This window comes from Streptomyces sp. 2131.1 (assembly GCF_900105515.1).
Lineage (GTDB): Bacteria > Actinomycetota > Actinomycetes > Streptomycetales > Streptomycetaceae > Streptomyces > Streptomyces drozdowiczii.
Window position 1 is genome coordinate 4,321,667 of sequence record NZ_FNSY01000001.1, and the last position, 55,880, is coordinate 4,377,546.

Consider the following 55,880-nt stretch of genomic DNA (forward strand, 5'->3'; position numbering starts at 1 on the left):
GGACCGCATCGCCCTGCGCATGATCGAGGCCGCCGAACAGAGCGGCGAGCTGAAGCCCGGCGGCACGATCGTCGAGCCGACGAGCGGCAACACGGGCGTGGGCCTGGCGATTGTCGCGCAGCAGAAGGGCTACAAGTGCGTCTTCGTCTGCCCGGACAAGGTGTCCACCGACAAGATCAACGTCCTGCGCGCCTACGGTGCGGAGGTCGTCGTCTGCCCGACGGCGGTCGACCCCGAGCACCCCGACTCGTACTACAACGTCTCCGACCGGCTGGTCCGTGAGACGCCGGGAGCCTGGAAGCCCGACCAGTACTCGAACCCGAACAACCCGCGTTCCCACTACGAGACCACCGGTCCGGAGCTGTGGGAGCAGACGGAGGGGAAGATCACCCACTTCGTGGCGGGCGTCGGCACCGGCGGCACGATCAGCGGCACCGGCCGCTATCTGAAGGAGGTCAGCGGCGGCGCGGTCCAGGTCGTCGGCGCGGACCCGGAGGGCTCGGTCTACTCGGGCGGTTCCGGCCGTCCGTACCTCGTCGAGGGCGTCGGTGAGGACTTCTGGCCCTCCGCGTACGACCGGACGGTCACCGACGAGATCGTCGCCGTGTCCGACAAGGACTCCTTCCAGATGACCCGCCGCCTCGCCAAGGAGGAGGGGCTGCTCGTCGGAGGCTCCTGCGGCATGGCGGTCGTGGGCGCCCTGGAGGTCGCGAAGCGGCTCGGGCCCGAGGACGTGGTCGTCGTCCTGCTCCCGGACAGCGGGCGCGGCTACCTCTCGAAGATCTTCAACGACGAGTGGATGGCCGACTACGGCTTCCTGGAGGACACCGGGCCCTCCGCCCGGGTCGCGGACGTCCTGAACCACAAGGAGGGGCCGATCCCCACCCTCGTCCACATGCACCCGGAGGAGACGGTCGGCGAGGCGATCGACGTGCTGCGCGAGTACGGCGTCTCGCAGATGCCGATCGTGAAGCCGGGCGCGGGCCACCCGGACGTGATGGCCGCCGAGGTCATCGGGTCCGTGGTCGAGCGGGAGCTGCTGAACGCGCTGTTCGCCCAGCGCGCCTCGCTCACCGACCCGCTGGAGAAGCACATGTCGCCGCCGCTGCCGCAGGTCGGCTCCGGCGAGCCGGTCGAGGACCTGATGGCGGTGCTCGGCGGCACCGGCGCGGCGGACGCGGCGATCGTGCTGGTGGAGGGCAAGCCGAAGGGCGTCGTCAGCCGCCAGGACCTGCTGGCCTACCTGGCGAAGGACGCTCCGGCGGCGAAGTAGCCGGACGGTCCGCGCGCGTTTCGCGAAAACGGTACGCGTGCGTCATGTGGCCGCAGCACCGGCTTAACACGGCTCGGGCAGATTGGTGGGTGTCGGCGGGGGAACCCGCCGGCACCGGAACGGCGACAACGGACTACGGAGCGGCTCCCGGACCTCCACCGTCGCCCGGACGCGCCACCCGGCCCTGACCCGGGCCGCGTCCTCCGCGGGGACCGCCGTCGTCCCGCCCCCTGGGAAACCGGGGGTGCGGCGGTCCCCGCGACAACCGTTCCTACGCGCCCGCGACCGGCGCGTCCCTCTCGTCCGCCGACCAGCTCGCCAGCAGGGCGACGCGCTCGGCGGTCTCCGAACCCGGCTCCGGGGTGTAGACGACGAGCGAGAGTTCGGGTTCGCCCGGCACCGCGAGCGTCTCGTACGGCAGCGTCAGCTCGCCCACCACCGGGTGGACCATCCGCTTCACGCCGTACGTCTTCGCCTTCACCTGGTGGTCCGCCCACAGCCGGCGGAAGTCCTCGCTCTTCAGCGACAGTTCGCCGACCAGGGCCGCCAGCTCCCTGTCGTCCGGGTGCAGCCCCGCGTCCAGCCGCAAGTAGGCGACCGTCTCCGCCGCCACCGCGGGCCAGTCCGGGTACAACTCCCTCGCCCCCGGGGCCAGGAACGCCTGGCGCGGCATGTTGCGCTCGCCGGCGGGCAGCCCGGAGAAGCCGCCCAGCGCGTCCCCCAGCGCGTTCCACGCCAGCACGTCCATCCTGCGGCCCAGCACGAAGGCGGGCGCCCGGTCGAACAGGTCCAGCAGCAGCCGCAGCCCCGGCCGCACCCGGCGCGCCGAAGGGGCCGACGCCTTACGGGCCTTGGGGCGCGCCACCGTCCGCAGATGCGCGTGCTCCGTCTCGTCGAGCCGCAGCACCCGGGCTATCGCGTCGAGCACGGCGTCCGAGACGCTCGGCCCGCGCCCCTGCTCCAGCCGGATGTAGTAGTCGACGCTCACCCCGGCGAGCTGCGCCACCTCCTCGCGCCGCAGCCCCGGAACCCGCCTGCGGCCGTACGAGTTGAGCCCCACGTCCTCGGGGCTGATGCGGGCACGCCGTGAGCGCAGGAAGTCACCGAGTTCGCCGTCCATGGCTGTGATCGTAGGAGAAGGGGCCTCGCCCAGCCTGGTACTGGCAGACCCAGGAACAACGCATCCCTGGGTGCGCGCCCCGGCCCGGCGGAGTGTGGTGCCGAGCCCGGACACCACGGACCGGACACCACACCAGGGAGCACCCCATGCTGTACGACACCCTCGCCGACCGGACCGCCGTCATCACCGGAGCCGCCAGCGGCATGGGCGCGGCCACCGCCCGCCTGCTCGCCGCCCAGGGCGTACGGGTGGCGCTGCTGGCCCGCCGGGCGGAGCGGCTGGAGGAGCTGGCCGCGAAGATCACCGCGGACGGCGGCCGGGCCCTCGCGGTCGCCGCCGACGTCACCGGCCAGGCGTCCGTGGACGCGGCGGCGGACCTGGTCCACCGGGAGTTCGGCCGGGTCGACCTGGTGGTCAACGCGGCCGGGGTGATGCTGCCGAACCCGCTGGACGCGGGGCGCGCCGACGAGTGGCAGCGGATGCTCGACACCAACGTGGCCGGCGCGCTGCGCGTCATCCGGGCCTTCACCGCGGATCTGGTGGCCGCCGCCGCCGAGGGCCGCACCGCCGACCTGGTCAACATCTCCTCGATCGGCGCGCACGTCACGTTCCCCAACTACGCGGTCTACGGCGCCACGAAGGCCGCGCTCACCTATCTGTCGGCCTCGCTGCGCACCGAACTCGGGCCGCGCGACGTCCGCGTCACCAACATCGAGCCGGGCCTCACCGACTCGGAGCTGGCCGGGCACGTCGACAACGCGGAGCTGAGCGGTCAGCTGGACGGCATGTTCGAGGCGCTGGGCGGCCTCTCCTCCGACGAGATCGCCGACCTCATCGCGTACACCACCAGCCGCGCCCGGCACGTCAACCTGCGCCAGCTGGTCGTCCTGCCGACCCGTCAGGCGTGACGGTCAGCCCTCCCAGTCGGAGGCCGTCCGCCGCTCCTCGCGGCCCCGGAACAGCCGCCTGCCGTGCCCGGCCTGGACGACGTTGACGCCGACGATCCCGATCCAGGCCACCACGAGCCCGCCGATGCCCGCGTTCGCGGCGCCGATCGCGGAGAGCGGGACGGCCAGGACCAGCGAGACGATCCCGAAGCCGAACCGCTCGCCGAAGTTCCCCTGCGCCTGGGCCGGGGGCCGCGCGCCCCGGGCGACGGAGGTCCGTTCCTCGGCGAGGTGCCGCCGGACCCGGCGGTCGAGCGTGGCGTCGAGCCGCTGCTCGACCTTCTCCAGGAACGACTCGACGAGCGCGGAGTCGTAGTCCGCCCCCAGCTCGCTACGGGCCTGAAGAGTCGCGTTGAGCTCCTTGCCGAGCTCGGTGTCGGGTGCGTCCATGGTTCTCACGGTACGAAGCGCGGGCGGCCGGGGCAGTGGGGCTAGCCCCCCTGTTCGCCGGGCTGCATATGGACATGCAGACCCCTTGCTGGCTGAATGGATCCGTCGGCGCCGGGCCTCGGCGCGGCGGACCTACCGAGGGGACAGGATGAGCGGGAGCAGCCCGGCCGCGCGGTTGCAGGAGCTGTTCGAGGGGCGCCGGCTCACGCCCACGCAGCGCCGTATCGCGCACTCGATGGTGCGCCGGGCCGGTGACGCCCCCTTCCTCTCCAGCGTCGAACTGGCCGAGCTCGCCGGAGTCAGCCAGCCGTCGGTCACCCGGTTCGCCGTGGCGCTCGGCTTCGACGGCTACCCCGCGCTGCGCAAGCACCTGCGCGAGGTCGCGCCGGCCGGGGCGGAGGCGGGTGAGGGCGAGGAGACGTACAACGAGTACCAGCAGGCGGTGCTCGGCGAGATCGAGAACCTGCGCCACCTCGCCGAACTCCTCGCCGACCCGGGCCCCGTGGAGCGGGCCGGCCGGCTGCTCGCCGGGTCCCGGCCGCTGCCGGTGCTGGGGCTGCGCGCGGCGTCCTCGCAGGCGCGGGGGTTCGGGTACTTCGCCGCGAAGGTGCACCCGGACGTCCGGGTGCTCGACGAGGGCGGCAGCATGCTGCACGACCGGATCGACGCGGCCCGGCGGGCCGGGGCGACCGCGCTGATCTGCTTCGCGCTGCCCCGCCACCCGCGCGAGGTCGTGGACGCGCTCGCATACGCGCGCGGCCGGGGGCTCACCGTGGTGTCGGTGGCCGACTCCGCGTTCGCGCCGGTGGCCCGCCACAGCGACCTGCTCATCCCGGCCGCCGTCGGCACCGGCCTCGCCTTCGACACCGCCTGCGCCCCGATGCTCCTGGGCCGGGTCCTCCTGGAAGCGATGTGCGACGCCCTTCCGGACGCCCAGTCCCGCCTGGAGGAGTTCGACGCGGGGGCGGCGGTGCGGGGGCTGTTCGTGGAGTGACCGGGGCGGGGGCCGACGCCCCGCCCCCGCCCCGCGCCTCACACCTCCAGATCGGCCTCGATCTTCTTCAGCTGGTGGCGGGCCATCGCCAGGTTCGCACGGCTGCCGTCCAGGACCAGGTAGAGGAACAGGCCGTTGTTGCCGCGGGTCTTGAGGAGGCGGATCAGGTGGTACTGGGTGCCCAGGGTGATCAGGATGTCCTCGATCTCGTCCTTGATGCCCAGGTGCTCCATGGTGCGGAGCTTGGCCCGTACGACGTCGGTGTTGCCGGCGGCCGCGACCTCCAGGTTGAAGTCCTTGCCGCCGCCGAGCGTGCCCAGGGCCATGCCGCTCGTGTAGTCGACGAGGGCGACACCGGTGGTGCCCTCGATGGACGACATCGCTTCCTTCAGTGACGCTTCGGTGTTCGCCATGAGTGGGTGCTCCCTTTCTCTGACCGGCCGCTGCGGCCGGTTCCGTTGCGTGGTGCGGTGATGTCAGTGGTCTCAGGTCGGGCGCTGGGGGAGGGCCCCCGGCTGCTGCGGGGCGCGTGGTACGGGGGCGGGCTGCGGGGCCCGCGCGAGGGCCCGGTCGACCAGTTCGCCGATACGGGAGCCGGCCCGGCGGCCCTCCAGATGCAGCCGGCCGACGTTGATCCGGTCCTCGGCCAGCAGGGTCAGGACGGCCTGGGAGCCCGCCGCGTACGTCGCGATGTAGCCCGTCTCGCCGCGTACGACCAGCTCGCGGAAGCCGCCCCGGCCGGTCGCGTCGGTCATCCGGATCGCGACGCCCAGCGCGGCGGCGGTCAGCGCGGCGACCCCCTCGGCCTCAACCCCCGGTGTGTCGTGGGCCAGGACCAGACCGTCGGTGCTGGCCGCCAGGGCGCCGGAGAGGAGCGGTACCCGTGCCCGTAACCGCTGGAGCTCCGCCAGGACGTCCTGCGCTTCGGCTTCGGGCACCATCAGCTGTCTCCTCCCGGCACGCTGTCTGAGCGCGCGAATCACAGGGCCTCCAATGCGTCTCGGAGCCGGCGCAGCAGGGCGACGTCGGGGTCGGCCGTGACCTCGGGCAGCGCGATCCGGTCCGCGCCCGCGGCGGCCGTGGCCGTCGGCGGGACCGGTTCGACCAGCCCGGCCGCGGCGAGGCGCCGCAGGTCGACCAGGACGTGGAACGCGGACCTGCCCAGCTCCCGCGCGATGGCGGTGGCCGTACGCACCCCGTCCACGTGGCCGAGGACGCGGCGCCGGCCCGGCGGCACGGGCGCGTCGGCGGGGTCGCCCGTCCGCATCAGCGGGGCGGTGTCCACCGCGGCGTCCGGCCAGATCCGGTCCAGCAGTTCCCGGCGCCGCAGCGTCTCGCGCTGTACGGCGTCCACGGGGACCGGGCGCACGGGGCCGATCCAGTGCCCCACCCCGTACCGGAAGCGCGCCGGTGTCCTGGTCGGGGCGAGGGCGAAGAAGGCGGCGTCGTACAGGGCGCCCAGGTGGCACAGCTCCAGCGCGCCGCCCGGGACGCGCCCGCTGTCCACCAGGTGCCGCCCGACCCGCCGGCCCGCCCCCGCCTCGGCGACCGCGTCCCACCAGCCCTCGCGGCGCAGCGCACCGCCCCGGGTGAGGAGGATGTCGATCCCGGGCGTCTCCGGGCTCTCGGCGTGTACGACCTCGCCGTCGGCGAGGTACAGCGTGCCCCGGTCGCGCATCAGGGCGCCGGTGGCGCGTTCGGCGGCGAGGCGCTGGAGCATGGGGGAGAGCACGGGGGCGGCGGCGGTCTCGTCCGCGAGGGCGGCGGTCACGCGAGGACCAGCCGCTCGGCGATCTCGCCGATGCGTATCCGGGCGAGCGCGAGGTTGCCCTCCGCGCGGTCCAGCCACAGGTGGAGGAAGACGCTGCTGTCGAAGTCCGTCTCCACGAACCGCAGGATGTGGTAGCCGGCGGGGGTGGTGACGATGACGTCCTCGACCGGGGGAGCGCTCCCGGCACCGCCCGCCGTGTCCGGTAACCCGGCCGCGAAGGCGGGCTGTTCGGCCGCCATCCGGGCCACCTCCGCCGTCTCCGCAGCGGTGGCCTCGTGGTCGCCGTTGGGCGATTCGCCGATCGTGCCGAGGGCGAGACCGCTCGTCCAGTCGACGACGGCGGCGCCCCTGGCACCGGGCAGTCTCATGACGTCGAGCAGGCACTCGTCGATTCCGGGCACGCGGATTCCCCTCCGACACGGCGTTCGGCTGTGACCCCGAGGTTACGCATCGTGCTCGCTCCTGGTGGAGGTTCTGGCATTTTCCATCGGTACATGCGGGTCGTTGCGGAGAATGCCCCGCCGCGAAACGGACGGAACGCCTCCTCAGGGCCGTGCGGCCGGGGCTGTTGACTGGAGCTATTCACCGGCTCAAGATGTGAATAGAAAACTCACAGTCGCGAGGAGGCACCGCCATGTCAGGACCCCGCCCCGTACGGGCGCCGCGCGGTACGGAACTGACCGCCCTGGGATGGCAGCAGGAAGCCGCCCTGCGGATGCTCCAGAACAACCTCGACCCCGAGGTCGCCGAGCACCCCGACAAGCTCGTCGTCTACGGCGGCACGGGCAAGGCGGCCCGCGACTGGCGCTCCTTCGACGCGATGGTCCGCACGCTGCGCACGCTCAAGCAGGACGAGACGATGCTCGTCCAGTCCGGGCGGCCGGTCGGCGTCATGCAGACCCACGAGTGGGCGCCCCGGGTCCTGATCGCCAACTCCAACCTGGTCGGCGACTGGGCGAACTGGGAGGAGTTCCGCCGCCTGGAGGCGCTCGGGCTCACCATGTACGGCCAGATGACCGCCGGTTCATGGATCTACATCGGCACGCAGGGCATCCTCCAGGGCACCTACGAGACCTTCGCCGCCGTCGCCGCGAAGAAGTTCGGCGGCTCGCTGGCCGGGACGATCACCCTGACCGCCGGACTCGGCGGCATGGGCGGCGCCCAGCCGCTCGCGGTGACCATGAACGACGGCGTCGCGATCTGCGTCGACTGCGACCCGCGCGCCATCGAGCGCCGCATCGAGCACCGCTACCTCGACGTGAGGGCCGACAGCCTGGAGCACGCGCTCCAGCTCGCCGTCGAGGCCCGGGACGCCCGCCGCCCGCTCTCCATCGGCCTCCTCGGCAACGCGGCGGAACTGCTGCCGCGGATGCTCGCCGAGGGCGCCCCGGTCGACATCGTCACCGACCAGACCAGCGCGCACGACCCGCTGGCCTACCTTCCGCTCGGCGTCGACTTCGACGACATGGCCGGCCTCGCCGCCGAGAAGCCCGCCGACTTCACCCAGCGGGCCCGCGAATCGATGGCCCGGCACGTCGAGGCGATGGTCGGCTTCATGGACGCCGGCGCGGAGGTCTTCGACTACGGCAACTCGATCCGGGGCGAGGCCCAGCTCGCCGGGTACGAGCGCGCCTTCGACTTCCCCGGCTTCGTACCGGCGTACATCCGGCCGCTGTTCTGCGAGGGCAAGGGCCCGTTCCGCTGGGCGGCCCTGTCCGGCGAGGCGTCCGACATCCACAAGACGGACAAGGCCCTGCTCGAACTCTTCCCGGAGAACGAGTCCCTGCACCGCTGGATCAAAATGGCCGGCGAGCGCGTCCACTTCCAGGGGCTGCCCGCCCGCATCTGCTGGCTCGGCTACGGCGAGCGCGACCGGGCCGGCGAGCGCTTCAACGACATGGTGGCGAGCGGCGAACTGGCGGCGCCGCTGGCGATCGGGCGCGACCACCTGGACTGCGGGTCCGTGGCGTCCCCGTACCGCGAGACCGAGGCCATGCTCGACGGCTCCGACGCGATCGCCGACTGGCCGCTGCTGAACGCCATGGTCAACGTCGCGTCGGGCGCCTCCTGGGTCTCTCTCCACCACGGCGGCGGGGTCGGCATGGGCCGCTCCATCCACGCCGGGCAGGTGACCGTCGCCGACGGGACGCCGCTGGCCGGCGAGAAGATCCGGCGGGTGCTGACGAACGACCCGGGCATGGGGGTGATCCGGCACGTGGACGCGGGGTACGAGGCCGCGGACGCGGTGGCTGCGGACAAGGGTGTGCGGGTGCCGATGAGGGAGGACGGGGCGTGATGCGTCCGGATGCGCCGGGGGACGGTGCGGGGGCGTTGCCGGGTGCGGGTTCCGTTGTGCCCGCCCTCCCCCACAGCCCTGAAGGCGTGGGAGGTACCCCCCTCGCCCTGCGGAACGATCGCCCACAACCAGGCTTCCAGGCCATGTGGGCCGAGCTGGCTCCCATCGGGCGGCACCGCGACAGCGGGGGATACCGGCGGTACGCGTGGACCGGGGCCGACGGCGATTGCCGGGACTGGTTCCGGGCGCAGGCCGAGGCGCGCGGGCTGACCCTGGAGACCGACCGGAACGGGAACCAGTGGGCCTGGCTCGGGGATCCGCTCGCCGGGGACGCCGTCGTCACCGGGTCGCACCTCGACTCCGTGCCGGACGGCGGCGCCTTCGACGGGCCGCTCGGCGTCGTCTCCTCATTCGCCGCGCTCGACGAACTCCGCCGCAGGGGAGTGGAGTTCACCAAGCCGCTGGCCATCACCAACTTCGGTGACGAGGAGGGCGCCCGCTTCGGCCTCGCCTGCGTCGGCTCCCGGCTCGCCGCCGGGCAGCTGACCGTCGAGGCCGCGCACCGGCTCCGCGACGCGGAGGGCGTCACCCTGCCGCAGGCCATGGCCGCCGCCGGATACGACCCCGACGCAATCGGGCCCGATCCCGAACGGCTCGCCCGGATCGGTGCGTTCGTCGAGCTCCACGTCGAGCAGGGCCGCGCCCTCGACCTCACCGGCGACCCCGTCGGCATCGCCTCCGCGATCTGGCCGCACGGGCGCTGGCGGTTCGACTTCCGGGGCGAGGCCAACCACGCGGGCACCACCCGGCTCACCGACCGCCGCGACCCGATGCTCACGTACGCCGAGACCGTCCTCGCCGCCCGCCGGGAGGCGGAACTCGCGGGCGCCCTCGCCACCTTCGGCAAGATCGCCGTCGAGCCCAACGGGGTCAACGCCATCCCCTCCCTCGTGCGCGGCTGGCTCGACTCCCGCGCCGCCGACCAGGACACCCTGGACACGGTCGTCGCAGCCGTCGAGCGCGCCGCCCGCGAGCACGCCGAGCGGGCCGGCATCGACCTCGACGTCGTACGCGAGTCCTTCACGCCCGTGGTCGAGTTCCAGCACGCCCTGCGCGACGAGCTGTCCACCCTGCTCAAGGGCGCCGCCCACGGCACCGGCCGCCCGGTCCCCGTACTCGGCACCGGCGCCGGACACGACGCGGGTATTTTGTCCGCTTCGGTCCCGACCGCCATGCTGTTCGTACGGAACCCGACCGGGATCTCGCACTCGCCGGCCGAACACGCCGCCGAGGACGACTGCGTGGCCGGGGTCACCGCACTCGCCGACGTACTGGAAGGTCTCGCGTGCCGCTGACGACGCAGGCGACGGGCGCGCCCGTCACCGAGACGTACTGGCTGTCCCACGCCTGGCTCGGCACCCATGTCGAGCCGGGCGTCGCCCTGGACGTGTCCGACGGGCTGATCGCCCGCGTCCGCACCGGCGTGGACACCCCGCCGCCCGGCGCGACCGCGCTGCGCGGGTTCACCCTGCCCGGCCTGGCCAACACCCACTCGCACGCCTTCCACCGCGCCCTGCGCTCCACCGTCCAGGTCGGCTCGGGCACCTTCTGGACCTGGCGCGAGACCATGTACCAGGTCGCCTCCCGGCTCACCCCGGACACCTACTACGCGCTGGCCCGCGCGGTGTACGCGGAGATGGCGCTCGCCGGGATCACCGCGGTCGGCGAATTCCACTATCTGCACCACGGGCCCGGCGGCACCCCCTACGACAACCCGAACGCCATGGGCGAGGCCCTGATCGCGGCCGCCCGCGCGGCCGGCATCCGCATCACCCTGCTCGACACCGCCTACCTCTCCGCCGGATTCGGCTCCGGGCCCGCCGACTACCGTGAACCCGACCGGCACCAGGCCCGCTTCAGCGACGGCACCGCCGACGCCTGGGCCGAACGCGCCGCCCTCCTCAAGGGCGACGACCACACGCTCATCGGCGCCGCCGTCCACTCCGTACGGGCGGTCCCGGCGGACCAGCTGTCCACCGTCGCCCGCTGGGCCGAGGAACGGCGGGCACCCCTGCACGTCCACCTCTCCGAGCAGACCGCCGAGAACGACGCCTGCCTCGCCGCGCACGGGCGCACCCCCACCCGGCTCCTCGCCGACCACGGCGTCCTCGGACCCCGCACCACCGGCGTCCACAACACCCACCTCACCGACGAGGACATCGCCCTCATCGGCTCGACGTCCACCGGCACCTGCATGTGCCCGACCACCGAACGCGACCTCGCCGACGGCATCGGCCCCGCGGCAGCCCTCCAGCGCGCCGGCTCCCCGCTCTCGCTGGGCAGCGACAGCCACGCGGTGATCGACCTCTTCGAGGAGGCCCGCGCGATGGAGCTGGACGAACGGCTGCGCACCCGCGGGCGCGGCCACTGGACGGCCGCCGCCCTGCTGCGCGCCGCCTCCGCCGACGGGCACGCCGCGCTCGGCCGCCCCGGCGCGGGCGTCCTCGAAGCGGGCGCCCCCGCCGACCTGGTGACCGTGGCCCTGGACTCCGTCAGGACAGCCGGGCCCGTGCCGCGGCTGGCAGCGGAGACGGCGGTATTCGCCGCCTCCGCGGCCGACGTCCGCCACACGGTGGTGGCGGGGCGCCACCTCGTACGCGACGGGCGGCACACCCTGGTCGACGACGTCCCGCACGCGCTCGCCCAGGCCATCGGTGCGCTGCGTCCCTGAGCGGCAACCCGGCGACCACCCCCCGGCTCCCACACAAGGAGAGCAGTCCCCCGATGACGACGACCGCCATCACCCACATCTCCGCACTCGTCACCAACGACCCCTCCCTCGGCGACTCCTCCCCCTCGGGCTGATCCAGGACGCGGCCGTCGTCATCGAGGGCGACCGCGTCGTCTGGACCGGTGAGTCGAGCAAAGCACCCGCCACCGACAACGCCGTCGACGCGGGCGGCCGGGCCGTGATCCCCGGCTTCGTCGACTCGCACTCGCACCTGGTCTTCGCGGGTGACCGCACCCAGGAGTTCAACGCCCGGATGTCCGGCCGCGCCTACAGCGCGGGCGGCATCCGCACCACCGTCGCCGCCACCCGCGCCGCGACCGACGAGCAGCTCTCCGCCAACGTCGCCCGCTACCTCGCCGAGGCGCTGCGCCAGGGCACCACCACCTTCGAGACCAAGTCCGGCTACGGCCTCACCGTCGAGGACGAGGCCCGCGCGCTGCGCGTCGCCGCCCGCCACACCGACGAGGTCACCTTCCTGGGCGCCCACATCGTCTCCCCGGACTACGCCGACGACCCGGCCGGCTACGTGGACCTGGTAACCGGGCCGATGCTCGACGCCTGCGCCCCGTACGCCCGCTGGATCGACGTCTTCTGCGAGCGCGGTGCCTTCGACGGCGACCAGGCCCGCACGATCCTCACCGCGGGCCGCGCCAGGGGCCTGCACCCCCGGGTGCACGCCAACCAGCTCGGCCACGGGCCCGGCGTCCAGCTCGCCGTGGAGCTCGACGCAGCCTCCGCCGACCACTGCACCCATCTGACCGACGCGGACGTGGACGCGCTGTCCCAGTCGGCCACCGTGGCCACCCTGCTGCCGGGTGCGGAGTTCTCCACCCGGGCCGCCTGGCCGGACGCCCGCCGGCTGCTCGACGCGGGCGCCACCGTCGCGCTCTCCACGGACTGCAACCCGGGCTCCTCGTTCACCTCGTCCCTGCCGTTCTGCATCGCCCTCGCCGTCCGCGACATGGGCATGACCCCGGACGAGGCCCTCTGGTCCGCCACGGCGGGCGGCGCCGCGGCCCTGCGCCGCGACGACATCGGCCGCCTGACCCCGGGCGCCCGCGCCGACCTGGTGGTCCTGGACGCGCCCAGCCACGTCCACCTCGCGTACCGGCCGGGCGTGCCGCTGGTCCACGAGGTGTGGCGCGCCGGCGCACGCGTGGCCTGACCGCCGGAAGGGCCCGGAACGCGGAAGGACCTGCCCCGTCCGGGGCAGGTCCTTTCCGGTTCGTCCGCGCGCGGGGCGCGGACGCGTCTCACTCGTCCAGCGTCAGACCCTTGCGCAGCTTGACCAGGGTGCGTGAGAGGAGGCGCGACACGTGCATCTGGGAGATGCCCAGCTCCTCGCCGATCTCCGACTGCGTCATGTTGGCGACGAACCGCAGCGAGAGGATCTGGCGGTCGCGGCCCGGCAGCGAGGCGATGAGCGGCTTCAGGGACGCGACGTACTCGATGCCTTCGAGCCCGTGGTCCTCGTAGCCGATCCGGTCGGCCAGCGCGCCCTCGTGCTCGTCCTCCTCGGGCTTGGCGTCGAGCGAGCTCGCGGTGTACGCGTTGCTCGCGGCCATGCCCTCCACGACCTCGTCACTGGTCAGGCCGAGGCGGTCGGCGAGCTCGCCCACGGTGGGCGCCCGGTCGAGCTGCTGGGCGAGCTCGTCGCCCGCCTTGGCCAGGTCGAGCCGCAGCTCCTGAAGGCGGCGCGGGACGCGCACGGACCAGCTGGTGTCGCGGAAGAAGCGCTTGATCTCACCGACGATGGTCGGCATCGCGAAGGTCGGGAACTCGACGCCCCGGCTGAGCTCGAAGCGGTCGATCGCCTTGATCAGGCCGATCGTGCCGACCTGGACGATGTCCTCCATCGGCTCGCTGCGGGAGCGGAAGCGGGACGCGGCGAACTTGACCAGGGCCAGGTTCAGCTCGACGAGCGTGTTGCGTACGTAGGAGTACTCCGGCGTGCCCTCTTCCAGGGCCTCCAGCCGGGCGAAGAGCGTCTTCGACAGGGCCCTGGCGTCCAGCGCCCCCACCTCGGTGTAGGGCGGGATCTCGGGAAGCCCCTCAAGTCCGTCGAGCGCATCGGTGTGTGATTCGGTCAGTCCCTGAGGACATGCCGACGGCGCGTACGGGGTACGCGGTACGTCGAGCCGGGGTGACATGGGTCTCCTCCATCGTTCTCGGCATATGGCTGCCGATGCCCATACGTGTTCCTGCGGTGAAGCGGCGCCTCCGAAGCCGGTCGTGTTTTTTGGGGTCCCTCTACCCTTACCCGCTCCCCATGACTCGTTACAACCTCCAATTGCCCGTATATGTCCGCTTTGTTGAGGTCTCTGGCTACCGCGTGGCGCAGGGAACGCGTACTGTTCCAAGAACATCAGTGACAGCTGGGCACGCACCCGCACGTGCGGTGATGCGGACAGTGACGAGCGGTGAAGAGGGACGGGCATGGACCGCGGGACGGTCGGCAGTGCGAACCGGGGTCGGCTTCAGGTCGAGGCCCGGACCGAGGGGCGCAGCGAGGTGGTGACGCCGATCGGTGAGCTCGATCACCACACGGCGGATCTGCTGCGCGAGCCGCTGGAGAGCGCGGTCGACCAGGGGCGTGCGCGCCTGGTGGTCGACTGCTCACGACTCGACTTCTGTGATTCCACCGGGCTGAACGTGCTGCTCGGTGCACGGCTGAAGGCCGAGGAAGCCGGGGGAGGGGTTCATCTGGCCGCGATGCAACCGGTGGTGGCGCGCGTCTTCGAGATCACGGGCGCGGAGGCGGTGTTCACCGTCCACGCCACGCTCGCCGAGGCCCTGGAGACCTGACCCGGACGGCGCGCCGGCATTCCGGACGCCCCGTCCGTCGCGTGAGTTACGCGATCCGCGAAGGCGTAGGGGGTGTCGTACCCGTTCGGCCGGGCAGGAGATCTTCCGGCGAGCCCGGGCGGCCTGGCCCTCCGTGCCTGTGCGGTTCCTGTATCAGTGTCCGTATGGGTATTCGTACTCGTATCTGTTCAATAGTTCGCATCTGTCCAATGGCGACATGGTGAATCGGTGAGGTGAAGCGCTGATGAGCACCACCCGGCAGCATCCGCCGGGCGACCTCGGCCGCGAGCCGGAGGGCGCGGGCGTTTCTTCCGCCGAGCCCGTCCGGCCCGCCGAGGCCGCCGACCGGCAGTGGCGCACGCTGTCGTTGCGGGAGGCCACCGGCATCGTGCCGACGGCCCGTGATTTCGCCCGCCAGGCGCTCCACGACTGGGGCTGGCTCCCCGCGGCCGGCGCCGACCGCCGCGCCGCCGCGGAGGACGTCCTGCTGGTCGTGTCCGAGCTGGTCACCAACGCGTGCCTGCACGCGGACGGGCCCGACGAGCTCCGGATCGCCCACAGCTCCAAGGTGCTGCGCGTGGAGGTCACCGACGGCGGTGCGGGCCAGCCCGCGCCGCGTACGCCGCACCGGGCCGGGCGGCCCGGCGGGCACGGGATGTTCATCGTGCAGCGGCTCTGCCTGGACTGGGGAGTCGTACGGGTCCCCGGCGAGCCCGGCAAGACCGTCTGGGCGGAGCTGGCCGCTCCGGCGTAACGACGCGGCAGAAGGCATACGGAAGGGGCCGCCGCACCGAGTGATCGGTGCGGCGGCCCCTTCCCGCGCGGGTGGCTGCCGGATCAGCGCACGTCGCCCATGTGCTGGGCGACCTTCTTGCGGTACATCCAGATGCCGACTCCGGCGATGACGGCGAGGATCACCTCGAAGGCGACGGACCCGGTGTTGTCCAGGTCCACGCCGAGCTGCTTGGACGTGAGCAGACCGGTCACGGAGTCGCCGGCGGTGACGGCGAGGAACCAGACGCCCATCATCTGCGAGCTGTACTTCGCCGGGGCCATCTTCGTGGTGACCGACAGGCCGACCGGCGAGAGGCACAGCTCCGCGACGGTCTGGATGAAGTAGATCGCCACCAGCCACATCGGGCTGACCTTGCCGCCGTTGGCGGCGGTGTCGATCAGCGGGATCAGGAAGACCGCGAAGGAGACGCCGATCAGCACGAGGCTGGAGGCGAACTTGACCGCGGTGCTCGGCTCCTTGCCGCGCTTGTTCAGCCACAGCCAGCCCGAGGCGAGCACGGGGGCCAGCGCCATGACGAAGATCGGGTTCAGCGACTGGTACCAGGACGTCGGGAAGTCGAACCCGAACAGGCTGTTCGTCGTCGAGTTCTCACCGAAGATCGACAGGGTCGAGCCGTTCTGGTCGTAGATCATCCAGAAGACGGCGGCGACCACGAAGAACCAGATGTAGCCCGAGAGCTTCGACTGCTCGGTGGTCGTCAGCTCCTTGTCGCGCTTCATACGCACCAGGACGGCGACCGGGATGATCAGTCCGGCCAGGGTGATCGGCAGGACGCCCCAGTCGACGAAGTTGCCGGTGATGCCGAGCAGACCGTAGAAGACGGCCGCGACGATCAGCCAGATCAGGCCCTTGCGCAGGGCGGACTGCTTCTCCTGCTCGGTGGCCGGGGTGGCGACGACGTCGCTCTCCGGGCTCAGGTGGCGGGTGCCGAGCAGGAACTGGGCGAGGCCCAGCGCCATGCCGATCGCGGCCAGCGCGAAGCCGAAGTGCCAGTTGACGTTCTCACCGACGGTGCCGATGGTCAGCGGAGCGAGGAACGCGCCCACGTTGATGCCGATGTAGAAGAGCGTGAACCCACCGTCGCGGCGCGGGTCCTCGGGGCCCTTGTACAGGTGGCCGACCATCGTGGAGATGTTGGCCTTCAGCAGGCCGGAGCCGAGCGCGACGAGCGCGAGACCGGCGAAGAAGGTCGCCGAGTTCGGCACCGCGAGCGTGATGTGGCCGAGGATGACGACGGCACCGCCGATGGCGACCGTCTTGCGCGGACCCCAGAACCGGTCGGCCATCCAGCCGCCGGGCATGGCGAGCAGGTAGACCATCGCCATGTAGGCGGAGTAGATCGTCGTCGCGGTGGTGGCGTTCATGTGCATGCCGCCGGGCGCGATCAGGTACAGCGGGAGCAGTGCCTTCATGCCGTAGAAGCTGTATCGCTCCCACATCTCGGTCATGAAGAGCGTCGCCAGGCCGCGGGGGTGGCCGAAGAAGGTCTTCTCGCCACCCACCGTGCTCGACGGGTCCTTCGTCAGGCTGGACGCCATGATCGATCCTTGTGTGCTCGGGACGCGACGCCTCTTGGAGGCGGGTACGCGCCCGGTGGGGGGAGGCCGGCACCGCCGCGGGTACGCCCACCGCGACGGGATCCACGCCCGGCTGCGCCTTCGTCGGCGTTCCGGGCCCGGCCCACAGGTCATTCACTGAATTCCGGGCCGGCGGGTACCGGCCCCGCACACAAAAGAGACCCTTGGCGCTCAGAGCTGCCCAAAGGTCCTTGAGTAGTGCAATAGGCGTTGAGACACCATACGACACGACAGAGCACGATATGGAAGGACTTGAGACATGGATCACAGGTCCAGGTGCAACCACACTCGCATATTCGAAGGTCCGCACGGTAGCGGGGAGCTGACCCGCAGGGCTGCCGGATCACCTCCCGCCCTGTCCGCCGCGCGGACTACCATCAGTGCATGACCCGTGTACTGCTCGCCGAGGACGACGCATCCATCTCGGAACCGCTGGCCCGCGCCCTGCGGCGGGAGGGTTACGAGGTCGAGGTGCGGGAAGACGGCCCGACCGCGCTCGACGCCGGACTCCAGGGCGGCATCGACCTGGTCGTGCTCGACCTGGGGCTGCCCGGCATGGACGGCCTCGAAGTCGCCCGCCGGCTTCGTGCCGAGGGTCACACCGTGCCGGTCCTGGTGCTGACCGCCCGCGCCGACGAGGTGGACACGGTCGTCGGGCTCGACGCGGGCGCCGACGACTACGTCACCAAGCCCTTCCGCCTCGCCGAGCTCCTCGCCCGCGTCCGGGCCCTGCTGCGGCGCGGCGCCACCGAGCCCGCCCCCCAGCCCGCCACGCACGGCGTCCGCATCGACGTCGAATCGCACCGGGCCTGGATGGGCGACGAGGAACTCCAGCTCACCGCCAAGGAGTTCGACCTCCTCCGGGTCCTCGTGCGGGACGCGGGCCGGGTCGTCACCCGCGACCAGCTGATGCGCGAGGTCTGGGACACCACGTGGTGGTCGTCGACCAAGACCCTCGACATGCACATCTCCTGGCTCCGCAAGAAGCTCGGCGACGACGCGGCGAACCCGCGCTACATCGCCACGGTGCGGGGCGTCGGCTTCCGCTTCGAGAAGAGCTGAAGGCTGTAGCGTCCCCGCTGTCCGCCCGAGCCGACTGACGTACAGAAGCAGGCATGCGCCGACGACTGATCAACTCCACCCTCGCCGTCGTGCTCGTGGTGATCGCCGTCTTCGGCGTCTCCCTCGTGATCGTCGAGACCCGCACCATCAGCAGCAGCGCCCAGGAGAGCGTCGACTCCGAGGCGCTGCGGCTGATCAGCGTCATCGAGAGCCGGCTCCTGGGCGCCGAGCGGATCAACCCCGCGGTGCTGGCCGAGCAGATCGACGACAAGCGCTACGCCCTGGTCAAGATGGACGGCCGCGCCCCCATCGAGGTCGGCGAGCGCCCCAGTGGCAGCGTGATCACCGCCACCGAGACGGGTGAGCACGGCGAGAAGGTCACCGTCGAGGAGTCCCGCTCCGCCGTCACCCGCGAGGTCGGCCGCACGCTGATGATCATCGGCGCGGTGGCGCTGTTGGCCATCGTCTCCGCCGTCCTCCTCGCCGTACGCCAGGCCAACAAGCTGGCCTCGCCGCTCACCGACCTCGCCGAGACCGCCGAGCGCCTGGGCTCCGGCGACCCCCGCCCGCGCCACAAGCGGTACGGGGTGCCCGAGCTGGACCGCGTCGCCGACGTCCTCGACGCCTCCGCCGAGCGGATCGCCCGCATGCTGACCGCGGAGCGCCGGCTCGCCGCCGACGCCTCCCACCAGCTGCGTACGCCGCTCACCGCCCTGTCCATGCGGATCGAGGAGATCTCGCTGACCGACGACCCGGAGACCGTGAAGGAGGAGGCGCACATCGCCCTCGCCCAGGTCGAACGGCTCACGGACGTGGTGGAGCGGCTGCTGACCAACGCCCGGGACCCCCGGACGGGCTCCGCGGTCGTCTTCGACCTGGACGAGGTCGTCAAGCAGCAGATCGAGGAGTGGCGCCCGGCCTACCGGGGCGAGGGCCGCGCCATCGTCTGCTCCGGCAAGCAGGGGCTCAGCGCCGTCGGCACCCCGGGCGCGGTCGCCCAGGTGCTGGCCGCGCTGATCGAGAACTCGCTCATGCACGGTGGCGGTACGGTCGCGCTGCGCACGAGGGTCACCGGCAACCAGGCGGTCATCGAGGTCACGGACGAGGGGCCCGGGGTCCCCGCCGACCTGGGCGCGCGGATCTTCGAGCGGACCATCAGCGGCCGCAACTCCACGGGCATCGGCCTCGCGGTCGCCCGCGACCTCGCCGAAGCGGACGGCGGCCGCCTGGAACTCCTCCAGCAGCAGCCCCCGGTCTTCGCCCTCTTCCTGAGCCGCATGTCCCAGCCACGAGAGGAACCGGAACGCCCGGTGCGGTGAGCTGCTGGATCAAGTCCGTGACCCGCGTGTCACACCCGCACACGGCCAAAACAAGCCCGTCCGGCGATTGAGGACGAAGCGTCCGCCCGGACGGCCCCGGGCCTACCGACGAGCCGGGTCCGCCTCGACCCGCACCGCGGGCGCGGGCACCGTCACCAGGGCCTCTTTGTCGGCGACGCCCTCCGAGGGCGCGGGAAGCGCCTTGAACACCCACGTCCGGTACGACCAGAACCGGAACAGCGTCGCGATCCCGATCCCCACGATCTTGAACACATTGCTCTGGACCGGCGTATCCCAGCCGAACCCGTACGTCGCCATGTACAGCACACCGGTCTCGATCACCGCGCCCACCGCGCTGAACAGCAGGAACAGCGTCAGCTCACGCGTGCGGCCGGTCTTGTCGCGGTCGCGGTACGTCCAGTAGCGGAAGCCCACGTAGTTGCAGAGGATCGCGACGAACGTGGCGAGGAGACCGGCGCGCACGGTCGGGATGTCCGTGTAGCGCCACAGCAGGTTGGAGACGGCGATGTTGACGACCAGGCCGACCACGCCGACCACGCCGAACTTGGCGATCTCCCGGGCCAGCAGCTCCAGCCGGGCCCGCAGTGCGCCTCGTTCGCTCATGTGATCGCTCAGTCCGTCCGTAAGTTCGACTTCGTGTTCCGTCAACCTGGCCATGCTAACCAGGACGCCCACCGGACGCCCGTGCGTTGAGCGCGGGTGTGGCGGGCTCCACCCCGCCCACGGGCGTGGGCCGCCGGTGCGGATACCCTGGGAGCGTGACTTTCCCGGTAGTCGGCATGGTCGGTGGCGGTCAGCTCGCCCGTATGACCCACGAGGCGGGCATCCCCCTCGGCATCAAGTTCAAGCTCCTCAGCGACACCGCTCAGGACTCCGCGGCCCAGGTGGCGGGCGAGGTCGTCGTAGGCGACTACCGCGACCTGGAGACGCTGAGGGCCTTCGCGCGCGGCTGTGACGTGATCACCTTCGATCACGAGCACGTGCCGACCGAGCACCTGCGGGCCCTGGAGGCGGACGGCATCCCCGTACGCCCCGGCCCCGACGCTCTGGTGCACGCCCAGGACAAGGGGGTGATGCGCGCGAAGCTCACCGAGATCGGCGCCCCCTGCCCCCGCCACCGCATCGTGAAGGACCCGGCCGACGCCGCGGCCTTCGCCGAGGAGGCGGGAGGCTTCCCGGTCATCCTCAAGACCGTGCGCGGCGGCTACGACGGCAAGGGCGTCTGGGTGGTCCGCTCCGAGGCGGACGCGGCCGAGCCGTTCCGGGCCGGTGTCCCGGTCCTCGCCGAGGAGAAGGTCGACTTCGTACGCGAGCTGGCGGCCAACATCGTCCGCTCGCCGCACGGCCAGGCCGTGGCCTACCCCGTCGTCGAGTCGATCCAGGTCGACGGCGTCTGCGACACGGTCGTCGCCCCGGCCCCCGACCTCGACGAGGCGCTGGCGGGCGAGGCCCAGCAGCTCGCGCTGCGCATCGCCTCCGAGCTGGGCGTGGTCGGCCACCTCGCGGTGGAGCTGTTCGAGACCCGTGACGGACGCATCCTGGTCAACGAGCTGGCCATGCGCCCGCACAACTCCGGGCACTGGACCATGGACGGCGCGATCACCTCGCAGTTCGCCAACCACGTCCGCGCGGTCCTCGACCTCCCGCTCGGCGACCCGCGCCCCCGCGCCCCCTGGACGGTCATGTGCAACGTCCTCGGCGGCGACTACCCGGACATGTACCAGGGCTACCTGCACTGCATGGCGCGCGACCCGCAGCTCAAGATCCACATGTACGGCAAGGACGTGAAGCCCGGCCGCAAGGTCGGACACGTCAACACCTACGGCGACGATCTGGCGGACGTGCGCGAGCGCGCCCGGCACGCGGCCGACTACCTGCGAGGAACGATCACCGAATGACTTCCCCCGCCTCCGCCGCCCCGGTCGTCGGCATCGTCATGGGCTCGGACTCGGACTGGCCCGTCATGGAAGCGGCGGCCAAGGCCCTCGACGAGTTCGGGATCCCGTACGAGGTCGACGTCGTCTCCGCCCACCGCATGCCCCGCGAGATGATCGCGTACGGCGAGAACGCGGCCGGCCGCGGACTCAAGGCGATCATCGCGGGCGCGGGCGGCGCCGCCCACCTGCCCGGCATGCTCGCCTCGGTCACCCCGCTGCCCGTCATCGGCGTCCCGGTCCCGCTGAAGTACCTCGACGGCATGGACAGCCTGATGTCCATCGTCCAGATGCCCGCCGGCATCCCCGTCGCCACCGTCTCCATCGCCGGTGCGCGCAACGCCGGCCTGCTGGCCGTCCGCGTCCTCGCCGCGGCCGACCCCGAGCTCCAGGGCCGGATGACCGAGTTCCTGGGCGACCTCAACGACCAGGCCACCGAGAAGGGCAAGCGGCTGCGCCAGAAGGCCGCCGGCGCGGAGTCCTTCGGCTTCGGGAAGTAGGGATCATGACGGACCGACTGGACCTGGCCCGGGAACTCCTCGCGGAGTACCCCGTCGTCGACGGCCACAACGACCTGCCGTGGGCGCTGCGCGAGCAGGTCAACTACGACCTGGCCGTACGCGACATCGCCACCGACCAGTCGGCCCACCTGCACACCGACATGCCCCGGCTGCGCGCCGGGGGCGTCGGAGCCCAGTTCTGGTCGGTCTACGTACGCTCCGACCTCGCGGGCGACGCCGCCGTCAGCGCCACCCTGGAACAGATCGACGCCGTCGCCGAACTCCTGGAGCGCTACCCGGCCGACCTCCGGCGCGCCCTGACCGCCGACGACGTGGAGGCGGCCCGCGCCGAGGGCCGGATCGCCTCGCTGATGGGCGCCGAGGGCGGCCACTCGATCGCCAACTCGCTGGGCACGCTGCGCGGCCTGTACGCACTGGGCGTCCGCTACATGACGCTCACCCACAACGACAACATCGCCTGGGCGGACTCCGCGACCGACGAGCCCGGTGTCGGCGGCCTCTCGCCGTTCGGCCACGAGGTCGTCCGCGAGATGAACCGCACCGGCATGCTGGTCGACCTCTCGCACGTCGCGGCGACGACCATGCGCGACGCGCTCGCCACCTCCGAGGCGCCGGTGATGTTCTCGCACTCCTCCTCGCGCGCCGTTTGCGACCACCCGCGCAACATCCCGGACGACGTCCTGGCCCTGCTCCCGGCCAACGGCGGCATCGCCATGGCCACCTTCGTGCCGAAGTTCGTCCTGCCGGAGGCCGTCGCCTGGACGCAGGCCGCCGACGAGAACCTCCGCGCCCACGGGCTGCACCACCTGGACACCACCGAGCGCGCGATGAAGCTGCACGCCGCGTTCGAGGCGGCGAACCCCCGCCCGGCCGCGACCGTGGCCACCATCGCCGACCACCTCGACCACATGCGCGAGGTCGCGGGCGTCGACCACATCGGCATCGGCGGCGACTACGACGGCACCGCCTTCCTCCCGCAGGGCCTGGAGAGCGTCGCCGGTTACCCGAACCTGATCGCGGAGCTGCTGCGCCGGAACTGGTCCGCCGCCGACCTGGCCAAGCTCACCTGGCAGAACGCCGTACGGGTGCTGCGCTCCGCCGAGGACGTGGCGCGGGACCTGCGTACCCGGCGCGGCCCGTCGCACGCCACGATCGAGCAGCTGGACGCCCCGGCGGCCTGAGCCACCGGGGCGCCGTTTCTCAGCAGGCGCAGAGACAGAACGGGTGCCCCGCCGGGTCGGCGTACACCCGGAACGACCGCTCCCGGTCGTCCGCCTCCAGCACCGTCGCGCCCAGCGCCAGCACCTCCCGCTCCGCCGCGTCCAGATCCTGCACGGTCAGGTCCAGGTGGAACTGCTGCGACGCGTCGGCGCGCGGCCACTTCGGCGGTACGAAGCCGGGGGCGGCCTGGAAGGCGAGCGGGGCGCCCGCACCCCCGGTGAGGTCCACCCAGTCCTCCTGCTGCCGGACCTCGCCGCCGATCAGCGCGGCGTAGAAGTTCGCCAGGGCTACGGGGTCGGGGCAGTCCAGGACGACGGCACCCACTGCGGCCAGAGCCATGTTGCTTCCTCCTCGGGCAGACTACGGACAGGTCGTTACCGCTTGATGCGCTCAACCGGTAACCGTGACCGCATGCTCCCGCATTGGAGGTAACGTCGCAACCATGAATGAGAGGGACTCCGCGCCCGGCGGACTCGCGCTGGTCGAAGCGCTCGTCAACAGCCTGAACGTGGAGACCGGCGCGGACAGCCTCGACACGGCCGAGGGACGCGCCGCCTTCGCCCTCGCGGAGCCGGACGTGCCGGCGGCGCGCACGCTGCGCGAGGCCCTGCGCGCGGCCTGCCTGGCCCACGCGGGCCACTGCTCGGACGACAGCCCGCTCTGCGTACTGGACCGGCTGCTCGCCGACGCGCCGCTGCGGGTCACCGTGGACGCGGCGGGCGGGGCGGCGCTGTGTCCGGTGCAGGAGCCGCCCGGGCTGACCGCGCGGATCGCGGCAGCCGTCGCCGCCGCGTCGGCCGACGGGACCTGGGCCAGGCTCAAGGCGTGCGAGGCGGCGGACTGCCAGTGGGCCTACTACGACCGCAGCCCGGCGGGGCGCCGCCGCTGGTGCTCCATGTCGGTGTGCGGCGCCCGCGCCAAGATGCGTACGTACCGCGCGAGGCGCGGCTGAGAAGGGGCGGCGCCCCGTGGGTCAGGCGGTCGGGCGGCCCATCGCCCGGTAGCTCCAGCCGGCCGCGCGCCACACGGCGGGGTCCAGCGCGTTGCGCCCGTCGAGGAGGGTCCGGCTGCCCGCGACCGCGCCCAGCGCCTCCGGGTCCAGGTCGCGGAACTCCCGCCACTCCGTCAGGTGCAGCACGACGTCCGCGCCGCGCACCGCTTCGAGCGCGCTGTCCGCGTACCCGAGCGTCGGGAAGAGGCGGCGGGCGTTCTCCATGCCCTTCGGGTCGAAGACGGTGACCTGGCCGCCCTGGAGGTGGATCTGCCCGGCCACGTTGAGCGCGGGGGAGTCGCGTACGTCGTCCGAGTCCGGCTTGAACGTGGCGCCCAGCACGGCGACCCGCTTGCCGAGGAAGGAACCGCCGCCCACGGCCTCCCGGGCCAGCTCCACCATGTGGCCCCGGCGGCGCATGTTGATCGAGTCGACCTCGCGCAGGAACGTCAGCGCCTGGTCGGCGCCCAGCTCGCCGGCGCGGGCCATGAAGGCGCGGATGTCCTTGGGCAGGCAGCCGCCGCCGAAGCCGATGCCGGCCCGCAGGAACTTCTTGCCGATCCGCTCGTCGTGCCCGATCGCCTCGGCGAGCTTGGCGACGTCGCCGTCGGCGGCCTCGCAGACCTCGGCCATGGCGTTGATGAACGAGATCTTGGTAGCGAGGAAGGAGTTGGCGGCGGTCTTCACCAGCTCGGCGGTCGGATAGTCCGTCACGACGAACGGGGAGCCCTCCGCGACCGGGACGGCGTACACCTCGCGCAGCAGCTTCTCGGCGCGCTCGCCGGCCACGCCGACGACGATCCGGTCCGGGTGCAGCGTGTCGTCGACCGCGAAGCCCTCGCGCAGGAACTCCGGGTTCCAGGCCAGCTCCGCGTCCGCGCCCACGGGGGCCAGCTCCGCGAGGCGGGCGGCGAGCCGGGCGGCCGAGCCGACGGGCACGGTGGACTTGCCGACGACCAGGGCCGGCCGGGTCAGCAGCGGCGCCAGCGAGTCGAAGGCGCTCTCGACGTACGTCATGTCGCAGGCGTACTCGCCGTGCTTCTGCGGAGTGTTGGTGCAGACGAAGTGCACGTCACCGAACTCGGCCACCTCCTCCCAGGAGGTGGTGAACCGCAGCCGCCCCGTGGAGCCCTCGATGCCCGCCACGTGCCGCCGCAGCAACTCCTCCAGGCCCGGCTCGTACATCGGGACCTTGCCGGCCGACAGCATCTCGATCTTCTCGGGCACGACGTCGAGGCCCAGGACCTCGAAGCCGAGTTCCGCCATGGCCGCGGCGTGCGTGGCGCCCAGATAGCCGGTGCCGATCACGGTGATCCTGAGGGCCATGAAGTGCTCCTGTGAGATGCGGACGGACATGCGGTGAACGAGCATAGTCCCGGCCGTGGAGCCTCCGATTTGCGGCTGTCGCGCAGCTCACGGCCCGAGCGCGTATGCCCGGGCCGGGTCGAACGCCTAAAATTGGGTTACTTAACGGTAGTTAGCACCCTGGGGAGTGAGCGTCTTGGCGGGTTCCACCGATTTCGACCTGTACCGTCCGGCCGAGGAGCACGAGATGCTCCGTGAGACGGTGCGCGCCCTCGCCGAGGCGAAGATCGCCCCGTTCGCGGCCGCGGTCGACGAGGAGGCCCGCTTCCCGCAGGAGGCGCTGGACGCCCTCACCGCCGCCGATCTGCACGCGGTCCACGTACCGGAGGAGTACGGAGGCGCCGGCGCCGACGCGCTCGCCACGGTCATCGTGATCGAGGAGGTGGCCCGCGCCTGCGTCTCCTCCTCCCTCATCCCGGCCGTCAACAAGCTCGGCTCCCTCCCGGTCGTCCTGTCCGGCTCCGAGGCCCTGAAGAAGAAGTACCTCGGCCCGCTCGCCAAGGGCGACGGCATGTTCTCGTACTGCCTGTCCGAGCCGGACGCGGGCTCCGACGCCGCCGGCATGAAGACCCGCGCGGTGCGCGACGGCGACTTCTGGGTCCTCAACGGCGTGAAGCGCTGGATCACCAACGCGGGCGTCTCCGAGTACTACACGGTCATGGCCGTCACCGACCCGGAGAAGCGCTCCAAGGGCATCTCGGCCTTCGTCGTCGAGAAGTCCGACGAGGGTGTCTCCTTCGGCGCCCCGGAGAAGAAGCTCGGCATCAAGGGCTCCCCGACCCGCGAGGTCTACTTCGACAACGTCCGCATCCCCGCCGACCGCATGATCGGCGAGGAGGGCACCGGCTTCGCCACCGCGATGAAGACCCTGGACCACACCCGCATCACCATCGCGGCCCAGGCCCTCGGCGTCGCCCAGGGCGCGCTGGACTACGCCAAGGGGTACGTCCAGGAGCGCAAGCAGTTCGGCAAGCCGATCGCGGACTTCCAGGGCGTGCAGTTCATGCTCGCCGACATGGCCATGAAGCTGGAGGCCGCCCGCCAGCTGACGTACTCGGCCGCCGCCAAGTCCGAGCGCGTCGACGCCGACCTCACGTTCTTCGGCGCCGCCGCCAAGTGCTTCGCCTCCGACGTCGCGATGGAGGTCACCACGGACGCCGTCCAGCTCCTCGGCGGCTACGGCTACACCCGTGATTACCCGGTCGAGCGCATGATGCGCGATGCCAAGATCACCCAGATCTACGAGGGCACGAACCAGGTCCAGCGCATCGTCATGGCGCGGAACCTGCCGTAACGCCGGCACGTGTGAAGCCCCGCCCCGTTCCCGGGGGCGGGGCTTCACGCGTCCTTGCCCTCCTTGCGCCGCACCATCTCCCCGATCCACACCGGCGCGTACGGCGACGTGCACCCCCGGGGCGTCGGGTAGTCCCTGAGCACGCCCAGCCGCTCGCCGATGCCCAGCGCGCGAGCACGGTGTCCGGGGTGCTCGATCCCGATCTGTGCGAGGCAGGTGTTCATCGCCCACTGGAGGCGGTCGGGTGCGTCCCGCATCTCCGCCTCGACGACGTCCAGCAGTCCGTCGAGGTCGAGCCCGTCGGGCCGCTTCACGACCCGGTCGGCGGTCAGCGCCCACCCGGCGCTCGCGACGACGGGATCGGAGTCCTCCGTCCAGGCGAGGCGCAGCTCCTCCGCATGCGGGCTCTTCTTCACCACGTACCCCACGAGCCAGTCGTGCACCTTGGGCGCCCGCGCCTCGCGCAGCATGCGGTCCAGCTCGTCCCGCGTGTACTCCTTCGGACGGCAGACCAGCAACGCCACCAGCCGCGCGGCGGTGTCGTCCGTCTCCCACAGCCCGACGGCCAGCTCCTGCCGCTTCCCCAGCCGCTTGGCGAGGGCGCGCAGCTTGGTGAGGTTCACCCCGTGGTCGTCCCCGTGCCGCGCGTTGACGGCCCGCGCCCTGGGATCGTCGAGCGCGGCGAGCTCGGCCATGACGTCGGCGACGGTTGCTTCGGACACGGGGGCCGCCTTTCGTACGGGGTGTTTCTGCCAGCGGTACTACATCGATTCCACGAAGCCGGTCCGCCACTCCGGGCGCGGGTCCGCTCCCACGCCCGTCCAGTACTCCGTGCCGCGGACGACCCGGCCGTCACGGACGGTCCAGAACGACGCGGCGCGGAAGAGGCCGAGGCCGTCGTGCGGCACCTCCACCTCGGAGACGACCTCGTCGCCCTGCGCCACCACCTTGAGCACGCGGATCGACCAGCCCTCCGGATACTCGCGGTTCACCGCGACGAAGTTGTCCCGGCCGACGATGCGTTCGAGGCTGACCGGCCACTCGACGACCGCGTCCTCCGCGACCAGCTCCGCGACACCCGCCCAGTCCCGCCCCTGGATCCGGGCCCACAACGTCTCGATCACCTTTGACGGTTCCATCTCCGGAGCCTCCCACGGAGGTCTGACAATGGCACGATGGCCGGCACCGGCCATCGCTCCCGCGCGACGTGCGCGCGGCGGCTGAGGGGAGTCCGATGGGGGAGGACACGACGCGGCTCGTCCGCCTCTTCGACGCGCTCGGAGCCGAGGACGCCGAGGGGTGGGCCGAGTCCGAGGCCGAGGAGGGGCTGCCGCAGCTCGCCCGGTTCCGGCTGCTGCGCGCGGTGTGGCAGGACATCGACGCCTGGAGCTCCACCGCGCCCCAATGGGTGGCCGCCTACTGCCGGGACGGCGTGGCCGGCGGGGCCGTCGAGCGTGCCGTGCGGCTCGGTCTGACCGCCGAGGAGCTGGGGGAGATCGCGCGCGAGGTCGCCCGGGAGACCGCCTTCGCGCTGCTCCAGGGGCTAGACGACCCGGACCGGGGCGACGAGCCGGACGAGGTGGCGGGGCGGCTGCCCGGATGGTTCCTCGGGGAGCTGCCCGCGCTCGGCGAACCCACCGGGCGCGTACTCGGCGCCCTGCACGAGGACTTGAACGAAGCGGAACCGCAGACCCCCACCCGTACCGAAGGAGACGACACATGACCGCGTTCGATGTGATGGAGCGGCGGATATGGGACGGGCAGGCCGAGAGCTACGCCCGTACCGCCGCCCGGCTCTGCATCCGCACCGTGTCCGCCCTGCTGGACGCCGCCGGTGTCGGGGCGGGGACGCGCCTGCTCGACGTGGGGTGCGGCACCGGCAACGTGACCGCGGCCGCCCTCGCGCGGGGCGCCGCCGTCCGGGCCGTGGACGCCGAGCCCGACATGGTCGCCGCGACCCGGCGGGCCGCGCGCGGGACCGAGGTGCGCGCCGGGACGCTTCCCCAGCTGCCCTACGCCGACGCGGAGTTCGACGCGGTCGTGGGCAACTTCGTGCTCAACCACGTCGGCCGCCCGCTGGAAGCGCTCGTCGAGATGCGCCGGGTCGCCCGCCCCGGGAGCCGGATAGCTGTCACCGTCTGGCAGCTGCCCGGCACCCCGGGGCAGACGTTGGTCGGGCGGGCCGCCCAGGCCGCCGGGCTCACCCGGCCCGACTGGCTGGCCACGGTCGACGAGGAGCGCAACTTCGAGCGCACCCCGGACGGGCTGATTACCCTGCTCAAGGCCGCCGGGCTCGCGGACGTACAGGCCGACACGCACGCCTGGGACCACCGGGTCGATCCGGAGGAGTGGTGGGCGGGGCCCGCCGCCGGGATCGGCGCGGTCGGCGGGATGGTCACCGGCGCGGGGCCCGAGGGCGCGGCCGCGGCCAAGCGGGAGTACGACGTGCTGTGCCGCGAATTCCTCGGGGAGGACGGGCTGCTGGCGCTCCCGCACGTCGCGGTGCTGGCTCAGGGCACGGTGTAGGAGACGCCCGGCTGCCAGGGCGGCGGGTGCGCGACGAGGCTCTCCAGCCGGGCACCCGCGAGCAGGCAGTGCAGGGCCCAGCGGTTCGCCGAGTGGGCGATCAGGAGCACCCGGCCCCCGTCCCACTCGGCGGCCAGGTCGCGCAGGAACGAGGCCGTCGCCTCGACCACGTCCCGGTAGCTCTGGCCGCCGCCGGGCCACGGGCGGTCGATGTGGCGCGTGCGCAGCGGATGCAGGACGGAGGTCGGGGCGCCGTTCAGCTCCCCGTAGTCGCATTCGCGCAGCCGCGCGTCCTGGCGGAGGACGGGGGTCTCGGTACCGGCGAACGCGATGCGGGCCGTCTCCACGGCGCGCGCCAGGTCCGAGGTGTAGACGGCGTCGAGCCCGGTGCCGCGCCGCCGTTCGCCGAGTTCGGCGGCCTGGCGGCGCCCGGTCTCCGAGAGCCGGCCCGGCAGCCATCCGGTGGCGATTCCCGCCTCGTTGTCGGTGGTCGTGGCGTGCGACTCGTACACGATCCGTATGGGCATGGCGGCTCCGGGCCGACGCGGGAGAACGGGCCGGGGCCTCAGTTCTCGGTGACCGTGACCTTCTCGTCGTTCTTCAGCTGCTCGACCAGCTGCTTCACCTTCGCCTTGTCCCAGGCCAGGTTGCCGCCCACGTTGCCCGCGATCGGCATGTTCATCGACGTGCCGTCGCCGCCCGTGACGCCCTTCATCGCGAAGAACATCTTGCCGAGCGACCAGAGCGACATGTCCTTGTCCACGATCAGCGTGTCCAGGCCCGCGCCCATCGTCGGGTACAGCTTGAACGGATTGATGATCGTGGAGAACGTCGCCGTCTGGCTGGCCAGGGCCGCGAGGAACTTCTGCTGGTTCTTCGTACGGTCCAGGTCCGAGGTGAAGGCGTGGCGGGTGCGGACGAAAGCCAGGGCCTGCTGGCCGTCGAGGGTCTGCTTGCCGGCCGGGAAGTCGGCGCCCGACCACTTGTCCTTGAACGCCTTCGGGATGTCCAGCTCGACCCCGCCGATCGCGTCGACGATCTTGGCGAAGCCGCCGAAGCCGATCTCGACGTAGTGGTCGATGTGCAGGCCGGTGTTGAACTCGACGGTACGGACGAGGAGCTCCGGTCCGTCCGTGGCGTACGCGGCGTTCAGCTTCGTCGTCCTCCCTGTGGCCGGGTACTTCTTGCCGGACTCGGAGCCGACGAACGACGGGATCTCGACATTGGAGTCACGCGGCAGCGAGACCAGCGTCGGGCCGTTGTCGCCGGTGTGCAGGATCATCATCGAGTCGGTCCGCTTGCCGTCGGCCGAACCCGTGTGGAGCCGCTTCTTGTCCTCGGACGTCATGCCCTCACGGCTGTCGGACCCGACGATCAGGTAGTTCGTCCCCTTGCCCGCCTCCGGCCGCTCGATGACCTTCGACAGGTCGACGGCCCGGTTCAGCTTCGAGTCGGCCCAGAAGTACGTGCCCACGGAGACGGCGAGCAGCACGACGACCAGGACCAGCGCGCCGATCTTGATCCGGCGGCGCCAGTCGGGCGCCGGGCCCGGGCGGCCCTGTACGTAACCGCGGTCACCGCCGTCGCCGCCGTGACCCGCGCCACGGCCGCCGCCGTACACCTGGCCGGTGTTGTAACCGCTGTCGTACTGCGGGTTGCCGTCGTCGTAGCCCGACGGCTGCTGCGGGACCGGGCGCTGCCTCGGCGGCGCGGGGCGCTGCTGCGGCGGGGCCGGGCGGCGCTGGACGTGCGGCATCGAGCGGGCGCTCTCGGGGCGCTCGCTCGCACTGCCCTGTCCGTAGCGGTTGCCGCTGCGGTTGTCGTCGGTCCAGCCGTCGGGCCAATCGTTCATACGGACCAGTGTGCAGGCCGGGGCGGTCCCTCTTACAGGGTGTGTGGAGAATCGGGCCGGGGCTGTTGCGAAGCTGATGCATTGCGACGCGTTCCGGGCCCCCGCATAAGGTGGAGGGCATGACAGATCAGGCTCCGCGCCCGGAGAGCGACATTCCGGCCAAGCCCACCGCGGCCTCCCGGACCACCCTCAGCCACATCATGACCGGCAGCGACACCAATCTGCTGGGTACGGTGCACGGCGGCGTGATCATGAAGCTGGTGGACGACGCGGCGGGCGCCGTGGCCGGCCGGCACTCCGGCGGGCCCGCCGTCACGGCCTCGATGGACGAGATGGTGTTCCTGGAGCCGGTCCGCGTCGGCGATCTCGTGCACGTACGCGCCCAGGTCAACTGGACCGGCCGGTCCTCCATGGAGGTCGGCGTCCGGGTCATGGCCGAGCGCTGGAACGAGTCGACGCCCGCGACGCAGGTCGGCAGCGCGTACCTGGTGTTCGCCGCGGTCGACGCTGACGGCCGCCCCCGCCCCGTACCGCAGGTGGTCCCGGAGACCGAGCGCGACAAGCGGCGCTACCAGGAGGCCCAGATCCGCCGCACGCACCGGCTGGCCCGGCGCCGCGCGATCAGGGAGCTGCGCGAGAAGCGCATCGCCGAGGGCATCGAGGACTGAGGGCGCGGGGCGAGCGGGGACCGAGAGGCGCGGGGAAGGTGCGGGGCTCACCCCCCTGACCGGTTCCGTCCTCAAGCGCCGGACGGGCTGGGTTCGCCCGCCTGCCTCAAGCGCCGGACGGGCTGGGTGTGCCCGCGCGGCTCAGGCGCCGGACGGGCTGTCCGGCCGGCTCACGGGCACACCACCTGGTCCCCCTTCACCGCCCCGAACCTCCCCGGGTCCGGTTCCTCCGCGTGGACGCGCTCGACCTTGTGGTAGTTCTCGCCCGCCGTCACCCGCATCGTCGGCCCCTGTCCCGGCACCGCCCGCAGCTCCGCCCCCGGCAGCGCGGCCGCCAGTGATTTCGCGGACCGGTCCCAGCGCGGGTCGTACGTCACCAGGGTGTGCTTGAGGTCGTGCTGCGGTGCGGTGAGCGGGGCGCGGGTCGTGTCGAAGCCGGTGGCGTGCAGCGCGGCGTCGACGGTGGTGCCCAGGCCGTCCCGCGCGGTGCCGTTGTAGACCTGGACGCGGATCTGCTTCGGCGGGACGTCGACCTTCTTCGCGGGGACCTTCTCGGCGGGCCGGGCGGTGGTGAGGGGTTTGTCCTCGCGCAGAGCGGTGAACAGCTGCTTCGACTTGACCGGGTCCCACTTGACCGTGGAGCCGATCCCCTTGACCTGGAAGGCGACATCGCCCATCGGCACCGAGGCGAACTCCGACGAGGAGGGCGAGAAGCCCCGCATCGCCTGGCCGAGGGAGAGCATCTGCTCCGTGTCGAAGCCCCGGTCGGCCCGTACCGACCGCAGCGTCGTCGATGCGACCTCGCGGAACTTCACCGGGTTCAGCAGCACCCCGCTGCCCGTCGCCTGCTTGATCAGCGCGGCCATGAACTTCTGCTGGCGTTGCATCCGGCCCAGGTCGGCGGCCCCGTCGACGTGCCGGGAGCGTACGTACTGGAGGGCCTGGCCGCCGTCGAGCACATGGGTGCCGGCGGCGAGGTCGAGACCGGTGTACGAGTCCTTCAGCGGGCGGGCGGTGCAGATCTTCACCCCGCCGAGGGTGTCGACGGTGGTCATGAAGCTGGTGAAGTCGACCTCCAGATAGTGGTCGATCTTGACGCCGGTCATGTTCTCGACGGTGCTCACCGTGAGACCGGGGCCGCCCTCCGCGTACGCCGCGTTCAGTTTCACGGGGTGCGCCGCGTGCTCCTGGCCGGTCGTACGGTCCCGGTGCGCGGGGATCTCCGCGTAGCTGTCGCGCGGCAGGCTGACGACGCTGGCGCGCTGCTCGTCGGCCGACAGGTGGACCAGCATGATCGTGTCCGTGCAGTGGCAGGGCTGCCCGCCGAGGCGGTACTTCCGCTTCTCGTCCTGGGTGATCCTGTCGCGGCCGTCGGTGCCGACCAGCAGCAGATTCGTGCCGCGCCCCCCGGCGGGCCGGTTCTTCATGTCCTTGAAGGGGTCGATGCGGTCGATCCCGCTCTCCAGGTTCGTCACGACCGCGTGCCCGATCCCGCCGGCCCCCAGCACGAGGACGGAGAGCCCGGTCGCCATCCGCATGCCCCAGCGCGGCCGCTCGTCCTGCTTTCGCCGCCGCCTGCGCCGCGGGGGCGCGGGGCGGGGCCGGGTCGTACGGGGGGAGCGGTGCGGCGTGGGCACGAGGGACACCTCCGCGGTGCGAGGGGGACCGTTCGCACGGTAGGCCCATACGATCGTCATCCCGGGAGGCCGCCCGGCGGCGCGCACCGCTGTCCCCCATTCGCGGTAACGTGGCGGCCGAATTCCGCCTGGTGGGGTACGAGCCCCCGGCGCCCCCGAGGACCCACCCGAGGACCACATGTCTGCCGCGCAGCCTCCCGCCGTCTCCGTGATCATGCCGGTGCTCAACGAGGAGCGCCATCTCCGGAACTCCGTCCGCCACATCCTGGAGCAGGAGTACGCGGGCGAGATGGAGGTCGTGATCGCGCTCGGCCCCTCCACGGACCGTACGGACGAGATCGCCGCCGAGCTGGTCGCGGAGGACCCCCGGGTCCACACCGTTCCGAACCCCACCGGACGCACCCCCGCCGCCCTCAACGCGGCGATCGAGGCGTCCAGCCACCCGGTGGTCGTCCGCGTCGACGGCCACGGCATGCTCTCGCCGGACTACATCGCGACCGCCGTCCGGCTCCTGGAGGAGACGGGCGCGCAGAACGTCGGCGGCATCATGCACGCCGAGGGCGAGAACGCCTGGGAGGACGCCGTCGCGGCGGCCATGACGTCGAAGATCGGCGTCGGCAACGCGGCCTTCCACACCGGCGGCCGGGCGGGCCCGGCCGAGACCGTCTACCTGGGCGTCTTCCGCCGCGAGGCGCTGGAGAAGGCCGACGGGTACAACGTGGAGTTCATCCGCGCCCAGGACTGGGAGCTGAACTTCCGCATCCGCGAGGCCGGCGGGCTGATCTGGTTCTCGCCCGAGCTGCGCGTCCAGTACCGCCCGCGCCCCTCCGTCCGGGCGCTCGCCAAGCAGTACAAGGACTACGGCCGCTGGCGCCACGTCGTCGCCCGCTACCACGCCGGCTCCATCAACCTGCGCTACCTGGCGCCCCCGACCGCCGTCGTCGCCATCGCGGCCGGCCTCGTGGTGGGCGCGGCGGTCACGCCGTGGGCCCTGGTCGTTCCCGGCGGGTACCTCGCGGCGATCGTCGCGGGCTCCCTCCCGGCGGGCAAGGGGCTGTCGGCGAAGGCCCGCGCGCAGATCCCGGTCGCGCTGGCGACCATGCACATGTCCTGGGGCTACGGCTTCCTGACCAGCCCGCGCTCCCTGGCCAGGAAGGTCATCGCGAGCCGCCGCCCGGCGATCGCCGAGCCGGGCGCACCGGTGGCCTGACCCGGTCCTTCCACCTGGGGGTCGGACAGACGAGAGGGGGCGCCCGGCCGGACCGGGCGCCCCCTCTCGCGTACCGCGTGTCAGCTCTTTCCGTCCCACCGGTAGACGGAGTAGATGTCCATGCACTGGTTCTTGTCCGCCGCGTTGATGTCGTCCGCGCCGTCCGGGAGGTCACCCGCCTCGGCCTTGGGGGCCTTGTACGCGGTGCCCTCGCGCCAGTCCGCACCGACGACGACGGTCAGCCCGCCCGCCTTCGGGTCGGCCTTGACCGAGGACGTCGGGAGCCCCAGAGCCTTGGCCACGGACAGCGCGTCCGACTTGCCCTGGTCCCCGTCCTCCTTCGCGTACCGCACCACCGTGTCCTTGAGCGGCTCGGTGGTCCGCGCGGTGTCGGCCTCGGCGAAGCCCTTGCCGTGCAGGATGTCGGCGACCTCGCCCGCCCGCCCGTCCTTGGGCGCCTGGCCGACACCCGTACCGTTCACCACCGAGATGCCGAGGGTCGCCGGAGCGGCCGCGGGGGGCCCGGAGGGGGACGCGGAGGACGAGGGCTTCTTCTTCTCCTTGCCGTTCTTGTCGAACGCGACGTCCTTACGGAGCAGACTCCACAGGGCGTCCGCGGACTTGTCGATGGGAACGAGCTTGTTCCGGTCCTGCGACCACTCGGCCGTCGGCATCGTCGCCATGGTGATGCGTTCGATCGGCACGCTCTTGAGCTGCATCGACAGGTCGTACAGCTTTTTGACCGAACGGATCTCGTCGGACACCTGGAGGGCCTTCGTCGCCGTCTCCGCGAGACTCGTCAGCCGGCCCGCGTCCGACCAGAGGTTCTGCTTCTTCATCGTGCGCAGCATGGAGTTCATGTACATGTGCTGCGCCTTGGCGCGGTTCTGGTCATTGCCGAAGGCGTGCCGGGTACGCAGCCACTGGAGGGCCTGTTTGCCCTGCACCGTGTTCGTGCCCGCCGGCAGCTTGAGACCGGAGCCGCCGGGAACGAGGCGGGTGGGCTTGTCCCACACACCCGTCTTCACGCACACGTCGACCCCGCCGATCGCGTCCGCCATCGCCACCACGCCCGCGAAGTCGAGCATGATCCAGTGGTCGATGTAGACGCCGGTGAGCTTCTCCCAGGTGGTCAGCGTGCAGCCGGGACCACCCCGCTGGAGGGACTCGTTGATCGGGCTGTTGTCCGTCGCGGGGTACTTCTGACCCGTCTTGGAGTCCGTGCACTCCGGGATGTGGAGGATCGTGTCGCGCGGAATGCTGACCAGTGAGGAGTTCTTCCGGTCCGCCGAGATGTGCAGCAGCATCTGGACGTCGGCCCGCGGCTTGTCCCCGACCGTGTCCCTGCTGCCGCCGAGCTTCACGTTCTCCGCGCTGTTGCGGCTGTCCGAGCCGAGCAGCAGGATGTTGAGCGGGCTGTTGCCCTCGGCATCCGGCGCGGCCTTCTTCACACCGCTCTCGCCGCCGCTGCGAGCACTGCTGCGGATGTTGTTGTTGAGATGCCGGTAGTAGAGGTACCCGGCGGAGGCGGTGCCCAGGACGAGCACCGCCATGGATATCGCTATCCACTTGAACACCCGGCGTTTCCGCGACTTCTTCGCGGCCCGTTTACGTGACTTGCCGCGCCGGTGGCTGCTCGCGCGGCCACCGCCGGCGTCACCCGGCTCAGCGCCATCCGGGCGCTCGCCGACACCCTCGTCCCCGCTCTGCCGGCGGGAGTGCGTGCGCGACCGCGTCCCCTCCCCGGGCGTGCTGCTCCGTCCCACCGGGACCCCCCTGCTGTTCAAACTCGTGCGGTGTGGTGACGCGGCGTCACTTGGAGCACCCCGCCGACTCGGCGCTGGACTTCGGAATGTCGATCTTCTTCGGTCCGGTGATCGGCGTCCCCGCCGCCTTGAAGTCCTTGCCCAGCGTCAGCACCATCGCCTGAAGCCCCTCGGCGTCGGTGGTGCCCGGCTTCATCGCGGAGCCGGGCAGCCCCATCATCTCGGCGAGGGCGCGGGCCTGGTCCGCCTGGTTCGGGGCGTACTCCAGCGTCGTCTTGGCGATCTTCTCCGGCGCGTTGGCCTTGTTCGTGGACTTCAGGACGCCCTTGGTGTTCTGCAGCCAGGTGACCGTCTGCTGGGCACCGCCGGCGACCTCGCCGCCGTTGTACACATCGACCCGGACGTCGGCCGCGGCCGCCTTGGTTCCCTTGAGGAGCGCGTCCTGCTTGCTCTTGGCCTTCTTCTTCTGCGCGGCCACCTCGGTCAGTGAGGTGTCGTCGCGCAGCATCGAGAACAGCTGCTCCGCCTGCGTCGGGTGCGGGACGACCGTGACGGGCGTGGGCTCGTCGGGGTTGTCTATCACCGGCATCGTGACGAACGTGATGTTCTTCGTGTCCGTCTTGGTGATCTCCTTGGCGAGCGAGCTGAGCTTCTTCACGTCGCCGATCGGCTTGTCGACCGTCAGGGCCTTCGTCGCCGCGTCCGCCACCTTGAACAGCTTGGTCGGGCTGGTCAGTGTGTCGTCCGACTTGGCCTGCTTGATCATCGAGCCCATGAACTGCTGCTGGCCCTTGATCCGGTCGAGGTCGCTCTCGTTGGAGTACGCGTGCCGCGTCCGTACGAACGCCAGCGCGTCCTCGCCGCTGACCTTGTTCGGCCCCGCCGGCAGGTTGAGGTGGGACTTCGGGTCGTCGATGGCGTGGTCGAGGCAGATGTTGACGCCGCCGACCGCCGTGGACAGGGTCTTCACCGCGTTGAAGTCGACCATCATGAAGTGGTCGACCTTCACGCCGGTCAGCTCCTCGACCGTCTTCATCGTGCAGCCGGGGTCGCGGCCGCTCTCGCCGAGGCTCCTGTTGAACCGGACGTGCTGCGTACCCGGGATGGTCTTCTCGGAGCCGTCCTCCTGCACGGCGGTGCACTCCGGGATGTCGGTGATGAGGTCGCGCGGGATGCTCATCGCCGTGGCGTTGGTGCGGTCCTCGGAGACGTGGAACAGGATGTTCGTGTCCGCGTGGCCGACGCTGCCCTTGTCGCCGTATCCCTCGTTGCCCTTACCGGTCCGCTTGTCCGTACCGATGATCAATATGTTGATCGGGGCGTTGGCGGTGACGACGTCCTTGTTGCCGGCGTCGCCGATGTCCACCGTGTTGATGTTGCCGTTGAGGCGCTGGTACAGCCAGTAGCCACCCGCCGAGAGGCCGACGAGCACGAAGGCCATCGTGCCGCCCGTCCACAACAGCGCTTTCTTCTTCCGCGACTTGGGGGCCTTGCGCTTGCGGCGTCCCGGGCCGCCGTCGCCGGGGGCGGGGCGCTCCTGGCCGCGCGGCGCGTTCGCCGCCCGGCGCCCGCCCTGGCGCGGCACCTCGGCGCTGCGGCGGGGGGAGCCGTCCGAGGTGGCGCGGCGGGGTGCGTCCGAGGGACCGCGCTGCGCCGGAGGGACCGAGGACCGGGGGGTGTGCCCTCCGGAGTGGTTCAGTCGCAGTTCGTAATCGCCGGTGTCCGGGTTGAGAACCCACTGGTCTGCGGGATCATCCATGTTGTCCGCCCGCCCACGGCTTTGCGCATCCACGGTTGCTCGAGTCCTCCGTCGGTGCCACGCGAGGCGCCTCCCCCGAAAAGGCGCTCAGTCTTGCTCTCCAGAAGTGCGCGGCCGGACGGCCGGAAGCACCGGATCGCGTCACACTATCCGTCCCATTCGGCGTCCAGCGACGCGCGTGACGCATTCCACGGCCCTTACAACTGGGCATTCTTCCCATTGCGCGCGGAATGTTGGTCTCTGTTTGGCCATTGCTTTACTGCTTGCACAGGTCGGTCGCGGCATTGTTCCCCGAATACGTGGGTGTGGGAGACGGCCCCGACGCGTCGGCCGCGTCCGGGTTCCCGTCATCGCTCTTGTCGTCGTCCTTCAGCTTGTCGGCGGGCACCACGGCGACCGGCTTGTCGTCGCGCAGCTGCTTGAACAGCTTGTCCGCGTCGGGCTGCACCAGTTCGTCCCGGTTCCGGTTCAGGTGGTACGGCTGCCGGGGGACGGTCAGGAACTGGACCTTCTCGGTGGGGACGTCCCGCATGCCCCGCACCAGGTCGTACAGGTCCTTCAGGCTGTCGAGGCCCGGATCGGTGGTGAGCGCCTTCGTGGCCGCGTCCAGCACCGGGTAGAGCCGCGTCGGGTTGAGCAGGACACCGTTGCTCTGCACCTTGTTGACGAGCGCGCCCAGGAACTGCTGCTGGCGGTCCATCCGGTCGGTGTCGCTGCCGTTGCCGAGCGACTTGCGCGCCCGTACGTAGCCGAGAGCCTGCTCGCCGTTGAGCTTGTGGCGGCCCGCCCCGAGCTTGAGGTGGGCGTCCTTGTCGTCGACCGGCTCCTTGAGGCAGATCTCGACCCCGTGCACCGCGTCGACCATGTCCTTGAAGCCGTTGAAGTCGACGACCATGTGGTGGTCGATGCGGATGCCCGTCATCTTCTCGACGGTCCGGATGGTGCAGGCGGTCCCGCCCATCTCGAACGCCCAGTTGAACTGCGCGAACTGGGCCCTGGTGGCGGTCTTGTCCGCCTTGTGGCAGACCGGGATGTTCACCATCAGGTCGCGCGGGATCGACATGGCGGTGGCGCTCTTCCGGTTCGCCGCCAGGTGCAGCAGGATCGTCGTGTCCGAGCGCTGTGAGCCGCCGTCGTCGCGGCCGTACTTGCGGTTGTCGCCGGCCCGGCTGTCCGAGCCGATGAGCAGGATGTTCTCCGCGTCGTGGACGACGGAGACCGGCCGCTCCTTCTCGTACGCCTTCAGCTCCGCCGCCGCCGAGGTGTCCGTCCGGATGTTGCCGTCGAGCTTCTTGTACAGCCACCAGCCGACGCCCGCCGCGACGAGCACGAGGAAGGAGACCCCGAGCGCCGTCCAGCGCAGCCAGTGCCGCTTCCGCTTGACGGTGATGTCGACGGCGGCGCCCCCGCCCTCGTTCTCCGGGTTGGGACCGGGGCCACTGCCCGATCCGCTACGGGTCTCCCCGCCGGGGGTGGACGTCTCGGAGGGCTTGCTGTCCTCGCCGGGCGGCGGTGCGTCGTCCCCCGCGGCGGGCGGCGGAGCGTCCGGCGTCCGGTCCTCGCCCGCGGCCGAGTCGTCGGGGTCGCCCGGAGTGCCGGCGCTTTCGGTCACGTCTGCGTCCATCCTTCACGTTCGGCGGCGCGCTGGGCCGCCGGTCGCAGAAGTAGACGGCTGAACCTCACGCTTGGTTGTGCCTGGGGGAGACCTCTGGTGGTCCGTACCGCCGATCATGTACCGGAGTTGAGCGCCGATGCGGGGGACTCGGCCCACGATGGGCCGGACGGGTGCCCCTCGGGCCTCTTGTCACACCGGTCCCGCGGGACGCCCCTCCGTCACACCGTCAGCGTGACCCGCTCGCTCTCCACCCGCTGCGCCAGCACGTCTGCGCCCACCCGGTCGAGGTGGCGGCACAGGACCACGGAGCCCCCGGTCGCGAGGGGTGCGTAGAGCCCGGCGGCGAGCCCGTCCCAGGTGTCGTACGAACGCCCCGTCAGCAGCCGCGAACCGGCGGACAGGCCCAGCGCCGCTCCGTCCTCGCGGGCCCGCGCCACCAGCTCGGCCGCAGTGAACGAGGCCCCGCCCACCGTCAGCGCCGGCGCGTCCGGGTCCACCGGGGCGAACGGTGCGAACCGGTCGCCCTGGCCCGGCACCTCCACCGCGTAGTCCGCGAACCCCTCGGGCGTCTGCGGGAACCGCCCGCCCAGCGGACGCAGCGCCAGGGCGATCCGCTCGCCCGGGCAGGCCCGCGCCGCGTCCAGCGTGTCCGGCCCCGAGACGACGAGATCGGCGGCTGCCGGGTCGCCCTGCACCTCGGCCACCACGCCCACGGAGGCGCAGGCGAGCAGCCAGACCGCGGACTGCCAGTGCGCGGGGAGCAGCAGCGCGAGCCGGTCGCCGGGCTCGGCGGCCAGGTCCCCCTGGAGCAGGTTGGCGGTCTTGGCCACCCAATTGGCGAAGGTGGCCACCGACAGTTCGACGCGCTCCGAGGTGGCGTCGTCGTAGAAGGTGACCAGGGGGCGGGCCGGGTCCGCGGCGAGCGCGGAACGCAGCAGGTCGGCAGGGGTGCGGTCGCTGGCGTTCATGGGCGGAAGCGTACGCGGCCGGGCCGGACGCGGTAGCTGCCGCGTACACCGGTCCGGCAGACGGGCCGTCAGCTGCCGGGGACCGTCCGGGTGGCCGGAGTTGTCCGGGTGTGTCAGGAGACGTATGTGTCCGGCATCGATCCGAAGGGCAAGGTGCGCCTGGTCTCGACCGGCGGCGGCGCGTACAAGAAGGGCAGGAGGGTCGAAATGAACGTCATCTCGGGTCACCGCGACGGATTCGCAACCGATCGCCCGGGAGCGCGTCTCTACAAGAAGCTCGGGACCGCCCGCGCCACGGCGGCCCGTCTGCAGGGGCGCTGACACCCGCGGCACACCTGCTGCGGACCGCTGGCCAAGGGTCGTCCCCGGGCTCTGCATACACTGGCCAGCCGTAACGAGGCCCGGCCCCAGCAGGAAGCGAAGACAGTGCTGTGACAGAGGCAAAAGAAGCGATCCTCCTGGTCGGCGGCAAGGGAACCCGGCTGCGCCCGCTCACGGTGCACACGCCCAAACCCATGGTTCCGGCGGCGGGCGTCCCTTTCCTCACGCACCAGCTGGCCCGTGCCCGGGCCGCCGGGGTCGAGCACATCGTCCTCGCCACCTCGTACCTCGCCGAGGTCTTCGAGCCGTACTTCGGTGACGGTTCCTCGCTCGGCCTGCACATCGAGTACGTCACCGAGCGCGAACCGCTCGGCACCGGCGGCGCCATCCGCAACGTCGCCCACCGCCTCGCCTCCGGCCCGGACGAACCGGTCCTCATCTTCAACGGCGACATCCTCACCGGACTCGACATCCGGGCCCTCGTCGCCTCGCACGCCGACTCCGGCGCCGACGTCTCCCTCCACCTGACCCGGGTCGACGACCCGCGCGCCTTCGGCCTCGTCCCGACCGACGACACCGGCCGCGTCACCGCCTTCCTGGAGAAGCCGCAGACGCCCGAGGAGATCGTCACCGACCAGATCAACGCCGGCGCGTACATCTTCCGGCGCTCGGTCATCGACACCATTCCGGCCGGCCGCCCGGTCTCCGTCGAGCGCGAGACCTTCCCCGGCCTCCTCGCCGACGGCGCCCACCTCCAGGGCATGGTCGACTCCACGTACTGGCTGGATCTCGGCACCCCGCAGGCGTTCATCCGCGGCTCCGCGGACCTGGTGCTCGGCCGCGCCCCGTCCCCGGCCGTGCCGGGCCGCTGCGGCGACCGCCTCGTCCTGCCGACCGCCTCCGTCGCCCCCGACGCCAAGCTCTCCGGCGGCACGGTCGTCGGCGAGGGCGCGGTGATCGGCGCGGGCGCCCGGATCGACGGCTCGACCGTCCTCGCGGACGCGGTCGTCGGACCCGGCGCCGTGATCACGGACTCCCTGGTCGGCGCGCGCGCCAGGATCGGCAGCCGTACGGTGCTGGCCGGCGCGGTCGTCGGCGACGGCGCGGAGGTGGGCGCCGACAACGAGCTGCGGGACGGCGTACGCGTCTGGTGCGGGGCGCACCTGCCGGACGCGTCGGTGCGGTTCTCCTCGGACGAGTGAGCGGACCGGCCGCCCGGCCCGTACGCGGACCGGATGGCTGAAAACAGCCGTACCCTCGACAGGCAGACCCGACGACCGAGGACCTCATCCGTGGCAGGACGCTTCGCTCCCCGCAACGCCCGGCGCGCGCCCGTCCCGCACCAGGCGGCGGCCACGCCCGTACCGGCGGCGCAGACCCGCGTCTGGACCCCGCCGGGCCCGCTCGACCTGCGCCTCGTTCTCGGCCCGCTGCGCCGCGGCCCCGCCGACCCCACCTTCCGGATGGTCGCCGACGGCTCCGTCCGCCGGGCCAGCCGCACCCCCGAGGGCCCCGGCACGCTCCACGTCGTCGTCCGCGACGGCCGCGTCGAGGCGTCCGCCTGGGGGCCCGGCGCGCCCTGGCTGCTGGACCAGCTGCCCACGCTGCTCGGCGAGGGCGACGACCCGGCCGCCTTCATCCCGCGCCACCGCCTCCTCGCCCAGACCCAGCACCGCCGCCCCGGACTCCGGCTGCTGCGCACGGGTCTGGTCCTGGAGTCGCTGATCCCGTCGGTCCTGGAGCAGAAGGTCACGACGGACGAGGCGTACCGCGCCTGGCGCCTCCTGGTGCGCCAGTACGGGGAGCCGGCGCCCGGCCCGCAGGAGTACGGCCTCTACGTCATGCCGGACGCCCGCACCTGGTCGCTGATCCCGTCCTGGGACTGGCACCGCGCGGGCGTCGACAGCAAGCGCTCGGCGACGATCCTGCGCACGGTCAGGGTCGCGCGCCGCATGGAGGAGGCGGCCACCATGGACCTCCCCGACGCGCTGACCCGCCTCCAGGCGATCCCGGGCATCGGCCCCTGGACGGCGGCGGAGACCCTGCAACGCTCCAACGGCGCCCCCGACGCGGTGACGGTCGGCGACTTCCACCTCCCCGGCATCGTCGGCCACGCCCTGGCCGGCAACCGCAACGCCGACGACGAGGAAATGCTCGCCCTCCTCACCCCGTACGAGGGCCAGCGCCACCGGGCAACCCGCCTCATCCTGCTCTCGGGCGCGACCCCACCCCGCAGGGCACCACGCTTCCAGCCGAGGGACATCGCGAGGCTGTGAGAGCCGGGCCGGGCCAGACCCAAACCCGTCCGGCGATTGAGGACCGGGGTCCGGGGGGCAGAGCCCCGAACGGCCCGTCGGGGCTCAGGTCACATGGAGTCAGGACCCCGGAACACGGCGCCGGAGGCGCCTACCGCACGACGACGAATTCCTCCGCGGAACGCCCCACCCGCGGCCCGGGGGCCGCAACCGCCTGCCCGACGGCCACCGCGCCCAGCGGGTCCCAGGACGACGGCAGCCCCAGAACATCCCGCACCACATCCCGGCAGAACATCGTCGAGGACACCCACGCCGACCCCAGCCGCTCCCCGGCCAGCGCGACCAGGAAGTTCTGGATGCCCGCGCCCGCCGCGACGACGAACATCTCGCGCTCCGCGCCGTCCCGCCGCTCGTCCCCGTACGTATGCGAACCGTCCATCACCATGCACGGCACGACCAGATACGGCGCCCGGCGCAGCACATCGCCCCGCCGCACCCGCTTCGCGATCGACTCCTCGCTCTTGCCGTCGTGCCGCAGGTCCGCGATCCACGCGTTCCGCATCGCGTCGAGCAGCCGGGTCCGCGACTCCGCCGACTCCAGCAGGACGAACCGCCACGGCGTCGTGTGGTGCGGTGCCGGCGCGGTCACCGCCGCGGCGACCGCACGCCGTACCGCCCCGGGATCAACCGGCTCGTCGGTGAACTCGCGGACCGTACGCCGCTGGGTCACCGCCTCCCGTACCGCCTCGGAGGTCCCCAGCCGGAACATGTCGTCGGCCGCGACCCGCACCATCGCGCGGGCGCCCTGCTCGTCGCCCGCGTCCACGACGTGCCCGAGGCCGCGCACGACCGCGACGGGCAGCCCGTCCGCCTTCCCCTTGACCAGGTCACCCGCGGCGGCCAGCTCGTCGGCGGTGGCGACCACGGTCGCGCTGAGCGGATTGCCGTACGCGTCCTGCCCGCCCCGCAGGTCGTCCAGCACCCGCACCCCGGCCGCGCCGATCGCGACGTCGGTCAGCCCGTTGCGCCAGGGCCGGCCGAAGGTGTCCGTGACGAGGACGCCGACCTCCACGCCGAGGGCCGCCCGCAGCCCTTCCCGGATCGTCCGGGCCGACGCGTCGGGGTCCTCGGGGAGCAGCAGGACCGTGCCGGCGGGGGTGTTCGACGCGTCGACGCCGGCGGCGGCCATCACCAGGCCCTGCCGGTTCTCCACGATGCGCAGCGGACCGCGCCGGGCCACCACCCGTACCGTCTCGGCGTCGATCGCCGCCTCGCGGTCGGTGGCCTCGACGATCCGGCCCTCAGCCTTGGAGACGATCTTCGAGGTGACGAGCAGGACGTCGCCGTCGACGAGCCCGGGCCCGGTGGCCGCGATGAGCTTCGCGAGGTCGTCCCCGGCCCGCACCTCGGGCATGCCGGGCAGGGCCCACACCCGGTAGGAGGGGGCGTCGGCGGCGCTCACGCGCGGACCTCCCCGGCGAGGGCCAGCGCCTGACGGGCCATCTCGGCGGTGGCGGCGACGTCGGTCATCATCAGCGGCACGGCCCGGCAGCGGATGCCCGCCGACTCCACCCGCCCGACCGCGCCCGCGTCCACGGTGTCGACGAGCCAGCCGTCGAGCAGCCCGGACCCGTAGTGCTCGGCGACCGCGGCGGCCGTCGACTCGACGCCCACGGCCGCGAGGACCTTGTCGGCCATCCCGCGCACGGGGGCGTCCCCGACGATGGGGGAGAGGCCGACGACCGGCACCCCGGCCTCGGCGATGGCCTCGCGGATGCCGGGCACGGCGAGGATGGTCCCGACGGAGACGACCGGGTTGGACGGCGGGAAGAGGATGACGTCGGCCTCGGCGATGGCCTCCAGGACGCCGGGCGCGGGCTTCGCCTGCTCCGCCCCGACGGGCACGATCGCCCGCGCCGGTACGGAGGCCCGCAGCTTCACCCAGTACTCCTGGAAGTGCACGGCCCGGCTCTCGCCGTCCTCGTCGATCGCCACATGCGTCTCGACGCGGTCGTCGGACATGGGCAGCAGCCGCACACCCGGCTTCCAGCGGGCGCAGAGCGCCTCCGTGACGGCGCTGAGCGGGTAGCCCGCGCCGAGCATCTGCGTACGGACGATGTGCGTGGCGAAGTCGCGGTCGCCGAGCCCGAACCACTCGGGGCCCACGCCGTACGCGCCGAGCTCCTCCTTGACGTGGAAGGTCTCGTCGGTCCGGCCCCAGCCCTGCTCCTCGTTGATGCCACCGCCGAGGGTGTACATCACGGTGTCGAGGTCGGGGCAGACCTTGAGCCCGAACAGATGGATGTCGTCACCGGTGTTGCCGATGACCGTGATGTCCGCGTCGGGCGCGGCCTCCTTGAGACCCCGCAGGAAACGAGCACCACCGATACCGCCGGCCAGAACCACAATGCGCATGCGAAACAGTCTGTCAGGCGAAGCCTGGTCCTTGTCGGGGTGGTGGCGGGCGACGGGTGGGACTGTCAGGCGGAGCCTGGTCCTTGTCGGGGTGGTGGCGGGCGACGGGTGGGACTGTCAGGCGGAGCCTGATCCTTGTCGGGGTGGTGGCGGGCGACGGGTGGGACTGTCAGGAGCTCGGGGCTTCAGGGACGGCGGCTGTTCAGGCCGTCGCGACCGCTGGGGCGCACTGCGCGGTGTGCATCGGCATATCGGTGAGGCCCGGGTAGTAGACGTGCAGACTGACGGCCGGTTCGAGGGAGTCGTTGACGACGTCGTGGAGGTAGCCGGGGGCGAAGACGCGCTGCGCCCCGGCGCCCAGCGTCCGCTTCCCCCGGTCCGTGCGTTCGGTCAGTTCGCCGTCGAGCACGGTCAGCACGCCGGAGGACGGGCCGTGGTCGTGGAGTCCGCTGCCCTGTCCGGGCACCCAGCTCAGCAGCCAGACCTCGTAGCCGGGTCCCTTGCGCAGGCGGTGGTACCAGCGGCTGGTGGCGTCGTACTGGACGAGCGGGGCCCACAGGTCGCGGTCGGCGGCGATGGTACGGGCGAGGCCGACGAACTCGGCCACGGTGACGGGGTGTTCGCGGGCGGGGCGAAGGAGGTGCTGGACCTCCAGGAGGTCGCCGGCGATCTGGAGGTCGCTGTCGCTGCTGTTCATGGGAGCGGTGGTTCCTCGGCGGGGTGCGAGTACGGCGTGGGGTGCGGTGGGCTCGTCGTGAGGACCGGGGCCGTGGGGGCGCTGGGGCCGTGCGGGGGAGGTCCCGGGACGAGAGGGCCGAGCCGGAGCGGAAGCTACGACGGCGTCGGCGGGATCAACAGCTCGGCGGGATCAACAGCCGAGACAGCTGGAACAGCAACAGCGAGCCTGGACAGCGCTACGGAACCCGCAGGCGCGGGTGGCGTGCATCGCTGAGGTCACTGGCATGCCAACAAGGAGAACCGGAGAACTGTCCACTGTCAACCCAATGCCCGGTTTGGCGGCAGTGTTTCACCTCATCCGGTTACTCCGTCCGGAGAAAGGTTTTAGCGGCCTTCGACGGGGACAGGTGGCGCAACAGTCGTGCCGCCAAACGCGGGCGCGGCACCGTGACCCGAATGTGATCTTGGTCGCTTCAGTGATCGAATCGAAACGTGTCCGCGTCGGCGGGAGTTTGTCTCCATGGCGGGTGGGTACGCGCGAGAGCCCATGGCATATGTCAGGTTTTTGGTGATTTGAACACTTAACGCATACGGTTGGTGCCGCAGGGTGAATACCGGGGCCAATAGCAGATCTGGGCTTGACCAGCCAGAGCTACACGCTTGTAATTTCACCCGTGTCGTTCGGCCGATTCGGTAACGGCCGCATCACGGGACGCAAGAGACGGACGAGGGGCGCAGATGACCGAGCTGTTCCAGCAACTGCTGGTCGAGGACGCGGACGAGGAGCTCGGCTGGCAGGAGCGCGCACTGTGCGCCCAGACAGATCCCGAGTCCTTCTTCCCCGAGAAGGGCGGATCGACCCGCGAGGCGAAGAAGGTCTGTCTCGCCTGCGAGGTCCGGTCCGAGTGTCTGGAGTACGCCCTCTCCAACGACGAGCGGTTCGGCATCTGGGGCGGCCTCTCCGAACGTGAACGCCGACGCCTGAAGAAGGCTGCGATTTGATCGAGTTAATCGGGCCGGCCGTTCCGACCGGCCCGACCCACCGCACACTCCATGGCCCGCCGCCTGCCCCCGCAGGCGGCGGGCCATCGCCGTACCCGGCACCCGCCGCCCTCATGCCCGTGCCGTACCCGGCGCCCGCCGCCCCCATGCCCGGGCCGTCCCACCCGCCTCCGGCCGCCGTCATGGCCCGTCCTCGCCCGCGCTCCGCAGCGCAGCCGCCCGGGTGTCCGGGAGGCTCCCGCGCCGGCGGTCCCGCCCCGTCGTCGCCCCGGCGGGTCTCCTCGCCCACCGCTCGGCGCACCCCGGGTTTGTCCGTACCGTTAGTGTGGGGCCCCGTCCGAGACGCGCCAACGACCCGACAGAGCGCGCGTGTACACCGATGCAGCCCCCGGGGTGACGTCCCCCGGACCCGGCCGGAGGGCCCGTACCTCGATGTCCGTGCACAGCCAATCAACGGCGCCGTACGCGGCCGCCGCCGCCCCCGAGTTCCCCCGGCATGTCGTCACCGCCGTGCTCGTCTCCCACGACGGCGCACGCTGGCTGCCCGACGTGCTCGCCGGGCTGCTCGGCCAGGAACGCCCCGTACAGAACGTCGTCGCCGCCGACACGGGCAGCGCCGACGACTCCGCGCGCCTGGTCACCGAGGCGCTCGGCGCCGACCGGGTCCTGCACCTCGCGCGGCGTACGAGCTTCGGCACCGCCGTCGACGAGGCGAGCCGCACGGCCGGCGTCCTCACCCCGGACGACCTGCCCTACCTGAAGCGGCCCAGCGGCTGGGACCCGGTCACCCGGACCTGGCACGACGAGGCGTACGAGATGCCCGAGCTGCCGCACGGCGAACCGGTGCAGTGGCTCTGGCTCCTCCACGACGACTGCGCGCCCGAGCCCGACGCGCTCGCCGAGATGCTGCGCGTCGTCGACAACGACCGGCACGCCGCGATCGTCGGCCCCAAGCTGCGCGGCTGGTACGACCGCCGCCAGCTCCTGGAGGTCGGCGTCTCCATCGCCAACAGCGGACGCCGCTGGACCGGCCTCGACCGCCGCGAGCAGGACCAGGGCCAGCACGACCAGGTCCGTACCGTCCTGTCCGTCTCCACCGCCGGCATGCTCGTCCGGCGAGACGTCTGGGAGGAGCTCGGCGGCTTCGACCGCAGGCTCCCGCTGATGCGCGACGACGTCGACCTGTGCTGGCGCGCCCACATGGCGGGCCACCGGGTGCTCGTCGCCCCCGACGCCGTCCTGCGGCATGCCGAGGCCTCCGCGCGGGAACGCCGCCCCATCGACTGCGCCGGCCGCAATGTCGCCAGCCCGCACCGCGTGGACAAGGCGGGCGCCGTCTACACGATGCTCGTCAACGCCCGCGGCAAGAAGCTGCCCTGGGTCATGCTGCGGCTCGTCCTCGGCACCCTGCTCCGCACCCTCGCCTACCTCGTCGGCAAGGTCCCCGGCCAGGCGCTCGACGAGGTCACCGGCCTCCTGAGCACCCTGCTGCGCCCCGGCCGCATCCTCGCCGCCCGCCGCGCCCGCGGGAAGGGCGTGGTCGACGCCGCCGAACTGCGCGGCCTCTTCCCCGCCCCCGGCGCCACCGTGCGCGCGACCGTCGAACAGGTCGCCGGCAACTTCGGCGGCGGCTCCGACACCGACTCCGGCGGCTCCCGGCACGGCGCCGTGGAGTCCGGGCCCGGCGGCGACGACGCCGACTACCTGGAGATCGACCAGTTCGCCCGGCTGAAGAAGGTCGGCCGCAAGCCCGGACCGGTCCTCTTCGCCCTGCTGCTCCTGGTCTCCCTCGTCGCCTGCCGCGGCCTCATCGGCGGCGGCGCGCTGGCCGGCGGCGCCCTGCTGCCCGCCCCCGGAGACGTCTCCGACCTGTGGGGGCGCTACGCGGACGGCTGGCACACCGTCGGCACCGGCGGCACCTCCACCGCCCCTCCCTACCTCGCCGTGATCTCGGCGCTCTCCGCGCTCTTCCTCGGCTCCACCGGCTTCGCCCTCACCCTGCTGCTCGTCTGCTCGGTGCCGCTGGCCGGGCTCACCGCGTACTTCGTCACCCGCCCGCTGCTGCCCTCGCGGCTGCTGCGCGCCTGGGCGAGCATCGCGTACGCCTTCCTGCCCGCGGCGACCGGCGCCCTGGCGACCGGCCGCCTCGGCACCGCCGTCCTGGCCGTCCTGCTGCCGCTGATCGCCCGCACGGCCGTCTCCGCACACGGCATGCGGGCCAGCGGCAACGCCCGCGGCAGCTGGCGCGCCACCTGGGCGTACACCCTGCTCCTCACTCTGGCGATGGCGTTCACGCCGATCGTGTGGCCGCTCGCCGTGGTCCTCGGCCTCGGCGTCCTCGCGCTGCGACGCGACGACATCACCGCGTACGGGCTCCGCTTCCTCGCCGCCGTCGGCACCCCGCTGCTCGTCCTCGCGCCCTGGTCGCTGTCGCTGCTGAGCAGCCCGTCCGCGTTCCTGAAGGAAGCCGGCCTGGAGACCGGTACGGGCTCCGCCTCCGCGCTGGACCTGCTCGGCATCAGCCCCGGAGGGCCGAAGGCCGCGGGCAGCGTCCTGCTCCTCGGCATCGTCCTCGCCGCGCTCGCCGCTCTGCTGCGGGGGGAGCGGCAGTTCGCCGTCCGCGCCGCCTGGGCGGCCGCGCTCGTGGCCCTGGCGTTCGCCGGGCTCGCCAACGGTTCGGGCTGGGCGGGCCCCGCCACCCTCGTCTACGGCGCCGCGCTCATCGCCGCCGCCCTGGTCGGCGCGGACGGCGCCCGCATCCGCGTCGCCGAACTCAGCTTCGGCTGGCGCCAGCCGGTCGCGGCCCTCATCGCCCTCGCGGCGGGCCTCGCCCCCGTGCTGGCCGCCGCCGGCTGGATGATCGGCGGCGCGGCCGGGCCGCTGGAGCGTCGCGACCCGGTCCAGGTGCCGGCGTTCGTCGCGGAGGAGAGCGGCACCCGCGACCAGCCGCGCACCCTGGTCCTGGGCGGCACCTCGTCCGCCTCCGTCGACTACACCCTCGTCCGCGGCTCCGGCGCCCGGCTCGGCGACGCCGAACTGGCCGCCGCGCAGGGCGGCAACAGCCACCTCGACAAAGTCGTCGCCAACCTGGTCGCCGGCTCCGGCGCCGACCAGGGCAGCCAGCTCAGCGGCTTCGCGATCCGTTACGTCCTCGTGCGCGACGGCGCCCCCAAGCAGATGAGCCGGGTGCTCGACGCGACCCCGGGTCTCAGCCGGCTCAGCCAGCTGGACGGCAGCGCCCTGTGGCGGGTGGACCGGCAGGTCGCCCGGATCATGATCGTCCCGCCCGCCGCCGGCGACGAGCCGCTCCCGGTGGGCTCCCAGCCCGTCGAGGCGCACACCAAGATCCCGGCGGGCGGCGCCGGCCGGGTACTGCGGATCGCCGACGCCGCCGACCCCGGCTGGCAGGCCACGCTCGACGGCCGCGCGCTGACCGCCAAGACCGTCGACGGCTGGGCCCAGGGCTTCGAGCTCCCCGCCGAGGGCGGCACCCTGGACCTCACGTACGAGGCCCCTTTCACGCACACCGTGTGGATCTGGGCGCAGGTCGCGCTCGCCGTCGTCCTCGTGGTCATGGCCCTCCCGGGCCGCCGCCGGGAGATCGACGACGACCTGCCCGAGGAGGCCGAGGCGGTCGCCGCCGAACCGGTCGCCGGTGAGGGCCGCCGTGCCCGCAGGCTGCGCGCGGCCGCCCTGGCCGAGGCCGAAGCGGGGGAGCAGGACGCGGAGGGCCTCCAGGAACAGGGCCTCCGGGAACAGGAGGAGACCGGCGAGCAGCCGGCGTACGTTCCCGCCCAGCAGGACCCGGAAACCGGACCGGCCCCCGAAGCCGCCCCGGAGAACGACGACAGCGTCTTCGTACCGCTGCAGCAGTACGGCGAGTGGGACGCCCAGCAGGGCCAGTACCAGGACGCGGGCTACCAGCAGTACCAGGACGGCCAGTACCAGGAAGGGCCGTACCAGGGCGGCCAGTACACCGAGGGCGGGCAGCAGCCGGACGCCGGCGGCTACGACCCGTACGGCTATCCGCAGTACCAGGAAGGCGGCCAGTACGCGGGCCCGTACGACCCGCCCGCGTACGACCCGCAGACCTACGACCAGAACGGGTACGGCCCCGAGGCCGGGCAGTACGGCGAGCAGCCCCCGTACGACCCGCAGAACCCCGAGAACCCCGCCCCGGGCCAGAACCCGTGGCCGACCGGTAACGCATCGCGAGGCGAGTCCGAGTGAAGTCCACCAGCAGCCTGTCCCTCATCGCCGGGGCGGTCGCCCTGGCCGCAGTCACCGGCTTCGCCGCGGTCAACGTTCCGGACGGCGGCGGCACGACGGAGGCGAAAACGGCCGCGCGGCTGCCCGTCGAACGCACCAGCCTGCTCTGCCCGGCCCCCGGCCTCTCCGACCTCTCGGAGACGGCGTACACGGCCTACACGCCGCCGGGCGGGAGCGGCGGTTCGGCCACCGCCGGCGAGGCCGCGCTGGTGTCGTCCGCGAAGGACGAGGCCGCAACGGACGAGAAGTCCGATGAAAAGGACAAGAAGGACAAGAAGAAGAGCAAGAAGGACAAGGAAGCGGACAAGAACAAGCCGGTCGTCTCCCTCAAGGAGCCCGGCAAGCCAGCCACCGGCGAGGCGTCGGGTGCGGACTCGCCCGCGCTCGTCGGCACCGCCACGGGCCGTCTCGCACCCGGCTGGACCGCCCAGCAGACCACCACCATCGAGGCGGGCGACGGACGCGGCCTCCTCGGCATCAGCTGCACCGCGCCGGACACCGACTTCTGGTTCCCGGCGGCCAGCACCGCCAAGTCCCGCGAGGACTACGTCCACCTCACCAACCCGGACGACACCGCAGCCGTCGCCGACATCGAGCTGTACGGCCCGGACGGCACCCTCAAGTCGGACGTCGGCGAGGGCATCACGGTCCCGGCGGGCTCCGGCGTACGTGTCCTGATCTCGACGCTCACGAGCAAGGCCGCCGACGACGTGACCGTCCACGTCACCACCCGTACCGGCCGGGTCGGCGCCGCGGTCAGGACGGCTGACGAGACCACCGGCAGCGACTGGCTCCCCGCCTCCGCCGAACCGGCGGGCACGCTCGTGCTCCCCGGCATCCCGGCGGACGCCACCTCCGTACGCCTGGTGGCCTTCGCCCCCGGCGACGACGACGCCGACCTCACGCTGAAGCTGCTCGGCAAGAGCGGCGCGATCACCCCGGCCGGTCACGAGGAACTGCACGTCAAGTCGAACATGACGGCCGGAATCGACCTGAAGGACGTCACCCGCGGAGAGGCCGGCTCGCTGATGCTGGTGCCCTCCGAGAAGGGCAGGGCGACCCTGGTCGTCGCCGCCCTTCGGGTGGTCCGGGGCAAGGGCGCCGACCAGGAGGTCGGCTACATCCCGGCGACCGGCCCGGTGGGCGCGCGCGCGACCGTCGCCGACAACCGGTCCAAGGGCTCGGTCCTCTCGCTCACCGCCCCCGGCGCCGCCGGCACGGTCAAGGTCACCGCGTCGGCGGGCAGCGGAGGCGGTACGCCGGTCAGCAAGACGTACAAGGTCGCGGCCGGCACCACCATGGCGGTCACCCCGCCCGTGCCCCAGGGACTCAAGGGCACCTACGCCCTGACGGTCGAGACCCTGTCGGGCGGCCCGGTCCACGCCGCGCGCACGCTCACGGTGAAGGTGGACGGCATCCAGATGTTCACAGTCCAGACCCTGTCGGACGACCAGGGCACGGTGGAGGTCCCGGCGGCCCGGCAGGACCTGTCCGTACTCGACGACTGAGGGCGGCCCCCGCCGTCACTCCTGCCCATAGCGGGGGTCGACTGACTCGGGGGCCAGGCCCAGCAGCTCGGCGACCTGCTCGACGACGATCTCGTGGATGAGCAGGGCGCGCTCGTCACGGCTCTTGGTACGGAGCTCGACCGGACGCCGGTAGACGGAGATCTGGGCGGGCCGGCCCTTCCCGGCCGGGACCGCGTTGCCCAGCGGAACGGCGTCCTCCGCCGTCTCCGGCACCTCCAGGACGACGAAGTCGACCTCCGCCAGCTGGGGCCAGCGCCGCTCCAGCCGCTCGACGGAGTCCTGGACGAGATCGCGGAAGCCGTCCGCACGGCTCGTCGACAGCGGCACCTGCGGCGGGGCCACGGGCCCGCGCATACCGCGGCCGTGTCGGTCGCGGCGCCGCGGACGGGGCTCGGACGGGCGGGGCGGTACGGAGCTGTCCATCACCGACGCAGCCTAACGCCCCCGGGCCCGTCGGGCCGGAGGCCGAGCGGGCGCGCGCAACCCTGTCCGGACTTGAGCGATCCGGCCACACGAGAGCCCGTTTCCGGCCCCGCTCCGGACCGCCGGGCCCGCGCCTTGTGAACGGTTCGCTCCACATCGGTGACCGGAACCATTGCCGTCAAGGCGCTCTCCCCCTCCTCCCGTGCAGGTCAGGCGAGTTGCCCCGGGGCAGTATGTGCCGAAGGTCACAGGGCGACACGGAGGGGTGAGCCGGGGGAGAGTCGTCGCAGCCCGCTCAAGAGTGCGGTACCGTCCAACATCGTGAGCCCTGTACGTCGCTGTTCGCGCACCGCGTGCGGCCGCCCTGCCGTCGCGACACTGACGTACGTCTATGCCGACTCGACTGCGGTCCTCGGCCCGCTCGCCACCTACGCCGAGCCCCACTGCTACGACCTCTGTGCCGAGCACAGCGAGCGCCTGACCGCGCCACGGGGCTGGGAAGTCGTCCGACTCTCCGACCCCTCCGCGCCCAGCCGCCCCAGCGGCGACGACCTGGAGGCGCTGGCCAACGCGGTACGCGAGGCCGCGCGCCCGCAGGAGCGCGGCGACGGCACCCGGGGCGGCGGCCCGCGCACGGCCGACCCGATGGAGGTCGCCCGCCGGGGCCACCTCCGCGTCCTGCGCTCACCCGACTCCTGAGGGACGGCCGGCCGCCGGGTAGTTTGGCGGTCCGAAGAAACCCCCAGGAGGCCCGGCCCGTGACCGCAGACCTGTCGCAGCTCGTGAAGGCGTACGACGTGCGCGGAGTCGTGCCCGACCAGTGGGACGAGGAGCTGGCCGAACTCTTCGGGGCGGCGTTCGTCCAGGTGACCGGCGCGGACGCCATCGTCATCGGCCACGACATGCGCCCCACGTCCCCCGCCCTGTCCGGGGCCTTCGCACGGGGCGCGGCGGGACGGGGCGCCGACGTCACGATGATCGGCCTCTGCTCGACGGACCAGCTGTACTACGCCTCCGGGGCCATGGACCTGCCGGGCGCGATGTTCACGGCGTCGCACAACCCGGCGCGGTACAACGGCATCAAGATGTGCCGGGCGGGCGCGGCACCGGTCGGCCAGGACACGGGCCTGGCCGAGATCCGCGCGCTGGCCGAGGAGTGGTCCGAGAAGGGCGCCCCCGAACCGGTCGCGACGCCGGGGACGGTCACCGGGCGCGACACCCTCACGGACTACGCCGCCCACCTGCTCTCCCTGGTGGACCTGACGGAGATCCGTCCCCTGAAGGTCGTCGTGGACGCCGGCAACGGCATGGGCGGCCACACGGTCCCCACGGTCTTCGCCGGACTGCCCGTGGACCTCGTCCCGATGTACTTCGAGCTCGACGGCACCTTCCCGAACCACGAGGCCAACCCCCTCGACCCGGCCAACATCGTCGACCTCCAGGCCCGCGTCGTGGCCGAGGGTGCCGACCTGGGCCTGGCCTTCGACGGCGACGCGGACCGCTGCTTCGTGGTGGACGAACGCGGCGAGGGCGTCTCCCCGTCGGCGATCACCGCCCTGGTCGCGGCCCGCGAACTGGCCCGCAACGGCGGCCGGGGCACGATCATCCACAACCTGATCACGTCCCACTCCGTCCCCGAGGTCGTACGCGAACACGGCGGCACCCCCGTCCGCACCAGGGTCGGCCACTCCTTCATCAAGGCCGAGATGGCCGCCCACGGCGCGATCTTCGGCGGTGAGCACTCCGCCCACTACTACTTCCGCGACTTCTGGAACGCCGATACGGGCATGCTCGCCGCCCTCCACGTCCTCGCCGCCCTCGGCGGCCAGGACGACCCCCTCTCCGCCCTGGTCGCCCAGTACGACCGCTACGCCGCCTCCGGCGAGATCAACTCCACGGTCGACGACCAGACCGCCCGCACCGCCGAGGTCAGGACCGCCTTCACCACCCGCGAGAACGCCACCACGGACACCTTGGACGGCCTCACGGTGACCACCCCCACCTGGTGGTTCAACCTCCGCCCGTCGAACACGGAACCGCTGCTGCGGCTGAACGTGGAGGCGAAGGACGAGAAGACGATGAGGTCGGTGAGGGACGAGGTGCTGAGGCTGATCAGGGACTAGGAGGCGCCGCGCCTTCCAGCCCCTCCGGCGTTTGAGGAGTGAGGCGGGGGGCAGAGCCCCGAATCCGGTCCGCGCCTTTCAGCCCCTCCGGCGTTTGAGGAGCGGGGCGGCGGGACAGAGCCCCGAATCCGGCCCGTCCCCCTCCAGCCCCTCCGGCGTTTGAGGAGCGGGGCCCGGGGCGGAGCCCCGGTTTCGGGAAGGGGCGGGTAGGGGACAAGGCCCGCCGCAGGCGCCCCGCCCACCCCGGCGCCCCGCCACAAGGGCGTCCCACCCCACCCCGGCGGTAGGCTGACCCCGCCCCCACAAGGGCCCCAGCACACCACACTCGCCCGAAGGGACACCCCATGCCGCTCGAAGCCGGCCTCCTGGAGATCCT

Annotated in this window: 51 protein-coding genes and 2 pseudogenes (2 of these 53 running past the window's edge); 29 read left to right on the forward strand and 24 right to left on the reverse strand. The window is 72.2% G+C overall.

Going from position 1 to position 55,880, the window contains the following annotated elements:
* Positions 1-1,273 carry the 3' portion of a cystathionine beta-synthase gene (locus BLW14_RS19465; RefSeq protein WP_093708521.1) on the forward strand. Its footprint begins 131 nt before the window's first position, so only the last 1,273 of its 1,404 coding nucleotides appear in the window; its start codon lies beyond the left edge, outside the window; its stop codon occupies positions 1,271-1,273.
* Between the two features lie 271 nt (positions 1,274-1,544).
* On the opposite strand, the gene BLW14_RS19470 is transcribed toward BLW14_RS19465, so the two are convergent.
* The gene (locus BLW14_RS19470; protein ID WP_093708522.1) at positions 1,545-2,393 is read right to left on the reverse strand and encodes a helix-turn-helix transcriptional regulator; all 849 of its coding nucleotides are present in this window, start codon (positions 2,391-2,393) and stop codon (positions 1,545-1,547) included.
* 146 nt (positions 2,394-2,539) lie between these two features.
* Between BLW14_RS19470 and BLW14_RS19475 the strand changes: the two genes are divergently transcribed.
* Positions 2,540-3,301 carry an SDR family oxidoreductase gene (locus BLW14_RS19475; RefSeq protein WP_093708523.1) on the forward strand — a complete coding sequence of 254 codons (762 nt, stop codon included), beginning with the start codon at positions 2,540-2,542 and terminating at the stop codon, positions 3,299-3,301.
* Between the two features lie 3 nt (positions 3,302-3,304).
* Here BLW14_RS19475 and BLW14_RS19480 read toward each other — a convergent pair whose 3' ends face one another.
* A complete protein-coding gene (locus tag BLW14_RS19480; RefSeq protein WP_093708524.1) occupies positions 3,305-3,730 on the reverse strand; it encodes a hypothetical protein in 426 nt (141 codons plus the stop codon).
* Between the two features lie 148 nt (positions 3,731-3,878).
* On the opposite strand from BLW14_RS19480, the gene BLW14_RS19485 reads away from it, so the two are divergent.
* Positions 3,879-4,724: a MurR/RpiR family transcriptional regulator gene (locus tag BLW14_RS19485; protein ID WP_093708525.1), complete on the forward strand. Its 846-nt coding sequence runs from the start codon at positions 3,879-3,881 to the stop codon at positions 4,722-4,724.
* Between the two features lie 38 nt (positions 4,725-4,762).
* Here BLW14_RS19485 and BLW14_RS19490 read toward each other — a convergent pair whose 3' ends face one another.
* The 4 genes from BLW14_RS19490 to BLW14_RS19505 all read right to left on the reverse strand — a co-directional run bounded on the left by BLW14_RS19490 (position 4,763) and on the right by BLW14_RS19505 (position 6,896).
* Positions 4,763-5,137 carry a hypothetical protein gene (locus BLW14_RS19490; protein WP_018104045.1) on the reverse strand — a complete coding sequence of 125 codons (375 nt, stop codon included), beginning with the start codon at positions 5,135-5,137 and terminating at the stop codon, positions 4,763-4,765.
* A gap of 72 nt (positions 5,138-5,209) precedes the next feature.
* Positions 5,210-5,665, reverse strand: a complete 456-nt coding sequence (locus tag BLW14_RS19495; protein ID WP_093708526.1) for a roadblock/LC7 domain-containing protein — start codon at positions 5,663-5,665, stop codon at positions 5,210-5,212.
* 38 nt (positions 5,666-5,703) lie between these two features.
* Entirely contained in the window at positions 5,704-6,444 is a 741-nt protein-coding gene (locus BLW14_RS19500) for a transcriptional regulator (RefSeq protein ID WP_256333013.1), read from the reverse strand.
* 47 nt (positions 6,445-6,491) lie between these two features.
* Positions 6,492-6,896: a hypothetical protein gene (locus tag BLW14_RS19505; RefSeq protein WP_018524737.1), complete on the reverse strand. Its 405-nt coding sequence runs from the start codon at positions 6,894-6,896 to the stop codon at positions 6,492-6,494.
* Positions 6,897-7,129: 233 nt separating this feature from the next.
* Here BLW14_RS19505 and hutU point away from each other — a divergent pair, with 233 nt between their 5' ends.
* From hutU to hutI, 4 genes and pseudogenes are all read left to right on the forward strand, one after another.
* Positions 7,130-8,791, forward strand: a complete 1,662-nt coding sequence (hutU, locus tag BLW14_RS19510) for a urocanate hydratase (protein WP_093708528.1) — start codon at positions 7,130-7,132, stop codon at positions 8,789-8,791.
* 143 nt (positions 8,792-8,934) lie between these two features.
* The gene (locus tag BLW14_RS19515; protein WP_093708529.1) at positions 8,935-10,146 is read left to right on the forward strand and encodes an allantoate amidohydrolase; all 1,212 of its coding nucleotides are present in this window, start codon (positions 8,935-8,937) and stop codon (positions 10,144-10,146) included.
* Positions 10,137-11,522 (forward strand): formimidoylglutamate deiminase, encoded by a 1,386-nt coding sequence (locus BLW14_RS19520; RefSeq protein WP_093708530.1) that lies wholly within the window; start codon positions 10,137-10,139, stop codon positions 11,520-11,522. The genes BLW14_RS19515 and BLW14_RS19520 overlap by 10 nt, the downstream gene beginning before the upstream one ends.
* Before the next feature lie 53 nt (positions 11,523-11,575).
* A pseudogene (hutI, locus tag BLW14_RS19525) lies at positions 11,576-12,747 on the forward strand (imidazolonepropionase).
* An 88-nt stretch (positions 12,748-12,835) separates the two neighbouring features.
* Here hutI and BLW14_RS19530 read toward each other — a convergent pair.
* Complete coding sequence (locus BLW14_RS19530; RefSeq protein ID WP_093708531.1) at positions 12,836-13,732, reverse strand: RNA polymerase sigma factor SigF; 897 nt, start codon at positions 13,730-13,732, stop codon at positions 12,836-12,838.
* Between the two features lie 286 nt (positions 13,733-14,018).
* Here BLW14_RS19530 and BLW14_RS19535 point away from each other — a divergent pair, with 286 nt between their 5' ends.
* Positions 14,019-14,387: an STAS domain-containing protein gene (locus BLW14_RS19535; protein WP_093708532.1), complete on the forward strand. Its 369-nt coding sequence runs from the start codon at positions 14,019-14,021 to the stop codon at positions 14,385-14,387.
* A gap of 244 nt (positions 14,388-14,631) precedes the next feature.
* A complete protein-coding gene (locus BLW14_RS19540; protein WP_093708533.1) occupies positions 14,632-15,141 on the forward strand; it encodes an ATP-binding protein in 510 nt (169 codons plus the stop codon).
* A gap of 83 nt (positions 15,142-15,224) precedes the next feature.
* Here BLW14_RS19540 and BLW14_RS19545 read toward each other — a convergent pair whose 3' ends face one another.
* Entirely contained in the window at positions 15,225-16,721 is a 1,497-nt protein-coding gene (locus tag BLW14_RS19545) for a peptide MFS transporter (protein WP_093708534.1), read from the reverse strand.
* Between the two features lie 423 nt (positions 16,722-17,144).
* On the opposite strand from BLW14_RS19545, the gene BLW14_RS19550 reads away from it, so the two are divergent.
* Complete coding sequence (locus BLW14_RS19550) at positions 17,145-17,822, forward strand: response regulator transcription factor (RefSeq protein ID WP_018524728.1); 678 nt, start codon at positions 17,145-17,147, stop codon at positions 17,820-17,822.
* A 53-nt stretch (positions 17,823-17,875) separates the two neighbouring features.
* Complete coding sequence (locus tag BLW14_RS19555; protein ID WP_093708535.1) at positions 17,876-19,141, forward strand: ATP-binding protein; 1,266 nt, start codon at positions 17,876-17,878, stop codon at positions 19,139-19,141.
* Between the two features lie 102 nt (positions 19,142-19,243).
* On the opposite strand, the gene BLW14_RS19560 is transcribed toward BLW14_RS19555, so the two are convergent.
* A complete protein-coding gene (locus tag BLW14_RS19560) occupies positions 19,244-19,765 on the reverse strand; it encodes a GtrA family protein (protein ID WP_093708536.1) in 522 nt (173 codons plus the stop codon).
* A 155-nt stretch (positions 19,766-19,920) separates the two neighbouring features.
* Here BLW14_RS19560 and BLW14_RS19565 point away from each other — a divergent pair, with 155 nt between their 5' ends.
* From BLW14_RS19565 to BLW14_RS19575, 3 genes are read left to right on the forward strand one after another with little or no spacing between them, the layout of a single operon-like run.
* Entirely contained in the window at positions 19,921-21,060 is a 1,140-nt protein-coding gene (locus tag BLW14_RS19565; RefSeq protein WP_093708537.1) for a 5-(carboxyamino)imidazole ribonucleotide synthase, read from the forward strand.
* Complete coding sequence (gene purE / locus BLW14_RS19570; RefSeq protein WP_093708538.1) at positions 21,057-21,596, forward strand: 5-(carboxyamino)imidazole ribonucleotide mutase; 540 nt, start codon at positions 21,057-21,059, stop codon at positions 21,594-21,596. Before BLW14_RS19565 ends, purE begins: the two co-directional genes overlap by 4 nt.
* A gap of 5 nt (positions 21,597-21,601) precedes the next feature.
* Positions 21,602-22,798, forward strand: a complete 1,197-nt coding sequence (locus tag BLW14_RS19575) for a dipeptidase (RefSeq protein WP_093708539.1) — start codon at positions 21,602-21,604, stop codon at positions 22,796-22,798.
* Between the two features lie 19 nt (positions 22,799-22,817).
* Here the strand turns inward: BLW14_RS19575 and BLW14_RS19580 are convergent, their stop codons facing one another.
* On the reverse strand, positions 22,818-23,177 hold the full coding sequence (locus BLW14_RS19580) for a VOC family protein (RefSeq protein WP_093708540.1): 360 nt from the start codon (positions 23,175-23,177) through the stop codon (positions 22,818-22,820).
* A 103-nt stretch (positions 23,178-23,280) separates the two neighbouring features.
* Between BLW14_RS19580 and BLW14_RS19585 the strand changes: the two genes are divergently transcribed.
* Positions 23,281-23,790 (forward strand): CGNR zinc finger domain-containing protein, encoded by a 510-nt coding sequence (locus BLW14_RS19585; RefSeq protein WP_093708541.1) that lies wholly within the window; start codon positions 23,281-23,283, stop codon positions 23,788-23,790.
* 21 nt (positions 23,791-23,811) lie between these two features.
* Here BLW14_RS19585 and BLW14_RS19590 read toward each other — a convergent pair whose 3' ends face one another.
* The gene (locus BLW14_RS19590; protein ID WP_093710786.1) at positions 23,812-25,155 is read right to left on the reverse strand and encodes a UDP-glucose dehydrogenase family protein; all 1,344 of its coding nucleotides are present in this window, start codon (positions 25,153-25,155) and stop codon (positions 23,812-23,814) included.
* 175 nt (positions 25,156-25,330) lie between these two features.
* On the opposite strand from BLW14_RS19590, the gene BLW14_RS19595 reads away from it, so the two are divergent.
* Entirely contained in the window at positions 25,331-26,488 is a 1,158-nt protein-coding gene (locus BLW14_RS19595; RefSeq protein ID WP_018524719.1) for an acyl-CoA dehydrogenase family protein, read from the forward strand.
* Between the two features lie 44 nt (positions 26,489-26,532).
* On the opposite strand, the gene BLW14_RS19600 is transcribed toward BLW14_RS19595, so the two are convergent.
* Together BLW14_RS19600 and BLW14_RS19605 are read right to left on the reverse strand one after the other, a co-directional pair.
* Positions 26,533-27,210, reverse strand: a complete 678-nt coding sequence (locus BLW14_RS19600) for a DNA alkylation repair protein (protein WP_093708542.1) — start codon at positions 27,208-27,210, stop codon at positions 26,533-26,535.
* A 39-nt stretch (positions 27,211-27,249) separates the two neighbouring features.
* On the reverse strand, positions 27,250-27,627 hold the full coding sequence (locus tag BLW14_RS19605) for a nuclear transport factor 2 family protein (protein WP_093708543.1): 378 nt from the start codon (positions 27,625-27,627) through the stop codon (positions 27,250-27,252).
* Positions 27,628-27,722: 95 nt separating this feature from the next.
* Between BLW14_RS19605 and BLW14_RS19610 the strand changes: the two genes are divergently transcribed.
* Both BLW14_RS19610 and BLW14_RS19615 read left to right on the forward strand, forming a co-directional pair.
* Entirely contained in the window at positions 27,723-28,211 is a 489-nt protein-coding gene (locus BLW14_RS19610; RefSeq protein WP_093708544.1) for a hypothetical protein, read from the forward strand.
* The gene (locus tag BLW14_RS19615) at positions 28,208-29,014 is read left to right on the forward strand and encodes a class I SAM-dependent methyltransferase (protein ID WP_093708545.1); all 807 of its coding nucleotides are present in this window, start codon (positions 28,208-28,210) and stop codon (positions 29,012-29,014) included. The genes BLW14_RS19610 and BLW14_RS19615 overlap by 4 nt, the downstream gene beginning before the upstream one ends.
* Here the strand turns inward: BLW14_RS19615 and BLW14_RS19620 are convergent.
* Positions 28,999-29,541 (reverse strand): histidine phosphatase family protein, encoded by a 543-nt coding sequence (locus BLW14_RS19620; protein WP_093708546.1) that lies wholly within the window; start codon positions 29,539-29,541, stop codon positions 28,999-29,001. The two genes, BLW14_RS19615 and BLW14_RS19620, sit on opposite strands and share 16 nt — an antisense overlap.
* A 38-nt stretch (positions 29,542-29,579) precedes the next feature.
* Positions 29,580-30,866: an LCP family protein gene (locus tag BLW14_RS19625; protein WP_093708547.1), complete on the reverse strand. Its 1,287-nt coding sequence runs from the start codon at positions 30,864-30,866 to the stop codon at positions 29,580-29,582.
* A gap of 119 nt (positions 30,867-30,985) precedes the next feature.
* Between BLW14_RS19625 and BLW14_RS19630 the strand changes: the two genes are divergently transcribed.
* Complete coding sequence (locus BLW14_RS19630) at positions 30,986-31,534, forward strand: acyl-CoA thioesterase (RefSeq protein ID WP_093708548.1); 549 nt, start codon at positions 30,986-30,988, stop codon at positions 31,532-31,534.
* A 170-nt stretch (positions 31,535-31,704) separates the two neighbouring features.
* Here the strand turns inward: BLW14_RS19630 and BLW14_RS19635 are convergent, their stop codons facing one another.
* Positions 31,705-33,072, reverse strand: a complete 1,368-nt coding sequence (locus BLW14_RS19635) for an LCP family protein (protein WP_093708549.1) — start codon at positions 33,070-33,072, stop codon at positions 31,705-31,707.
* A 277-nt stretch (positions 33,073-33,349) separates the two neighbouring features.
* On the opposite strand from BLW14_RS19635, the gene BLW14_RS19640 reads away from it, so the two are divergent.
* Positions 33,350-34,381: a glycosyltransferase family 2 protein gene (locus tag BLW14_RS19640; RefSeq protein ID WP_093708550.1), complete on the forward strand. Its 1,032-nt coding sequence runs from the start codon at positions 33,350-33,352 to the stop codon at positions 34,379-34,381.
* An 80-nt stretch (positions 34,382-34,461) separates the two neighbouring features.
* Here the strand turns inward: BLW14_RS19640 and BLW14_RS19645 are convergent, their stop codons facing one another.
* From BLW14_RS19645 to BLW14_RS19660, 4 genes are all read right to left on the reverse strand, one after another.
* Entirely contained in the window at positions 34,462-35,934 is a 1,473-nt protein-coding gene (locus tag BLW14_RS19645) for an LCP family protein (protein ID WP_093708551.1), read from the reverse strand.
* A gap of 259 nt (positions 35,935-36,193) precedes the next feature.
* The gene (locus tag BLW14_RS19650) at positions 36,194-37,906 is read right to left on the reverse strand and encodes an LCP family protein (protein ID WP_093708552.1); all 1,713 of its coding nucleotides are present in this window, start codon (positions 37,904-37,906) and stop codon (positions 36,194-36,196) included.
* A gap of 256 nt (positions 37,907-38,162) precedes the next feature.
* The gene (locus tag BLW14_RS19655) at positions 38,163-39,518 is read right to left on the reverse strand and encodes an LCP family protein (RefSeq protein WP_093708553.1); all 1,356 of its coding nucleotides are present in this window, start codon (positions 39,516-39,518) and stop codon (positions 38,163-38,165) included.
* A gap of 221 nt (positions 39,519-39,739) precedes the next feature.
* Positions 39,740-40,489 carry a TIGR03089 family protein gene (locus BLW14_RS19660; protein WP_093708554.1) on the reverse strand — a complete coding sequence of 250 codons (750 nt, stop codon included), beginning with the start codon at positions 40,487-40,489 and terminating at the stop codon, positions 39,740-39,742.
* A 132-nt stretch (positions 40,490-40,621) separates the two neighbouring features.
* On the opposite strand from BLW14_RS19660, the pseudogene BLW14_RS19665 reads away from it, so the two are divergent.
* From BLW14_RS19665 to BLW14_RS19675, 3 genes and pseudogenes are all read left to right on the forward strand, one after another.
* Positions 40,622-40,810, forward strand: a pseudogene (locus BLW14_RS19665) (hypothetical protein); the annotation flags it as partial.
* Between the two features lie 110 nt (positions 40,811-40,920).
* Complete coding sequence (locus BLW14_RS19670; RefSeq protein WP_093708555.1) at positions 40,921-42,012, forward strand: mannose-1-phosphate guanylyltransferase; 1,092 nt, start codon at positions 40,921-40,923, stop codon at positions 42,010-42,012.
* A gap of 90 nt (positions 42,013-42,102) precedes the next feature.
* Positions 42,103-43,086, forward strand: a complete 984-nt coding sequence (locus BLW14_RS19675) for a DNA-3-methyladenine glycosylase family protein (protein ID WP_093708556.1) — start codon at positions 42,103-42,105, stop codon at positions 43,084-43,086.
* Between the two features lie 130 nt (positions 43,087-43,216).
* Here BLW14_RS19675 and BLW14_RS19680 read toward each other — a convergent pair whose 3' ends face one another.
* The 3 genes from BLW14_RS19680 to BLW14_RS19690 form a co-directional block, all read right to left on the reverse strand.
* Positions 43,217-44,527: a coenzyme F420-0:L-glutamate ligase gene (locus BLW14_RS19680; protein WP_093708557.1), complete on the reverse strand. Its 1,311-nt coding sequence runs from the start codon at positions 44,525-44,527 to the stop codon at positions 43,217-43,219.
* Positions 44,524-45,480: a 2-phospho-L-lactate transferase gene (cofD, locus tag BLW14_RS19685; protein ID WP_093708558.1), complete on the reverse strand. Its 957-nt coding sequence runs from the start codon at positions 45,478-45,480 to the stop codon at positions 44,524-44,526. The genes BLW14_RS19680 and cofD overlap by 4 nt, the downstream gene beginning before the upstream one ends.
* 202 nt (positions 45,481-45,682) lie before the next feature.
* A complete protein-coding gene (locus BLW14_RS19690) occupies positions 45,683-46,177 on the reverse strand; it encodes a cysteine dioxygenase (RefSeq protein WP_093708559.1) in 495 nt (164 codons plus the stop codon).
* Between the two features lie 719 nt (positions 46,178-46,896).
* Here BLW14_RS19690 and BLW14_RS19695 point away from each other — a divergent pair.
* The 3 genes from BLW14_RS19695 to BLW14_RS19705 all read left to right on the forward strand — a co-directional run bounded on the left by BLW14_RS19695 (position 46,897) and on the right by BLW14_RS19705 (position 52,937).
* Complete coding sequence (locus BLW14_RS19695) at positions 46,897-47,160, forward strand: WhiB family transcriptional regulator (protein ID WP_003968728.1); 264 nt, start codon at positions 46,897-46,899, stop codon at positions 47,158-47,160.
* A 432-nt stretch (positions 47,161-47,592) separates the two neighbouring features.
* Entirely contained in the window at positions 47,593-51,390 is a 3,798-nt protein-coding gene (locus BLW14_RS19700) for a glycosyltransferase (protein ID WP_093708560.1), read from the forward strand.
* Entirely contained in the window at positions 51,387-52,937 is a 1,551-nt protein-coding gene (locus BLW14_RS19705) for a DUF5719 family protein (RefSeq protein WP_093708561.1), read from the forward strand. The genes BLW14_RS19700 and BLW14_RS19705 overlap by 4 nt, the downstream gene beginning before the upstream one ends.
* A 15-nt stretch (positions 52,938-52,952) precedes the next feature.
* On the opposite strand, the gene BLW14_RS19710 is transcribed toward BLW14_RS19705, so the two are convergent.
* Entirely contained in the window at positions 52,953-53,381 is a 429-nt protein-coding gene (locus BLW14_RS19710; RefSeq protein WP_093708562.1) for a metallopeptidase family protein, read from the reverse strand.
* A 321-nt stretch (positions 53,382-53,702) separates the two neighbouring features.
* Between BLW14_RS19710 and BLW14_RS19715 the strand changes: the two genes are divergently transcribed.
* From BLW14_RS19715 to BLW14_RS19725, 3 genes are all read left to right on the forward strand, one after another.
* Entirely contained in the window at positions 53,703-54,080 is a 378-nt protein-coding gene (locus BLW14_RS19715; RefSeq protein ID WP_018524691.1) for a DUF3499 domain-containing protein, read from the forward strand.
* Between the two features lie 59 nt (positions 54,081-54,139).
* Complete coding sequence (locus BLW14_RS19720; RefSeq protein WP_093708563.1) at positions 54,140-55,504, forward strand: phosphomannomutase/phosphoglucomutase; 1,365 nt, start codon at positions 54,140-54,142, stop codon at positions 55,502-55,504.
* Between the two features lie 344 nt (positions 55,505-55,848).
* Positions 55,849-55,880: the start of a Trm112 family protein gene (locus BLW14_RS19725; RefSeq protein ID WP_093708564.1), read on the forward strand. It continues 151 nt past the right edge of the window; 32 of the gene's 183 nt are visible here — the first part of the coding sequence; its start codon is at positions 55,849-55,851; its stop codon lies beyond the right edge, outside the window.

What these genes read in the sequence shown, in the direction of transcription:
- BLW14_RS19650 (WP_093708552.1), bottom strand. Translation starts at nt 37,906, where the DNA reads ATGGATGATCCCGCAGACCAGTGGGTTCTCAACCCGGACACCGGCGAT.
- BLW14_RS19550 (WP_018524728.1), top strand. Translation starts at nt 17,145, where the DNA reads ATGACCCGTGTACTGCTCGCCGAGGACGACGCATCCATCTCGGAACCG.
- purE (WP_093708538.1), top strand. Translation starts at nt 21,057, where the DNA reads ATGACTTCCCCCGCCTCCGCCGCCCCGGTCGTCGGCATCGTCATGGGC.
- BLW14_RS19560 (WP_093708536.1), bottom strand. Translation starts at nt 19,765, where the DNA reads ATGAGCGAACGAGGCGCACTGCGGGCCCGGCTGGAGCTGCTGGCCCGG.
- BLW14_RS19585 (WP_093708541.1), top strand. Translation starts at nt 23,281, where the DNA reads ATGAATGAGAGGGACTCCGCGCCCGGCGGACTCGCGCTGGTCGAAGCG.
- BLW14_RS19690 (WP_093708559.1), bottom strand. Translation starts at nt 46,177, where the DNA reads ATGAACAGCAGCGACAGCGACCTCCAGATCGCCGGCGACCTCCTGGAG.
- BLW14_RS19580 (WP_093708540.1), bottom strand. Translation starts at nt 23,177, where the DNA reads ATGGCTCTGGCCGCAGTGGGTGCCGTCGTCCTGGACTGCCCCGACCCC.
- BLW14_RS19530 (WP_093708531.1), bottom strand. Translation starts at nt 13,732, where the DNA reads ATGTCACCCCGGCTCGACGTACCGCGTACCCCGTACGCGCCGTCGGCA.
- BLW14_RS19575 (WP_093708539.1), top strand. Translation starts at nt 21,602, where the DNA reads ATGACGGACCGACTGGACCTGGCCCGGGAACTCCTCGCGGAGTACCCC.
- BLW14_RS19545 (WP_093708534.1), bottom strand. Translation starts at nt 16,721, where the DNA reads ATGGCGTCCAGCCTGACGAAGGACCCGTCGAGCACGGTGGGTGGCGAG.
- BLW14_RS19495 (WP_093708526.1), bottom strand. Translation starts at nt 5,665, where the DNA reads ATGGTGCCCGAAGCCGAAGCGCAGGACGTCCTGGCGGAGCTCCAGCGG.
- BLW14_RS19490 (WP_018104045.1), bottom strand. Translation starts at nt 5,137, where the DNA reads ATGGCGAACACCGAAGCGTCACTGAAGGAAGCGATGTCGTCCATCGAG.
- BLW14_RS19590 (WP_093710786.1), bottom strand. Translation starts at nt 25,155, where the DNA reads ATGGCCCTCAGGATCACCGTGATCGGCACCGGCTATCTGGGCGCCACG.
- BLW14_RS19610 (WP_093708544.1), top strand. Translation starts at nt 27,723, where the DNA reads ATGGGGGAGGACACGACGCGGCTCGTCCGCCTCTTCGACGCGCTCGGA.
- BLW14_RS19635 (WP_093708549.1), bottom strand. Translation starts at nt 33,072, where the DNA reads ATGCGGATGGCGACCGGGCTCTCCGTCCTCGTGCTGGGGGCCGGCGGG.
- BLW14_RS19630 (WP_093708548.1), top strand. Translation starts at nt 30,986, where the DNA reads ATGACAGATCAGGCTCCGCGCCCGGAGAGCGACATTCCGGCCAAGCCC.
- BLW14_RS19555 (WP_093708535.1), top strand. Translation starts at nt 17,876, where the DNA reads ATGCGCCGACGACTGATCAACTCCACCCTCGCCGTCGTGCTCGTGGTG.
- BLW14_RS19620 (WP_093708546.1), bottom strand. Translation starts at nt 29,541, where the DNA reads ATGCCCATACGGATCGTGTACGAGTCGCACGCCACGACCACCGACAAC.
- BLW14_RS19485 (WP_093708525.1), top strand. Translation starts at nt 3,879, where the DNA reads ATGAGCGGGAGCAGCCCGGCCGCGCGGTTGCAGGAGCTGTTCGAGGGG.
- BLW14_RS19695 (WP_003968728.1), top strand. Translation starts at nt 46,897, where the DNA reads ATGACCGAGCTGTTCCAGCAACTGCTGGTCGAGGACGCGGACGAGGAG.
- BLW14_RS19615 (WP_093708545.1), top strand. Translation starts at nt 28,208, where the DNA reads ATGACCGCGTTCGATGTGATGGAGCGGCGGATATGGGACGGGCAGGCC.
- BLW14_RS19625 (WP_093708547.1), bottom strand. Translation starts at nt 30,866, where the DNA reads ATGAACGATTGGCCCGACGGCTGGACCGACGACAACCGCAGCGGCAAC.
- BLW14_RS19640 (WP_093708550.1), top strand. Translation starts at nt 33,350, where the DNA reads ATGTCTGCCGCGCAGCCTCCCGCCGTCTCCGTGATCATGCCGGTGCTC.
- BLW14_RS19535 (WP_093708532.1), top strand. Translation starts at nt 14,019, where the DNA reads ATGGACCGCGGGACGGTCGGCAGTGCGAACCGGGGTCGGCTTCAGGTC.
- BLW14_RS19605 (WP_093708543.1), bottom strand. Translation starts at nt 27,627, where the DNA reads ATGGAACCGTCAAAGGTGATCGAGACGTTGTGGGCCCGGATCCAGGGG.
- BLW14_RS19700 (WP_093708560.1), top strand. Translation starts at nt 47,593, where the DNA reads ATGTCCGTGCACAGCCAATCAACGGCGCCGTACGCGGCCGCCGCCGCC.
- BLW14_RS19645 (WP_093708551.1), bottom strand. Translation starts at nt 35,934, where the DNA reads ATGGCGGTGCTCGTCCTGGGCACCGCCTCCGCCGGGTACCTCTACTAC.
- BLW14_RS19500 (WP_256333013.1), bottom strand. Translation starts at nt 6,444, where the DNA reads ATGCTCCAGCGCCTCGCCGCCGAACGCGCCACCGGCGCCCTGATGCGC.
- BLW14_RS19475 (WP_093708523.1), top strand. Translation starts at nt 2,540, where the DNA reads ATGCTGTACGACACCCTCGCCGACCGGACCGCCGTCATCACCGGAGCC.
- BLW14_RS19480 (WP_093708524.1), bottom strand. Translation starts at nt 3,730, where the DNA reads ATGGACGCACCCGACACCGAGCTCGGCAAGGAGCTCAACGCGACTCTT.
- BLW14_RS19515 (WP_093708529.1), top strand. Translation starts at nt 8,935, where the DNA reads ATGTGGGCCGAGCTGGCTCCCATCGGGCGGCACCGCGACAGCGGGGGA.
- cofD (WP_093708558.1), bottom strand. Translation starts at nt 45,480, where the DNA reads ATGCGCATTGTGGTTCTGGCCGGCGGTATCGGTGGTGCTCGTTTCCTG.
- BLW14_RS19540 (WP_093708533.1), top strand. Translation starts at nt 14,632, where the DNA reads ATGAGCACCACCCGGCAGCATCCGCCGGGCGACCTCGGCCGCGAGCCG.
- hutU (WP_093708528.1), top strand. Translation starts at nt 7,130, where the DNA reads ATGTCAGGACCCCGCCCCGTACGGGCGCCGCGCGGTACGGAACTGACC.
- BLW14_RS19470 (WP_093708522.1), bottom strand. Translation starts at nt 2,393, where the DNA reads ATGGACGGCGAACTCGGTGACTTCCTGCGCTCACGGCGTGCCCGCATC.
- BLW14_RS19660 (WP_093708554.1), bottom strand. Translation starts at nt 40,489, where the DNA reads ATGAACGCCAGCGACCGCACCCCTGCCGACCTGCTGCGTTCCGCGCTC.
- BLW14_RS19710 (WP_093708562.1), bottom strand. Translation starts at nt 53,381, where the DNA reads ATGGACAGCTCCGTACCGCCCCGCCCGTCCGAGCCCCGTCCGCGGCGC.